60 protein-coding genes (2 of these 60 cut by a window edge) are annotated in these 55,196 nt (G+C 60.0%); 29 read left to right on the top strand and 31 right to left on the bottom strand.

The genetic code is table 11. The annotated features are described in order from the left end of the window. The 4 genes from ACR0AO_RS06805 to ACR0AO_RS06820 form a co-directional block, all read right to left on the bottom strand. On the bottom strand, positions 1-865 hold the 5' portion of the coding sequence (locus ACR0AO_RS06805) for a molybdopterin-binding protein (protein WP_480601520.1). 137 nt of this gene lie to the left of the window's left edge; 865 of the gene's 1,002 nt are visible here — the first part of the coding sequence; its start codon is at positions 863-865; the stop codon falls past the left edge of the window. After that, entirely contained in the window at positions 862-1,830 is a 969-nt protein-coding gene (locus ACR0AO_RS06810) for an XdhC family protein (protein ID WP_480601522.1), read from the bottom strand. Before ACR0AO_RS06810 ends, ACR0AO_RS06805 begins: the two co-directional genes overlap by 4 nt. Positions 1,831-1,970: 140 nt before the next feature. Beyond that, complete coding sequence (locus tag ACR0AO_RS06815) at positions 1,971-2,561, bottom strand: DUF6691 family protein (protein ID WP_480601523.1); 591 nt, start codon at positions 2,559-2,561, stop codon at positions 1,971-1,973. Between the two features lie 3 nt (positions 2,562-2,564). Next, on the bottom strand, positions 2,565-3,116 hold the full coding sequence (locus tag ACR0AO_RS06820) for a YeeE/YedE thiosulfate transporter family protein (RefSeq protein WP_480601526.1): 552 nt from the start codon (positions 3,114-3,116) through the stop codon (positions 2,565-2,567). A 228-nt stretch (positions 3,117-3,344) separates the two neighbouring features. On the opposite strand from ACR0AO_RS06820, the gene ACR0AO_RS06825 reads away from it, so the two are divergent. Further along, complete coding sequence (locus tag ACR0AO_RS06825; protein WP_480601529.1) at positions 3,345-3,836, top strand: hypothetical protein; 492 nt, start codon at positions 3,345-3,347, stop codon at positions 3,834-3,836. 183 nt (positions 3,837-4,019) lie between these two features. Here the strand turns inward: ACR0AO_RS06825 and ACR0AO_RS06830 are convergent, their stop codons facing one another. The 3 genes from ACR0AO_RS06830 to ACR0AO_RS06840 form a co-directional block, all read right to left on the bottom strand. Further along, positions 4,020-5,276, bottom strand: coding sequence for a vWA domain-containing protein (locus ACR0AO_RS06830; protein ID WP_480601531.1), 1,257 nt, complete (start codon positions 5,274-5,276; stop codon positions 4,020-4,022). Between the two features lie 55 nt (positions 5,277-5,331). Continuing rightward, on the bottom strand, positions 5,332-6,240 hold the full coding sequence (locus ACR0AO_RS06835; protein ID WP_480601534.1) for an AAA family ATPase: 909 nt from the start codon (positions 6,238-6,240) through the stop codon (positions 5,332-5,334). Between the two features lie 106 nt (positions 6,241-6,346). Further along, a complete protein-coding gene (locus ACR0AO_RS06840; RefSeq protein WP_480601536.1) occupies positions 6,347-6,784 on the bottom strand; it encodes an SRPBCC family protein in 438 nt (145 codons plus the stop codon). A 118-nt stretch (positions 6,785-6,902) separates the two neighbouring features. Here ACR0AO_RS06840 and pyrC point away from each other — a divergent pair, with 118 nt between their 5' ends. The 13 genes from pyrC (at position 6,903) to ACR0AO_RS06905 (ending at position 19,352) form a co-directional block, all read left to right on the top strand. After that, complete coding sequence (gene pyrC, locus ACR0AO_RS06845; RefSeq protein WP_480601539.1) at positions 6,903-7,940, top strand: dihydroorotase; 1,038 nt, start codon at positions 6,903-6,905, stop codon at positions 7,938-7,940. A 93-nt stretch (positions 7,941-8,033) separates the two neighbouring features. Beyond that, positions 8,034-8,711, top strand: coding sequence for an orotate phosphoribosyltransferase (locus tag ACR0AO_RS06850; protein WP_480601541.1), 678 nt, complete (start codon positions 8,034-8,036; stop codon positions 8,709-8,711). 200 nt (positions 8,712-8,911) lie between these two features. Next, a complete protein-coding gene (locus ACR0AO_RS06855) occupies positions 8,912-10,402 on the top strand; it encodes a replicative DNA helicase (protein ID WP_480601542.1) in 1,491 nt (496 codons plus the stop codon). Positions 10,403-10,577: 175 nt separating this feature from the next. Continuing rightward, entirely contained in the window at positions 10,578-11,516 is a 939-nt protein-coding gene (locus tag ACR0AO_RS06860; RefSeq protein ID WP_480601543.1) for an isopenicillin N synthase family dioxygenase, read from the top strand. A gap of 47 nt (positions 11,517-11,563) precedes the next feature. Beyond that, positions 11,564-12,598 (top strand): alanine racemase, encoded by a 1,035-nt coding sequence (gene alr, locus ACR0AO_RS06865; protein ID WP_480601545.1) that lies wholly within the window; start codon positions 11,564-11,566, stop codon positions 12,596-12,598. Next, complete coding sequence (locus ACR0AO_RS06870) at positions 12,595-13,377, top strand: MlaE family ABC transporter permease (protein ID WP_480601547.1); 783 nt, start codon at positions 12,595-12,597, stop codon at positions 13,375-13,377. The genes alr and ACR0AO_RS06870 overlap by 4 nt, the downstream gene beginning before the upstream one ends. Beyond that, positions 13,374-14,120: an ABC transporter ATP-binding protein gene (locus ACR0AO_RS06875; RefSeq protein WP_480601549.1), complete on the top strand. Its 747-nt coding sequence runs from the start codon at positions 13,374-13,376 to the stop codon at positions 14,118-14,120. Before ACR0AO_RS06870 ends, ACR0AO_RS06875 begins: the two co-directional genes overlap by 4 nt. A gap of 54 nt (positions 14,121-14,174) precedes the next feature. Continuing rightward, positions 14,175-14,606: a paraquat-inducible protein A gene (locus tag ACR0AO_RS06880; protein WP_480601551.1), complete on the top strand. Its 432-nt coding sequence runs from the start codon at positions 14,175-14,177 to the stop codon at positions 14,604-14,606. 50 nt (positions 14,607-14,656) lie between these two features. After that, positions 14,657-16,021, top strand: coding sequence for a DNA repair protein RadA (gene radA / locus ACR0AO_RS06885; RefSeq protein ID WP_480601553.1), 1,365 nt, complete (start codon positions 14,657-14,659; stop codon positions 16,019-16,021). A 36-nt stretch (positions 16,022-16,057) separates the two neighbouring features. Beyond that, positions 16,058-16,621, top strand: a complete 564-nt coding sequence (locus tag ACR0AO_RS06890) for a CvpA family protein (RefSeq protein WP_480601555.1) — start codon at positions 16,058-16,060, stop codon at positions 16,619-16,621. 168 nt (positions 16,622-16,789) lie between these two features. Beyond that, positions 16,790-18,253 (top strand): amidophosphoribosyltransferase, encoded by a 1,464-nt coding sequence (purF, locus tag ACR0AO_RS06895; protein WP_480601558.1) that lies wholly within the window; start codon positions 16,790-16,792, stop codon positions 18,251-18,253. A 49-nt stretch (positions 18,254-18,302) separates the two neighbouring features. Further along, positions 18,303-18,659: a pilus assembly protein PilP gene (locus ACR0AO_RS06900; protein ID WP_480601560.1), complete on the top strand. Its 357-nt coding sequence runs from the start codon at positions 18,303-18,305 to the stop codon at positions 18,657-18,659. A 42-nt stretch (positions 18,660-18,701) separates the two neighbouring features. Then, on the top strand, positions 18,702-19,352 hold the full coding sequence (locus tag ACR0AO_RS06905; protein ID WP_480601775.1) for an SDR family NAD(P)-dependent oxidoreductase: 651 nt from the start codon (positions 18,702-18,704) through the stop codon (positions 19,350-19,352). Positions 19,353-19,413: 61 nt separating this feature from the next. Here ACR0AO_RS06905 and ACR0AO_RS06910 read toward each other — a convergent pair whose 3' ends face one another. The 4 genes from ACR0AO_RS06910 to ACR0AO_RS06925 form a co-directional block, all read right to left on the bottom strand. Then, positions 19,414-20,256, bottom strand: a complete 843-nt coding sequence (locus ACR0AO_RS06910; RefSeq protein ID WP_480601562.1) for an ATP-binding protein — start codon at positions 20,254-20,256, stop codon at positions 19,414-19,416. Between the two features lie 117 nt (positions 20,257-20,373). Continuing rightward, positions 20,374-21,294 (bottom strand): twin-arginine translocase subunit TatC, encoded by a 921-nt coding sequence (gene tatC / locus ACR0AO_RS06915; protein ID WP_480601564.1) that lies wholly within the window; start codon positions 21,292-21,294, stop codon positions 20,374-20,376. Beyond that, a complete protein-coding gene (tatB, locus tag ACR0AO_RS06920) occupies positions 21,291-21,764 on the bottom strand; it encodes a Sec-independent protein translocase protein TatB (protein ID WP_480601566.1) in 474 nt (157 codons plus the stop codon). The genes tatC and tatB overlap by 4 nt, the downstream gene beginning before the upstream one ends. Before the next feature lie 6 nt (positions 21,765-21,770). Continuing rightward, positions 21,771-21,986, bottom strand: coding sequence for a twin-arginine translocase TatA/TatE family subunit (locus tag ACR0AO_RS06925; protein ID WP_480601568.1), 216 nt, complete (start codon positions 21,984-21,986; stop codon positions 21,771-21,773). A 223-nt stretch (positions 21,987-22,209) separates the two neighbouring features. On the opposite strand from ACR0AO_RS06925, the gene ACR0AO_RS06930 reads away from it, so the two are divergent. Further along, positions 22,210-22,515: a hypothetical protein gene (locus ACR0AO_RS06930; protein WP_480601570.1), complete on the top strand. Its 306-nt coding sequence runs from the start codon at positions 22,210-22,212 to the stop codon at positions 22,513-22,515. A gap of 33 nt (positions 22,516-22,548) precedes the next feature. Continuing rightward, entirely contained in the window at positions 22,549-23,214 is a 666-nt protein-coding gene (locus ACR0AO_RS06935; protein ID WP_480601572.1) for a helix-turn-helix transcriptional regulator, read from the top strand. A gap of 9 nt (positions 23,215-23,223) precedes the next feature. On the opposite strand, the gene ACR0AO_RS06940 is transcribed toward ACR0AO_RS06935, so the two are convergent. From ACR0AO_RS06940 to ACR0AO_RS06975, 8 genes are all read right to left on the bottom strand, one after another. Beyond that, positions 23,224-24,393 (bottom strand): peptidoglycan DD-metalloendopeptidase family protein, encoded by a 1,170-nt coding sequence (locus tag ACR0AO_RS06940; RefSeq protein WP_480601574.1) that lies wholly within the window; start codon positions 24,391-24,393, stop codon positions 23,224-23,226. Positions 24,394-24,456: 63 nt separating this feature from the next. Then, the gene (locus ACR0AO_RS06945) at positions 24,457-25,107 is read right to left on the bottom strand and encodes a protein-L-isoaspartate(D-aspartate) O-methyltransferase (RefSeq protein ID WP_480601576.1); all 651 of its coding nucleotides are present in this window, start codon (positions 25,105-25,107) and stop codon (positions 24,457-24,459) included. Beyond that, on the bottom strand, positions 25,104-25,886 hold the full coding sequence (gene surE, locus ACR0AO_RS06950) for a 5'/3'-nucleotidase SurE (protein WP_480601578.1): 783 nt from the start codon (positions 25,884-25,886) through the stop codon (positions 25,104-25,106). The genes ACR0AO_RS06945 and surE overlap by 4 nt, the downstream gene beginning before the upstream one ends. A 141-nt stretch (positions 25,887-26,027) precedes the next feature. Next, positions 26,028-27,113 carry an ABC transporter ATP-binding protein gene (locus ACR0AO_RS06955; RefSeq protein ID WP_480601581.1) on the bottom strand — a complete coding sequence of 362 codons (1,086 nt, stop codon included), beginning with the start codon at positions 27,111-27,113 and terminating at the stop codon, positions 26,028-26,030. An 80-nt stretch (positions 27,114-27,193) separates the two neighbouring features. Continuing rightward, complete coding sequence (locus tag ACR0AO_RS06960) at positions 27,194-28,240, bottom strand: methyltransferase domain-containing protein (RefSeq protein ID WP_480601583.1); 1,047 nt, start codon at positions 28,238-28,240, stop codon at positions 27,194-27,196. A 105-nt stretch (positions 28,241-28,345) separates the two neighbouring features. Further along, positions 28,346-29,458 (bottom strand): hypothetical protein, encoded by a 1,113-nt coding sequence (locus tag ACR0AO_RS06965; protein WP_480601586.1) that lies wholly within the window; start codon positions 29,456-29,458, stop codon positions 28,346-28,348. 2 nt (positions 29,459-29,460) lie between these two features. After that, positions 29,461-30,240, bottom strand: a complete 780-nt coding sequence (locus tag ACR0AO_RS06970) for an SDR family oxidoreductase (protein ID WP_480601589.1) — start codon at positions 30,238-30,240, stop codon at positions 29,461-29,463. 72 nt (positions 30,241-30,312) lie between these two features. Continuing rightward, positions 30,313-30,675, bottom strand: coding sequence for a SnoaL-like domain-containing protein (locus ACR0AO_RS06975; protein WP_480601591.1), 363 nt, complete (start codon positions 30,673-30,675; stop codon positions 30,313-30,315). A gap of 142 nt (positions 30,676-30,817) precedes the next feature. Here ACR0AO_RS06975 and ACR0AO_RS06980 point away from each other — a divergent pair, with 142 nt between their 5' ends. From ACR0AO_RS06980 to ACR0AO_RS06995, 4 genes are all read left to right on the top strand, one after another. Further along, on the top strand, positions 30,818-31,255 hold the full coding sequence (locus ACR0AO_RS06980; RefSeq protein ID WP_480601593.1) for a c-type cytochrome: 438 nt from the start codon (positions 30,818-30,820) through the stop codon (positions 31,253-31,255). Between the two features lie 72 nt (positions 31,256-31,327). Further along, positions 31,328-32,935 (top strand): peptide chain release factor 3, encoded by a 1,608-nt coding sequence (locus ACR0AO_RS06985; RefSeq protein WP_480601595.1) that lies wholly within the window; start codon positions 31,328-31,330, stop codon positions 32,933-32,935. Between the two features lie 61 nt (positions 32,936-32,996). Continuing rightward, positions 32,997-33,938 (top strand): glycosyltransferase family 2 protein, encoded by a 942-nt coding sequence (locus ACR0AO_RS06990; RefSeq protein ID WP_480601598.1) that lies wholly within the window; start codon positions 32,997-32,999, stop codon positions 33,936-33,938. A gap of 185 nt (positions 33,939-34,123) precedes the next feature. Then, positions 34,124-35,470 carry a DEAD/DEAH box helicase gene (locus tag ACR0AO_RS06995; protein ID WP_480601778.1) on the top strand — a complete coding sequence of 449 codons (1,347 nt, stop codon included), beginning with the start codon at positions 34,124-34,126 and terminating at the stop codon, positions 35,468-35,470. Between the two features lie 98 nt (positions 35,471-35,568). Here ACR0AO_RS06995 and ACR0AO_RS07000 read toward each other — a convergent pair whose 3' ends face one another. Genes ACR0AO_RS07000 through ACR0AO_RS07010 form a run of 3 tightly spaced genes read right to left on the bottom strand, consistent with a single transcriptional unit; the run spans position 35,569 to position 37,594 of the window. Next, positions 35,569-36,471 carry an EamA family transporter gene (locus ACR0AO_RS07000; RefSeq protein ID WP_480601601.1) on the bottom strand — a complete coding sequence of 301 codons (903 nt, stop codon included), beginning with the start codon at positions 36,469-36,471 and terminating at the stop codon, positions 35,569-35,571. Positions 36,472-36,492: 21 nt separating this feature from the next. Then, positions 36,493-37,398, bottom strand: coding sequence for a fatty acid desaturase (locus ACR0AO_RS07005; RefSeq protein ID WP_480601604.1), 906 nt, complete (start codon positions 37,396-37,398; stop codon positions 36,493-36,495). Then, a complete protein-coding gene (locus tag ACR0AO_RS07010) occupies positions 37,391-37,594 on the bottom strand; it encodes a DUF2061 domain-containing protein (protein ID WP_480601607.1) in 204 nt (67 codons plus the stop codon). Before ACR0AO_RS07010 ends, ACR0AO_RS07005 begins: the two co-directional genes overlap by 8 nt. A gap of 106 nt (positions 37,595-37,700) precedes the next feature. Here ACR0AO_RS07010 and ACR0AO_RS07015 point away from each other — a divergent pair, with 106 nt between their 5' ends. Both ACR0AO_RS07015 and ACR0AO_RS07020 read left to right on the top strand, forming a co-directional pair. Beyond that, positions 37,701-38,570, top strand: coding sequence for a helix-turn-helix domain-containing protein (locus tag ACR0AO_RS07015; protein WP_480601610.1), 870 nt, complete (start codon positions 37,701-37,703; stop codon positions 38,568-38,570). A 111-nt stretch (positions 38,571-38,681) separates the two neighbouring features. Beyond that, entirely contained in the window at positions 38,682-38,864 is a 183-nt protein-coding gene (locus ACR0AO_RS07020) for a hypothetical protein (RefSeq protein ID WP_480601612.1), read from the top strand. A gap of 58 nt (positions 38,865-38,922) precedes the next feature. Here the strand turns inward: ACR0AO_RS07020 and ACR0AO_RS07025 are convergent, their stop codons facing one another. The 3 genes from ACR0AO_RS07025 to bcoG all read right to left on the bottom strand — a co-directional run bounded on the left by ACR0AO_RS07025 (position 38,923) and on the right by bcoG (position 42,174). Then, positions 38,923-39,684, bottom strand: a complete 762-nt coding sequence (locus ACR0AO_RS07025; RefSeq protein ID WP_480601614.1) for an SDR family oxidoreductase — start codon at positions 39,682-39,684, stop codon at positions 38,923-38,925. Continuing rightward, positions 39,681-41,144, bottom strand: a complete 1,464-nt coding sequence (locus tag ACR0AO_RS07030) for a carnitine 3-dehydrogenase (protein WP_480601616.1) — start codon at positions 41,142-41,144, stop codon at positions 39,681-39,683. Before ACR0AO_RS07030 ends, ACR0AO_RS07025 begins: the two co-directional genes overlap by 4 nt. Before the next feature lie 112 nt (positions 41,145-41,256). Beyond that, the gene (gene bcoG / locus ACR0AO_RS07035) at positions 41,257-42,174 is read right to left on the bottom strand and encodes a 3-dehydrocarnitine:acetyl-CoA trimethylamine transferase BcoG (RefSeq protein ID WP_480601619.1); all 918 of its coding nucleotides are present in this window, start codon (positions 42,172-42,174) and stop codon (positions 41,257-41,259) included. Between the two features lie 133 nt (positions 42,175-42,307). Here bcoG and ACR0AO_RS07040 point away from each other — a divergent pair, with 133 nt between their 5' ends. Further along, positions 42,308-43,294 (top strand): GlxA family transcriptional regulator, encoded by a 987-nt coding sequence (locus ACR0AO_RS07040; RefSeq protein WP_480601622.1) that lies wholly within the window; start codon positions 42,308-42,310, stop codon positions 43,292-43,294. 76 nt (positions 43,295-43,370) lie between these two features. On the opposite strand, the gene ACR0AO_RS07045 is transcribed toward ACR0AO_RS07040, so the two are convergent. Then, on the bottom strand, positions 43,371-44,417 hold the full coding sequence (locus tag ACR0AO_RS07045; RefSeq protein WP_480601625.1) for an aldo/keto reductase: 1,047 nt from the start codon (positions 44,415-44,417) through the stop codon (positions 43,371-43,373). 115 nt (positions 44,418-44,532) lie between these two features. On the opposite strand from ACR0AO_RS07045, the gene ACR0AO_RS07050 reads away from it, so the two are divergent. Continuing rightward, complete coding sequence (locus ACR0AO_RS07050) at positions 44,533-44,931, top strand: rhodanese-like domain-containing protein (protein ID WP_480601628.1); 399 nt, start codon at positions 44,533-44,535, stop codon at positions 44,929-44,931. Between the two features lie 91 nt (positions 44,932-45,022). Here the strand turns inward: ACR0AO_RS07050 and ACR0AO_RS07055 are convergent, their stop codons facing one another. Further along, on the bottom strand, positions 45,023-45,793 hold the full coding sequence (locus ACR0AO_RS07055) for a DUF2182 domain-containing protein (RefSeq protein WP_480601630.1): 771 nt from the start codon (positions 45,791-45,793) through the stop codon (positions 45,023-45,025). Between the two features lie 31 nt (positions 45,794-45,824). Then, complete coding sequence (locus tag ACR0AO_RS07060) at positions 45,825-46,445, bottom strand: DUF1326 domain-containing protein (RefSeq protein ID WP_480601632.1); 621 nt, start codon at positions 46,443-46,445, stop codon at positions 45,825-45,827. Between the two features lie 216 nt (positions 46,446-46,661). On the opposite strand from ACR0AO_RS07060, the gene ACR0AO_RS07065 reads away from it, so the two are divergent. The 4 genes from ACR0AO_RS07065 (at position 46,662) to ACR0AO_RS07080 (ending at position 50,497) form a co-directional block, all read left to right on the top strand. After that, complete coding sequence (locus ACR0AO_RS07065; protein WP_480601634.1) at positions 46,662-47,282, top strand: ImuA family protein; 621 nt, start codon at positions 46,662-46,664, stop codon at positions 47,280-47,282. A 60-nt stretch (positions 47,283-47,342) separates the two neighbouring features. Then, the gene (locus tag ACR0AO_RS07070) at positions 47,343-48,557 is read left to right on the top strand and encodes an MFS transporter (RefSeq protein ID WP_480601636.1); all 1,215 of its coding nucleotides are present in this window, start codon (positions 47,343-47,345) and stop codon (positions 48,555-48,557) included. After that, on the top strand, positions 48,554-49,192 hold the full coding sequence (locus ACR0AO_RS07075; RefSeq protein ID WP_480601638.1) for a YceI family protein: 639 nt from the start codon (positions 48,554-48,556) through the stop codon (positions 49,190-49,192). The genes ACR0AO_RS07070 and ACR0AO_RS07075 overlap by 4 nt, the downstream gene beginning before the upstream one ends. 81 nt (positions 49,193-49,273) lie before the next feature. Continuing rightward, positions 49,274-50,497, top strand: a complete 1,224-nt coding sequence (locus tag ACR0AO_RS07080; protein ID WP_480601640.1) for an MFS transporter — start codon at positions 49,274-49,276, stop codon at positions 50,495-50,497. Between the two features lie 60 nt (positions 50,498-50,557). Here ACR0AO_RS07080 and ACR0AO_RS07085 read toward each other — a convergent pair whose 3' ends face one another. From ACR0AO_RS07085 to ACR0AO_RS07095, 3 genes are all read right to left on the bottom strand, one after another. Further along, positions 50,558-52,234: a flotillin family protein gene (locus ACR0AO_RS07085; protein ID WP_480601642.1), complete on the bottom strand. Its 1,677-nt coding sequence runs from the start codon at positions 52,232-52,234 to the stop codon at positions 50,558-50,560. Between the two features lie 33 nt (positions 52,235-52,267). Next, positions 52,268-53,023, bottom strand: a complete 756-nt coding sequence (locus tag ACR0AO_RS07090; RefSeq protein WP_480601645.1) for an OB-fold-containig protein — start codon at positions 53,021-53,023, stop codon at positions 52,268-52,270. A gap of 187 nt (positions 53,024-53,210) precedes the next feature. Continuing rightward, the gene (locus ACR0AO_RS07095) at positions 53,211-54,044 is read right to left on the bottom strand and encodes a hypothetical protein (protein ID WP_480601647.1); all 834 of its coding nucleotides are present in this window, start codon (positions 54,042-54,044) and stop codon (positions 53,211-53,213) included. 317 nt (positions 54,045-54,361) lie between these two features. Between ACR0AO_RS07095 and metG the strand changes: the two genes are divergently transcribed. Next, positions 54,362-55,196, top strand: the 5' end (the start) of a protein-coding gene (gene metG, locus ACR0AO_RS07100; protein ID WP_480601649.1) for a methionine--tRNA ligase. The gene runs 884 nt beyond the window's last position; 835 of the gene's 1,719 nt are visible here — the first part of the coding sequence; the start codon lies at positions 54,362-54,364; its stop codon lies off the right edge, out of view.

A 55,196-nucleotide genomic window follows, 5' to 3' on the forward strand; every position in this document is an offset into this window, starting at 1 on the left:
TGAGGGCCGGCGAGCGCGCGCAGCCCGGAAGGCCGATGACCGGGCGCTCTCCGAGCCGCCCCAGAAAAAGCAGGTTTCCCGGATCGACCGGCATCCCGAACCGGTCGACATGTCCGCCAGCGGCCCGCACCGCGTTCGGTGCAACGTCACTGGGGTCGGAAGTCGCCGAGCCCGTCAGGATCAGCGCGACCTCACCACGCAGTGCCGCAAGCGCCTCGGCCAATTCTTGCGTATCATGTGGCACCGTACGGATTTCCTCCAGCCTCATGCCCAATGCTTCGACCCGCCCGCGAATAGAAGCTATGCCCTTGTCATTCGAAGGGCCGCCCGGAATATCCGTAACCACCAATCCGGCAGAGGCGTGGACAGGCCGGACCAACCGGATCGCGCTCTGCGCCAGTGCGGCCGCGCGTTCGACATCCACGCGCGGCACGGCATAGGAGATGACCTTGATCGTCGCCACCATACCGCCCTCATCCATCTGCTGGTATTGCGGCACCGTGGCGACTGTGATCATCGGGTGCACCTGATTGAAGCGCTCGATGGCGGCGACATCCAATACGACGACACCAGGTCCTTCGGCCAGGATGTTGACCCGGCCCGTGAACGGTTCGGTCAAACGCACGCTCGCTTGTTCCGGATCAGGTGCGAGTGCCCGTGCCAGCACCTGTGCGGCCTCGTTTTCGTGACAATCGCCCGGCTCCATCCGGGCCACGATGACTTCAGGGATACCTGCCCCGGACAAGACCGCCAGATGGCCCGAGTCCAGAACAATGCCCTTTCGCAGCTTGCGCTCGCCGGCCTTGACGGAATGCGCCAGGATCGCGCCCTGAGCTTCGGCAACGGGAACGGAGCCGAATTTCACGCCTGTCCCCGCAAGACGGCGGTCATTTCTGCCAGGATCGACACCGCGATTTCCGCGGGGCCTGCCGCGCCGATATCAAGACCGATAGGGCCATGAATGCGGGCGATTTCCGCGTCGTTGAAACCGGCAGCCTTCATCCGTTCCACCCGTTTGCCATGTGTGCGGTTCGAACCGAGGGCACCGATATAGAACACACCCGCCCGCAGGGCCGCTTGCAACGCGGGGTCGTCCAGCTTGGGATCATGTGTGAGCAGCACCAACGCCGTGCGCGCATCCAGTCCAAGCCTGGCCACCGCCTCGTCCGGCCAGTCGGTCAGAATCTTCTCACCGGGAAAGCGTTTATCCGATGCAAACGCCTCGCGCGGGTCGATGATCACCGGGTCATAGCCTGCAATCCGCGCCATCGGCACCAGGGCCTGCGCGATGTGGACCGCCCCTACGACGATCAGCCGCAAGGGCGGGTTGTGAACGGCGACAAAGGTTTGACCGTCTTCCTCGAACCCGGAGCGATCCATGCGCATGCGCCCGGAATGGCCTGCCCGCTTCAATGCCCGGTGGCCGGTGGCCAGATTGACCTCGTAGGCCAGTGGCTGACGCTTGGCGCGGGCAGCAACCAGTTCCGACAGCATCGCCTCGGGCAAAACGGAACCGACAGGTTCTACCAGCACTCGGATGGTACCGCCGCAGGCCAGCCCCACGGCAAAGGCGTCCTCATCGCTGACGCCAAATTCCAGAAGACGGGCTTCGCCTTCGTCAATGGCCTCCAACGCTTCGACGATTACCGCACCTTCGACGCAACCGCCCGAAACAGACCCTTCGATACGGCCGTCGCCTCCGATGGCCAACTGCGCCCCCACCCTGCGTGGCGCGCTACCCCACGTCTCGACCACCGTCGCCAGCGCCGCGCCTTTTTCCTTTTGATGCCAGCGAAGGGCGGTTTCGGGACTGTTGTCGAATCTGTCCATCTGTTCCTCCCAGGATCCTTGCGTCCAACATAGGGGGGTTTCAGATAATGAAAAGCGGCCCGGCGGGAACACGGAACGCCGGGCCGCAACACACGTGGCGGGAATGATAGCGCGAGTCGCCACGCGGTTTTCGTGACCGCCTATTCGGCAGGTTGCGTTTCAGCCGGGTGCCCCATCAACTTTTCTGGCAAAGCGAAGGCCACAAGGATGAAGACAAGGCCCAGCACAATGCCCAGAATGTCGCCCGGCAGGCCGGTCAGCCCGTCGAATTTCGATCCGGGGACGGTTCCCAGTGTAACCTTGCCACCAGCGACGCCATCCAAAAGACCCGAAGCCTTCCAGGCCGGATAGGTCACCATATATGCAGCAGCCCCCATCAGCCCGCCCGCGACGAAGAACAGAGCATCCTTGCGCCCCGAAGCAGCGGCGACGACGCCGGTGCCGGGGCAATAGCCGGAAAATGCCCAGCCCGCACCCAGCAGCAACCCACCGAGGAACACGCCGGCATACGCCGTTTTGACCGACATATGCCCCACATCGACCAGACCCAGCATCTGACCGCCGAACATCAGCACCGAACCGACGCCAATGGCCAGCAGGATCGCCTTGGCCAGATTGAGGTTGGTCAGATTCAGCATCGAATTGATATAAGAGGGGTTCGTGGCCCCGATCCGATCAAGCACCGCGCCAAAGGCGGCGCCGATCAGCAACGCGAGAAGGATAGAAGTCATGGATCAGGCCTCCTTTCTGAACATGATAATCGAGACCGGGATGGCGGCAGCGAATGCTCCCGCGGCAAATATGTAGCCGCTGAGCGCAGTCTGCATCATGCCCGACATCATGTGCCCCGATGTGCAACCGCCCGCGAGCCGTGCCCCATAAAGCACGACGAATCCGCCCAGAAACGCAGCGGCATAACGTCTGGCCTGGCTGTCTCCGAAATTGGCGCGCCAGAGGGCCGGCATGACGCGTTCAGCACGGCTGAGACCGCCGCGCGCCAGAACCGACAAAAATCCGCCAACCATCATGGCGATCACGAAGATGAAGGAATAGTTAAACGGGTTGGCGATTGATTTGGCGTATTTCCCATCAGATTTCGCCAGATAGGCATTGGTCGAAGTGTACCCTGTGTCTGTTTGCGTGACGAGTTCGGGATTGGCGATGTCGGCCACGATCCCATCGAGGATCACGAATTGTGTCGAGACACCGATGGGCTTGACCAGCAGGACAGCGGCAAAAAAGACCAGCCCCAGCAACAGCCCCCCGAGTTTCCAGTTCAAAGGCATGGCGTTTCCTTTCGAATTTCACATTCCTTTATCAGAATATAATTCATATTCCAAGATTTGCATGACATAGATCAAATATGGTCGCCAAACTGCGTGGTGATTGCCGTTTGACAAAAACCGAACTAGCGTGGGCGTCATTGTCACCGCAGCGCGCTTGGAGTGGTGTGAATTTCGTCCGCCGATGTCCGGGCGCTGAAAAAATCCGGAGGAAGTGCATTGAGTTTACGCATGAAAATTTCTGTTGCGGTTCTGGCCGCGCTGGTGTCCACAAGTGCCTTGGCGGAGACGTTTGAACGGTACGGCGAAGTTGAAGGGTGGAAAGTATTCATCGACAACGAAAAGAAATCCTGCCTGATCGAAGCCGTCGACGGTGCCGAGAATGTGGTTCAGATGGGCCTGACCGATGATCGCAGCGTGGCTTATGTCGGTGTGTTCACCAAAGCAAAAACCAATATCAAGAGAGGCGAGAAAGAAGGCGTCGCCATTCTCTTGGGCGACAATCTTTATGTCGGAGAAGCCACCGGCATGCGTGGAAACATCACCAAAGGTTATTCCGGCGGCTACGTCCTGACCGATGATCCCGGCTTTGTCGATGCGGTGGCCAAGGAAAAGGTGATGGCGGTATTTCCCGAAAAGGAATACGGCTTTACGGTCGATCTGACCGGCACATACAAGGCCATCGAAATGGCACGTGAATGCACCGCAAAACAACTGCAATGACATGCGAACACCTTGGGCGCGCCGAAACTGATCTGAAGTAAAGGGACGTTGGCCCTTGATGGCCTTGGTATTTTGGGGACCGGAAAGAAGCAGAACCGTGCAGATGCGTCTTTCCGGTCGCAAATGCCCCAAGGGGGACCCTCCATCGGGCAATTCGGTCAATGCCCCTATGAACAAAATGCGTCACGCTTGCAGCGAGTTCATCAAGCGCGCCTTCTCTCCCACATCGTCCGGCGCAGAGATCAGGGTAGCCAGATCTTCCAGCGACGCAACGGAGTGCGCGGTCCGAAAACTGTCCACATGCGGCAACATGGCAGCAACACCGCGCGCCTTGGGAGCGAACCCGTCCCAGCGCAGCAAAGGGTTCAACCAGATCAGGCGGCGAGAGGACAGGTGAAGGCGCTCCATCTCGTGGGCCAGGCGGTCGGGCTCTCCGCGCTCAAGCCCGTCGGTAATCAACAGAACGACCGCCCCCTGCCCCATGACCCGGCGCGACCAGTCGCGGTTGAAGGCGTGCAGGCAATCTCCGATCCTTGTCCCGCCTTCCCAATCCTGCGCTTCGGCGCCGGCAGCCGACAGCGCCGCGTCCACGTCGCGCTGGTGCAGATGGCGGGTGATATTGGTCAGCCGGGTTCCAAAGGTGAAAGCGTGAACCCGCGACCATCCGGCCCCTTTGTTGTTCGAGACCGCATGCAGGAAATGCAAGATCATGCGGCTGTACTGGCTCATCGACCCGGAAATATCGCAGAGCGCGACAAGGCCGGGCCAGCGTGGACGCGGCTTGAGGCGGGCAATGTGGCGCAATTCTCCGCCCTGGCGCATTGCGGCGCGCAAGGTGCGGGCGCGGTCTATGCGATGCCCCAGATGGCTGGCCAGCCCCCTTCGCGACAGGATGGGTTGGACTGGCAGCGACAGGCGGGCCAGCATACGCTTGGCTTGAGCGATTTCCTCGGTGCTCATCTGTTCGAAATCAAGAGTGCGGAGGCGTTCTTCGCCAGACGCGGTGCGCGACGCGTCGATTTCGAGCTCGGCCGCGTCCTCCTCCTGCCCGGGTTCGGGCGGATCGCGTTGCACGCCATCCAGTAAAGCTTCGGCGGCGCGTTTCTCACCCGCTTCCGCTTCACGTTCCTCCTGCACGCCGCGCAGAGCAGGCAGCATCATCGCCATCATATGTTCCAGATAGCGCGGGTCGCGCCAGTATAGCCGGAAAACCTGCGCAAACACTGTCCGGTGTTCGGGGCGGCTCACGAAACAGGCGTGCAGGGTCCAATAGAAATCCTCCCTTTTCGAGAAACCCGCAGTTTCGACAGCACGGATGGCATCGACTATCCGCCCCGGACCGATGGGCAGACCCGCCTTGCGAAGTGCGCGGGCGAAATGAGTGATGTTCTGCGCCAGTTTCGGATCGGAAGGGATATCCAGAGGAAGGTGTTCAGCCATCAGCGTTCCGGACTCCTTTGCCTTTTGTGCAGGATATGTCCGGTCCGAACAGGCATTAGGCAGGTTCAAGCGAGGCCTTGGCCTGATCGAGAATCCGTTTGGCCTCGGACCCCTGCAATTTCTGGATGTCGTCCTGATATTTCAGAATCGCGCCCACGGTATCGCCGATCACTTCGGGGCTTAAATCAAGCACGTCCAACGCCAAAAGGCACTTGGCCCAGTCGATGGTTTCCGCCACCCCCGGTTTCTTGAACAGATCCTCAGTGCGCAACTTCTGAACGAAGGCTACGATCTGGCGGCTAAGGTTCTCCGCCGCTTCCGGCGCGCGCGCATGCAGGATTTCGATCTCGCGTTCGAAATTCGGGTAGTCCACCCAGTGATAGAGGCAGCGGCGTTTCAACGCATCATGAACCTCTCTCGTGCGGTTCGAGGTCAGTATGACGATGGGCGGCTCGGGGGCCTTGACCGTGCCAAGCTCGGGGATCGTCACCTGAAAGTCGCTCAGCGCTTCGAGCAGGAAAGCCTCAAACGGCTCATCCGTACGATCAAGTTCGTCGATCAGAAGCACCGGCGCGCCGTTCTCGTCCGGACGCATGGCTTGCAACAGAGGCCTTTCAATCAGGAAATCATCCGAAAACAACTCGTCCTGCAAGACAGATCGGTCTGCGCCCCCGGACGCCTCGGCGGTTCGGATAGAGACCATCTGAGCGGGAAAGTTCCATTCATAAACCGCCGTCGAAGCGTCCAGCCCCTCATAACATTGCAGGCGGATCAGGCGGCGGTTCAGCCCGGCTGCCAGCGCCTTGGCGATTTCAGTCTTGCCGACACCGGCCTCGCCCTCAAGAAACAACGGCCGATCCAGCTTGAGCGCCAGAAAAACGACGGTGGCCAGCGACCGCCCGCAGACATAGCCCTGTGCGGCCAGCATGCTTTGCACGGCGTCGATTGATTGCGGCAGGTTCATGCAGTCTCCCTTTATTGCGCCCAAGAGGTCACGATAATTCGGGCACGTCAAGTTAGGTGTTCGCCAGGATATAGGCCGATTTTGTCAGCCGGACACCGAACCGCACTCACTTCGAGTTTCTCAGAAGTTTCATACGGATGTGATGCCGCCATTGATGAGTCAACCGCAACCAGAGCGCCACGAAGGGCGCGGCCCATCCGGTTTCTACTTCGATGACGTCCACCAGCTCCGAGCCTTGGTCACAGGGGTGCACTTCGAGCCGGTGTACGAGATGTGCGCCCAACCCGGTCTCGTCCGAGGTCATCTGATGCCTGGAATCGGTGCATTTGGTAACGACCATCTTGTAGGGGAGCGCGGGCAGAAGGCCGAACAGCGACAGGTCGACATCGATCACCTGGCCCTCGCGCACCTGTCCGGACGGAAGGTGATCGAACCGCATCCAGGGCCTGGTTACCGCTTCGAGCGTATCAAGGTCGGTGACCAGTTCGAACAGCCGATCCGGGTCGGTCGGATAGACATGCCTGAATGTCAGCGTCGTTTTCATGATGACTCCTGATATGGGCAGACTGCATGGCAGATGGCGGCCTGAGAAGCGCGCAAATTGCCTCGCCCCCCGCTGGTGGGGCTTTCCCGACCGACAAGCCTGTGCTAGCGGGTGCGCCATGACCCAAAGCCTCACGATCCGCCGCCCCGATGACTGGCATCTGCATCTGCGCGATGGCGCCATGCTGCAGGCCGTCCTGCCCGAAACCGCCCGCCATTTCGCCCGGGCGATCATCATGCCGAATCTGGTACCGCCGGTCGTGACTGGCGATCAGGCCGCCGCCTATCGCGACCGCATTCTGGCGGCCTTGCCCGATGGTATGCGCTTTGAGCCGCTGATGACGCTCTATCTGACTGAAGACACCGATCCCGAGGATGTGGCCTCCGCCCATGCCAGTGGGCTGATCAAGGCGGTCAAGCTCTACCCCGCCGGGGCCACCACGAATTCCGCCTCGGGCGTGCGGAATTTCGACAAGGTGCGCGGAGTGCTGGAGAAGATGGCCGAGATCGGCCTGACGCTTTGCGTCCACGGGGAAGTTACCGATGCCGAAGTCGATATTTTCGATCGCGAAGCCGTGTTCATCGATCAGGTGCTGGATCCGATCCGCAAGGCCACTCCGGACCTGCGTGTGGTGATGGAACACATCACGACCGCTCATGCCGAAAAATATGTCAGCGGCGGGGGCGACAATCTGGCGGCGACTATCACGGTGCAGCACCTGATGCTGGATCGCAACGACATGCTCGTTGGGGGGATACGTCCGCACTACTATTGCCTTCCAATTCTAAAACGCCGCGAACACCGCGAAGCCCTGGTGCGTGCTGCGACTTCGGGCGATCAGAGGTTCTTTCTTGGCACCGACAGTGCGCCGCACGCGACGCATACCAAGGAAAACGCCTGCGGCTGCGCGGGATGTTTCACTGCCCCGGTTGCGCTGTCATGTCTGGCGGAAGTATTCGAGAATGCCGGGAAACTTCACCTGATGGAGGCATTTGTTTCGGAGAACGGCGCGCGCTTTTATGGCATGCCGTTGAACGACGGAACCGTGACACTTTCCAGGGGCGCCCCCGTTACCTATCCGGAAAAAATCGACTCGGGCGCCGGACCGGTGACCGTGTTCGACCCCGGCCTCCCGCTGCATTGGCACGTAGACTGAACGCCGCTCTTCCGCCCGTGCGGGCGCAATCACCGCGAAGAATGACCGCCAGGGCCTGATGAGCGGCCTCCGAACGACAAAGGACATGAAGAAATGATCCCAAGCTCCTATCCCGACGCCTCGGAAATCGCCCGCCTGACCGCGCGGATGCTTTTGGAGATCAAGGCAGTACATTTTAACGCGCGCGAACCGTTCACGTTGGCCAGCGGATTGCCTAGCCCAACCTATATCGACTGCCGCAAGCTGATCTCATACCCGCGCATCCGCTCGACCCTGATGGATTTCCTGACGGTTACCGTAATGCGCAACGCGGGATTCGAGGCGTTCGACAATATCGCCGGCGGCGAGACGGCAGGCATCCCCTTTGCCGCCTTTGTGGCCGAGCGCATGGCGCTGCCGATGACCTATGTGCGCAAGAAACCCAAGGGTTACGGCCGCAATGCCCGTATTGAAGGCGCGATGAGCGAAGGTGAACGCGTACTGCTGGTCGAGGATCTGACCACCGACGGCGGCTCGAAACTCAGCTTTGTCGATGCGATCCGTGACACCGGCGCAACCTGTGGGCATACCGCTGTCATTTTCTACTATGGGATTTTCCCCGAGACAGAAAAAACACTGGGCGACCACGGGGTTCAGCTGCACCATCTGTGCACATGGTGGGACGTGCTGGCCGAGGCCAGGGCCCAAGCCGCGTTCGATCAGGAAACCCTGAGCGGGGTCGAAGCGTTTCTGAACGACCCGCGCGGCTGGCAGGAAGCGCACAAAAGCTGACCCGGCGAATGCCCGAAAAAGAATAAAAGCGTCCAATCTCTGGAATGGGCGCTTTTTCTATATGTTGACGCAGCGCCCTCGGGTCCGTCAATATGAAGGGGTAAGGAGATATGCACAGGCTATCCCCAGAAAACATACAATTTGCGTCGACTCGGGGCCCTCGGCTATGACCTCGGACCCAGAGGACAATGAGAGCAGCAATGAACGAGATCAGCAGCATCGAGCAGGCGGCGGCACGGATTCAGAATGCAGAAACCATGCCGCATTCGATCGAGGCCGAGCAGCAATTGCTGGGCGCGATCCTAACCAATAACGATCTTTACGACCGTGTCGCCTCTGTCATCGGGGCCGAGCATTTCTTTGATCCGGTGCATGCCCGAATTTATGAAGTGGCGGCTGCGCGCATCGCCAAGAATGCGCTGGCCTCACCTGTGACGCTGAAATCCTTCATGGCCGAGGATGAGGGATTGAAGGAATTGGGTGGGCCGGCCTATCTGGTCAAGCTGGCCGGCGCTTCGATCAGCGCCTTTGCGGTGCGTGACTATGCCCAGATGATCTATGACCTCGCCATCCGGCGCGAACTGATCCGGCTGGGGCGCGATATCTCGGACAAGGCCGCTCGCGTGGACGTTTCGAGTGAGCCGAAAGAACAGATCGTCGAGGCCGAACAACAGCTTTACCAGCTTTCCGAGCAGGGCCAGACCGAACAGGGTTTCCAATCCTTCCTCAAGGCGGTCACAGAAGCCGTCAACGTCACCAACGAAGCGTACCAGCGCGGTGGCGGCATGGCCGGGATTTCCACCGGTCTGGCCGATCTGGACAAGCAACTGGGGGGCTTGCACCCGTCCGACCTGATCATTCTGGCCGGTCGCCCCTCGATGGGGAAAACATCACTGGCGACCAACGTGGCGTTCAACGTGGCCAAAGCCTACAAGCGCGGGCAAAAGTCGGATGGAAGCGAAGGCGCCATAGACGGCGGCGTTGTCGGGTTTTTCTCATTGGAAATGAGCGCCGAACAGCTGGCGGGCCGGGTTCTGGCCGAGGCGTCCGAAATCTCCAGCCACAAAATCCGTCAGGGCGACATGACCGAGGCCGAATTCCGCCGCTTCGTGGACGCCGCCAAGGAACTTGAAGCCTGCCCACTGTTCATCGACGACACTCCGGCCCTGCCGATCTCGCAACTTGCGGCGCGCGCGCGGCGCTTGAAGCGGACGCACGGGCTGGATCTGCTGGTGATCGATTACCTGCAGCTTTGCCGCGGTATGTCCGACAATCGCGTCAACGAGATCGCGGAAATATCGATGGGTATGAAGGCCATCGCCAAGGAACTCAATATCCCCGTGATAGCCCTGTCCCAGCTCAGTCGTCAGGTCGAAAACCGGGACGACAAGCGCCCGCAACTGTCCGACCTGCGGGAATCGGGCTCGATCGAGCAGGATGCCGACGTGGTGATGTTCGTGTTTCGCGAGGAATACTACAAAGAACGCGAAAAACCCGGCGATCACGAGTTGGAGAAGATGGAAGAATGGAAGCAGGCCATGGAACGTCTGCACGGCAAAGCCGAGGTCATCGTCGGCAAGCAACGCCATGGCCCCATCGGCACGGTCGAGCTTTCATTCGAGGCGCAGTTCACCCGCTTCGGAAATCTGGTCAAACCCTGGCAGCAGGGCGGGCAGATCGAAGGGTACTGAACGCTTGACCTGTCCGGCTCGATATGTACGGATCGGGGCCATGCGTGTATCTCTCACACCTCTGCCCCGGCGCATGATCCTTGCGCGCCATTTCGGCCACCGCCGTAAACGCTTTGCCGGATAGACCGGGGGCGCATCCGCCCCTGTTTCCATCCCCATTCAAAGCGAGAACATCATGACAGAATTTACCGAAATCCCCGTCATACGGCTTGGCGACCGCCGTGACTCGGACATAGCCGCCGATTTCCGTGCCGCCTATGGCATCACCGGCTTTGGCTATATTGAAGATCATGGAGTCGATCCGGCGCTGATTGATTCGGTTTTTGAGGCCTCGCGCCGATTTCACGCGCTGCCGATCGAAGAAAAAATGACCATTGCGGTCGACCGCAGCCACCGCGGCTATATCCCGATCAACTCGTCAACGGATGTCAATTCGACACTTGCGGACGTGACCAAACCCAATCAATCCGCCAGCTTCATGATGATGCGGGAAGACAGCCGTGCCAATCCCGACGTGTATCTGTCTGGTCCGAACCGTTGGCCGGTTCTGCCCGGGTTTCGGGAAACCCTGGAGGATTATGCCAGCGCCATGACCGGCCTTGGGCTTAGGCTTCTGAAGATTGCGCTGCAAGCCGCTGATATAAAAGACGTTTCCATTGTTGATGCATTTTCGTCACCTACCATCTGGCTGCGCCTGTTGTACTATCCGCCGCAACCCGACGCCAGCCCGAACGATCTTTACGGCTCGGCCCCCCATACCGATTTCGGATGCCTGACCTTGCTGGCGCAGGATCACGTGGGCGGTCTACAGGTCAAGACACCTGCGGGAAGCTGGGTTGACGTACCTACACGGCCGGGCGCCTTTGTGGTCAATGTGGGCGACATGTTGCACCGGATGAGTAACGGACGCCTATTGTCGACACCGCATCGGGTGATCAACCGCTCAGGTCGAGAGCGCTATAGTTGCCCGTTCTTTTTTGACCCGCATGTGAACACCGTCATCGAACCCTTGCCGGGAACCGGCCCGGCCCGTTTCGAGCCGCTGCTTTTCGCGGATTTTCTGCGTGGCGAGCTGGAAGCGGCCTATGACGCTCATAAACCTGTGCAAGGTTAGGCCTTTTCCCCCTTGACCTGCGGGCCCCGGGTGTCATGAACGGGCTCATGAGTACTGCACGTCTGACCATCGATCTCAGCGCGCTCGCCGACAATTGGCGGGCGCTTGACGCAAGAAACACCGTCGAAACGGCAGCGGTGGTCAAGGCGGGTGCCTATGGATTGGGCGTCCGGCGCGTTGCGCCCACGCTTGCCAAGGCCGGTGCCCGCAAGTTCTTTGTCGCCGTGGCCGGCGAGGGTGTGGCCGTGCGCGAGGCGCTCGGCCCCGGACCGCTGATCGCCGTGTTTTCAGGACATATGCTGGGTGATACCGACGTTCTGCGCGATCACGATCTGCTGCCTATGCTGAACTCGGTCGAGCAGTACCGGCGCCACATGGAGGCGCTGCAGGATCATCCGTTCGGAATTCAGTTGGACAGCGGCATGAACCGGTTGGGCCTGGAACCCGCCGATTGGGCAGTGTTGCGGCAAACGGCGCTTGCCAAGAATCCCGTTTTGATCATGTCTCACCTGGCATGCGCGGATGAACCAGATCACTGGATGAATCGACAGCAGCTTCGTGTTTTCAAAGAGATGACGAATGATGTTAAAGTACCACGATCATTGGCGGCCACCGGTGGTCTGCTGCTGGGCCCCGAATTCCACTTTGACTTTTGCCGCCCCGGTGTCGGCCTTTACGGCGGCCAGCCGTTCGCCGATGCCAAACCGGTCGTGACAGTCGATCTTCCCGTCGTTCAGGTTCGCGATGTTCAGCCCGGAGAGACCGTCGGCTATTCCAACACCTGGACCGCCACCCGCCCGTCGCGGATCGCAACCGTCGCCGCCGGCTATGCCGACGGGTTGCATCGGGCCACGGGCGGAGGGATCAAGGCCTATGCCGGTGGCGCGCCCTGCCCGGTGGTGGGGCGCATATCGATGGATCTGATTACCGTTGACGTCACGGATGCGGATCATGTTCCCGAAACGCTGCAGATTCTGAATGCGCAACAGACCGTGGATGATCTGGCCGAAATCGCCGGAACTATCGGGTACGAGATTCTTACTTCGCTTGGCGCGCGATACGCACGGAAATACGTGGAATGAAACCTCTCGCTCTTCTGGCCGGTCTGGGCCGAACGGTTTTGACTGTCCTTGCTGCGTTCGGGCGGGTCGGCCTGTTCGCGCTCGACGCGATATCGCACATTTTCCGCCCCCCCTATTATCCGCGCGAATTCGGCGTGGCGCTGCTGCATATCGGCTGGCTGTCGCTGCCGGTCGTTGGCCTGACCGCAATTTTCACCGGCGGCGCTCTGGCATTGCAGATTTATGCTGGCGGAGCGCGGTTCAACGCCGAGGCCGTGGTGCCCCAGATCGTCGCAATCGGTATGGTGCGCGAACTGGGGCCGGTTCTGGTCGGGCTGATGATAGCTGCGCGCGTGACCTCGTCCATCGCCGCCGAGATCGCCACAATGAAGGTGACCGAGCAAATCGACGCCCTGGTCACCCTGTCGACGCATCCGATGAAATACCTCACCGCCCCGCGCGTTCTGGCGGCGCTGATCACCGTGCCGGTTCTGGTTGGTGTCGGTGACATCATCGGCATTGCCGGAGGTTATGTGGTGGCGACGCAGAACCTTGGCTTCAATGCAGCTGCCTATTTGCAGAACACCGTGGATTTTCTTGAAACCCGCGACATCGTCTCATCGCTGGTCAAAGGCGCGGCATTCGGAGTGATCGCGGCGCTGATGGGGTGTTACTATGGCATGAACTCGGGCCGTGGCGCGCAGGGTGTGGGCCGCGCCACCAAAGGTTCGGTCGAGGCCGCCGCCGTGCTGATACTCGCCGCCAACTTCGTTCTGACAGGGGTGTTTTTCTCGCTATGATCCGGATGGAGAACGTACATAAGGCCTTTGACGACAACCGGGTTCTGCAGGGGCTGAATCTTGAGATCCCCAAGGGCACCTCGATGGTGATCATCGGCGGGTCGGGCACGGGGAAATCCGTGGCTTTGAAATGCGTCCTCGGCCTGATCACCCCGGACAGCGGCAGGATTTTCGTTGATGGCCGCGACGCGGCCGAAGGCGACCGGGACGCGTTTCTGGCCCGTTTCGGGATGCTGTTTCAGGGCGGCGCACTGTTCGATTCGCTGCCGGTCTGGCAGAACGTGGCCTTTCGCCTGCTGCGCGGGTCGCTGAAACGCCCCATCGAAGAGGCGCGCGAGATTGCCATCGAGAAACTGCGCCGGGTTGGCCTGCGCGCCAAGGTGGCCGATCTGTTCCCTTCGGAGCTGTCGGGCGGCATGCAGAAACGCGTCGGCCTCGCCCGCGCCATTGCGGCTGACCCTGAGATCATCTTTTTTGACGAGCCCACCACCGGCCTCGACCCGATCATGTCCGGCGTCATCAACGACCTGATCCGCGAGATCGTGGTCGAGATGGGGGCAACTGCGATGACCATCACCCACGACATGAGCTCGGTCCGCGCGATTGCCGACAACGTCGCGATGCTGCATGACGGGGTGATCCAGTGGACCGGACCGGTTGGGCAGATGGATGCCTCGGGCGATCCCTATCTGGAGCAGTTCATTACCGGCAGCGCCGAGGGGCCGATTGAGGCGGTGCGATGACCGCCAGGATAGCTCGCGAACTTTTCAGGCTTCGATTTCGGTTATCCTGAATTCATGATCCTGCGCCTTGCCACCCTGTCACTCCTGATACTTTACCCCATCGCGTGGTTTGCCCCGCTGATGCGCGCGGGGCTGCTGCCGATCTTCGGCCTCAGCGAAATCAGCGTAATCACCGGCCTGCAATCCTTGTGGAAATCCGACGTTTTCCTTGCGCTGATTGTCACCGTCTTCGCCCTCTTCGCCCCCTATCTGAAAACCATCGGCACCGCCCTGATCCAGTGGAACCTGCTGGACCCGCGCCTACAGCCCGCGCTCAACATTCTCGGCAAGCTGGCCATGGCCGATATCTTTCTGATCGCGCTCTATATCACGCTGGCCAAGGGCATTTCCTACGCCACCGTTGAGACCGCATGGGGGCTGTACCTGTTCACCGGCTGCATCCTTGCCTCCATCGCATTCGGATTTCTGACCGAACGCCAGCGATGAAGGCCTGCAAGGGCTTGAAGAGCCGCGCGTCCTCGGGCACCAAAGACGGCATGGCAAAGACAAGATCATTCACGTGTACCGCCTGCGGAGCGGCCCATTCGCGCTGGTCAGGTCGCTGCGACGCCTGCGGCGAATGGAACACCATCGCGCAAGAGGTGCCGCTATCCTCGGGACCCGCGTCGAAATCGTTGGGGGGAAAGCGCGGGCAAGCCATTGTGCTGAGCGATCTGGCAGCGGACGAAACCCCACCACCCCGCACCGTCTGCGGCGTGGGCGAATTGGACCGGGTGCTGGGCGGCGGCCTGGTCCCGGCCTCGGCCATCTTGGTTGGCGGCGATCCGGGCATCGGGAAATCCACCCTGCTGCTGCAGGCCGCCGCGCGATTTGCCCGGACCGGCCTGAAAACCATCTATGTCTCGGGCGAGGAAGCCAGCGCGCAAGTTCGGATGCGGGCGCGGCGTCTGGGTCTTGCCGAGGCACCGGTGAAACTGGCGGCAGAAACCAACCTGCGCGACATCCTGACCACGCTGGAGGCGGAAAAACCGGGCTTGGCCATCATCGATTCGATCCAGACAATGTGGGCGGACAATGTCGACAGCGCCCCCGGATCGGTCAGCCAGGTCCGCGCCGCAGCGCATGAACTGACCTCGTTTGCCAAGCGGCACGGTGTATCCATCATCATGGTTGGTCACGTCACCAAGGAGGGCCAGATCGCCGGCCCGCGTGTGGTCGAGCATATGGTCGATACTGTTCTCTATTTCGAAGGCGAACGCGGGCATCAGTTCCGCATCCTGCGGGCAGTCAAGAACCGCTTTGGCCCCGCCGACGAAATCGGCGTCTTTGAAATGACAGGCCGTGGTCTGGCCGAGGTTACAAATCCTTCCGCCTTGTTCCTGTCGGAACGCGGAACGCCCAGCCCCGGATCGGCGGTTTTTGCCGGAATCGAAGGCACCCGCCCCGTGCTGGTCGAACTGCAGGCGCTGGTGGCCCCTTCGCCCCATTCCCAGCCTCGCCGCACGGTGGTCGGCTGGGACAGCGGGCGGCTGGCAATGATCCTCGCGGTGCTCGAGGCCCGCTGCGGCATCCCGTTTGCAGGGCTTGACGTCTATCTCAACGTCGCTGGAGGGTTGAAGATTTCCGAACCGGCTGCCGATCTGGCAGTTGCCGCCGCCCTGCTGAGCGCGCGGGAGGACACGGCATTGCCTGCGGACACGGTCGTTTTTGGCGAAATATCCCTCTCAGGCGCGCTCAGACCGGCCTCTCAGACCGAAAACAGGTTGAAAGAAGCACAAAAACTTGGTTTCACGGCGGCAATTGCTCCGGCTGGTGGCAAAACGGCTACTGTGGCAGGACTGACACTCACCCGACCCTCTGATCTGGCGGGGTTTGTTGGCGAAACCTTCGGAGCAGGCTAGTATCGCGCGCGAGGCAGAAAAGAGCAGGCTAAGACCATGGAAGGTTTCACCATAATCGACGGGGTCGTAGCCCTGATCATCGTGCTGTCAGCGTTGCTGGCCTATTCCCGCGGTCTGGTGCGCGAAACGCTTGCCATCGCCGGCTGGGTCGCCGCCGCCGTCCTGGCGTTTATCTTTGCACCCAAGGCCATGCCTTTGATCAAGGAAGTGCCGGTGCTGGGCGAATTTCTGCGCGACAGCTGCGAATTGTCCGTAATCACCTCGTTCGCGGCGGTCTTTGCCGTGGCGTTGATCGTGGTCAGCGTCTTTACCCCGCTCTTTTCCTCGCTGGTTCAGCGCTCGGCTCTGGGCGGGCTGGATCAGGCGCTGGGATTTTTCTTTGGCGTGGCGCGCGGTATCCTTCTGGTGGCCATCGCGTTCTTTGTCTACGACACGGTGATGACCGGTCAGAACTTTACCATCGTTGACGAAAGCCGTTCGGCCGAGGTTTTTGCGCAGTTCAGCGCAAAGATCGAAGAGCAAAACCCCGAACAGGCGCTGGGATGGGTAACGCAGCAATATGAGGATCTGGTCGGGGCCTGCAGCAATCCGCAACAGTAAACAACGCGGCGTGACACAAAATGCTCGGGCGTCTGCGTATTTGGATCGTCTTTTTTCACCTGCGGCAATGCGCGGGTGTGATCCTTTGATGACACGGGACGTCTGAAGCATTATGTGAGGGCCAACTCGGAACAGGAATCGGAGCTGCCCGCCTTGCAAAGCCCGCAGATGCCCCCCGCCCACCCTTTCGACGACGACAAACTCCGCGAGGAATGCGGGATTTTCGGCGTCATCGGCGTTCAGGACGCCGCCAACTTTGTTGCTCTCGGATTGCACGCGCTGCAGCATCGCGGACAAGAGGCCGGCGGTATCGTTACCCACGATCCCGAACAGGGCTTCAACAATGCCCGCAGGTTCGGTTATGTCCGCGACAATTTCACCTCGGCAGACATCATGAAAACCTTGCCGGGACCGCTGGCCATCGGCCATGTGCGCTATTCGACAGCCGGTTCCAAAGGCCAGACCGCGATCCGGGACGTGCAGCCGTTTTTTGGCGAGTTTTCCATGGGCGGCGCGGCGATTGCGCATAACGGTAATATCACCAATGCGAACGCCCTCCGCCGCGAACTGATCGAACGCGGCTCGATCTTTCAGTCCTCGTCCGACAGTGAATGCATCATTCACCTGATGGCCCGTTCCCTTCAGCGCAACATCCCCGAACGGATGGAAGACGCACTGCGCCGGGTCGAAGGCGCGTTCTCGGTTGTGGCAATGACGCGAACCAAGCTGATCGGCGTGCGCGACCCGCTGGGCGTGCGCCCGCTGGTGCTGGGCAGGATCGGTGACGGTTGGTGCCTGTCGTCAGAGACGTGCGCGCTGGACATAATCGGGGCTGAATTCATCCGCGAGATCGAACCGGGAGAGATGGTGGTGATAACCGCCAAAAACGGTGTGCAAAGCCATTTCCCCTTCCGTCCACAGCCTTCAAAATTCTGCATCTTCGAACATGTCTATTTCTCGCGCCCTGATTCGATTCTGGGCGGGCGATCAGTTTATGAGACACGCGAGGCCATCGGGCGCGAACTGGCCAAGGAAAGCCCGGTCGAAGCCGATCTGGTCTGCCCGGTGCCCGACAGCGGCACGCCTGCGGCAATCGGGTTTTCTTTGGAATCGGGCATCCCATACGCGATGGGTATCATCCGCAATCAGTATATGGGGCGGACCTTCATCGAACCGACCGAGCAGATCCGCAACATGGGCGTGCGCCTAAAACTGAACGTCAATCGTGCCCTAATTCAGGGCAAGCGGGTGATTCTGGTGGACGACTCGGTCGTGCGTGGCACCACCAGCCGCAAGATCCAGGAAATGATCCTAGATGCGGGCGCCAAGGAAGTGCATTTCCGGATTGCCAGCCCGCCGACCGCCTGGCCCTGTTTTTACGGTGTGGACACGCCGCAACGCGAAAAGCTGCTGGCCGCGACCATGACCGAAGAGGAAATGACCAAGCATTTGGCGGTGGACAGCCTAAAATTCATTTCCCTGGACGGCCTTTACCGCGCAGTTGGCGAGACCGGCGGGCGCGACAAGGCGTGCCCGCAATATTGCGACGCCTGCTTCTCGGGCGAATACCCCGTAAGCCCCGCGGACATGATCGAACAAGGGTTCGAGATGCAGCAGCCCGCGGCAGAGTGAACGCTCATTGAACTGGTGATTGGGAAGGAGCGCTGGCGCTCCTTTCTTTTTGTGCGATCGCGGACAGCAAGATTTCGCTACCGCGCGCACCTCACCCTTTCGGCGACAGAGCAAAGCCGGTACCCAGCGCCGGTCACTCACTCACCGGACCGAATCCATGGCCAATACGAAAGTAGAGCGCACCGCCACTCAGAAAGGCGCGCTGACACGGAATTCCGTTTCCGTGCTGGGCATTTTTGGCGCCGCGCACGATTTGCGCGCCCTGGTGCGCCTGTCGAGCGGACGCACCAAGCAAGTCAAACCCGGCAGCCGGGTGGGCTCCGGCAAGGTTGTTGCAATCGACAATACCGGGCTGTTGCTGCGGCAAAGCGGCCAGACCGTGCGGATCGACATCCCCGGAAGCTAATCCTGTCTTGACGATGCGCGCATGTGGGTTCAAACCGCCCACATGACCGATCAGACAAAAACTGCCCTCGTTACCGGAGCCTCACGCGGCCTGGGTGCCGCATTGGCCGAAGCGCTTGCTGCGGAATATCACATCGTCGCCGTGGCCCGAACCACCGGCGCGCTGGAGGAACTGGATGACCGCATTCAGGCCAAGGGCGGTGCGGCAACGCTTGCGCCGATGGATATCGCCGACCCGAACGCGATGGCGACCCTGTGCCGGGGAATCTTTGACCGCTGGGGCAAGCTGGATCTTTGGCTGCATACCGCGATCCATGCCGCCCCGCTGACACCGGCTCCATTTGTCGATCCCAAGGACTGGACCAAATCCGTTTCGATCAACGCTACGGCGACCTCGGTTCTGATACCCTATGTTGCCCCCTTGCTGGGCGAGAAGGGACAGGCGGTATTTTTTGACGATCCGCACGCGGGTGAGAAGTTCTTTGGCAGCTATGGGGCGACCAAGGCCGCACAGATGGCGCTGGCGCGCAGCTGGGCCGCCGAAACCGCAAATATCGGCCCAAAGGTGAAGATTCTGGAACCTGCTCCGATGGCCACCGCGTTGCGGGCGCGGTTCTATCCCGGCGAGGATCGCTCGGTTCTGGCATCGCCTGCCGAAGAAGCGGCCCGGTTGCTGGCCCAACTCCCGGTCTGACCTGTTCCGGGCGCATCCGGCGGTCGAATTTTTGTCGAAATCCCCGTTGGGCTGCCCCCACTCACGCGATGTGAACGCCGTGCCGCCCCGCGAGATCGACAAAAAATTGCCAGGCGACGCGGCCCGAGCGCGCGCCGCGTGTGGCCTGCCACTCGATAGCCTCGGCGCGAAGCGTTTCTTCCTCGACACTGACATCATACGCACCGCAATAACGATCGATCATGGCGAGGTATTCGTCCTGGCTGCAGGGGTGAAAGCCCAGCCAAAGGCCGAAACGATCCGACAGCGACACCTTTTCCTCGACCGCCTCCGACGGATTGATGGCACTGGAGCGTTCGTTTTCGATCGTGTCGCGCGGCATCAGATGACGGCGGTTGGACGTGGCATAGAACACCACGTTCTCGGGGCGGCCTTCGATACCGCCATCAAGTACGGCCTTGAGTGATTTGTAGTGCTGGTCATCGTGGCTGAACGACAGGTCATCGCAGAACAGGATGAACCGATGCGGCGCGGCGCGCAAATGGTTCAGCAGACGGGCGACAGAACCCATGTCCTCGCGCTGCAGTTCCACCAGCTTCAGGTCCGGATGATCAACATGCAAGGTACCGTGCACCGCTTTGACCAGACTCGACTTGCCCATACCGCGCGCGCCCCACAAGAGTGCGTTGTTCGCCTTGAAGCCATTTGCAAAGCGGCGGGTATTGTCCAGCAACGTATCGCGCGAGCGGTTGATGCCGACCAGCAGATCGAGATCGACACGGTTGACCTGATGCACCGGTTCCAGCCGGTCGGGTTCGACATGCCAGACAAAGGCCGGGGCCGCGTTGAAATCCGGTGCGGCAAGCGGCGCCGGCGCCATACGCTCCAGGGCTTCGGCGATGCGGTTCAGGGCTTGGCTGTCCATTCGGTCCTCCGGTCTGATCGGAGGTTTCAAACCACGTTCCGGAACCTGCGACAAGCCGCTTGAACGAAAAAGGCGCGCGGGTTCCCCCGCGCGCCATCTCAGTCGAATGATTGAGGCTTACTTGCCGTCCTCTTCAAACTCGGCCATCAGGGGATCATCTTCGTCTTCGTCGTCATAGTAGCCGTCGGCGCGCAGCTGCTCCTCGCGCTTTTTCTCGACGCGGGCGACAAGGAAAATCGAAATCTCGTACAGGCCATAGACCACTGTGAACAGGATGATCTGAGTAATCACATCCGGGGGGGTGACCAGAGCCGCCAGGACCAAAATACCGATCATCGCGTATTTCCGGACAGCACCCAATCCTTCGGCGCTGACAAGACCCGCCTTGCCCATCAGCGTCAGCAACACAGGCAACTGAAAGCAAAGCCCGAAGGCAAGGATGAACTTCAGTGTGATATCAAGCGATTCATTGACCTTGCCAAAGAACGTGATTTTCACACCATCCGAAGTTTCGGGCACAACGGCGACTTCGGTGGGCACTTCTCCGGTCGCAGTGGACAGCAGATTGGCGAAGATCGAACTGACATCGGCAAAGCCGAGAAAGAACTGCATCGCCAGCGGGGTCACCACAAATTGGGCAAAGGCCGCGCCCAACAGGAACATGAAGGGGGATGCGATGAGAAACGGAAGGAATGCACCTTTTTCCGACCGGTAAAGCCCAGGCGCCACAAAGCGCCACATCTGATACGAGATCACAGGAAAGGCCAGGGCAAAGCCAAAGACCATGGAAATCCTGAACAGCGTGAACAGATATTCCTGAGGCGAGGTATACTGCAGTGTCGGCGACGGGTCGCCGAGTTCGCGCAAAGTCCCTTCAATCGGATGCAGCAGAAACTGCAGGATCGGCTCGGCCACCGCAAATGCGACGACGATGCCGACAATGAAGGCCAGAACTGAGCGGATCAGCCGCGTGCGCAGTTCGGTCAGATGCTCGATCAGCGGTGCGGACGTGTCGTCGATCTCGTCGGTTTTGCTCATGTCTTGTCAGTCTCAGTATTGAGCGCGGCCTCGGCTTCCTCGGCCTTGGCCAGTGCATCGGCGGCCTCGCGCGCCTTGCGGTCCGCTGCGGCGCGGGCGGTCGCGGCCTGTATCTTCTTGGCTTGCTCAGCACGCTCGGCCGCCAGCTTGCCGGTCTCGCTTTCTGCGTCGAACTTGGTCGGGTCAATGCCGGACGTGATATCCGACGCCATATCCTGTGCCGCTTTCTTGACCCCGTCCATCGCGGTGTTCATGGGGTTGGCCGCGGCCTTGATCCCTTTCGAGATCTCGCTGACGCCGGCCTCGTCCGCTGCATCGTTCATCGCACGGCTGAACTCGCGCGCCATGCCCCGGGCCTTGCCGACCCACTGCCCCACATTGCGGAACAGCACGGGTAGATCTTTCGGCCCCACCACGATCAGCGCCACGATGCCGATGACCAGAAGCTCGGTCCAGCCCAGATCAAACATGGCTGCTTACGCCTTGTCTTTGTCGGTCTCGGGAGTGACGTCCTTGGCGGCGGCGGCGGCGTCCTGTTCGATCTCTTCGGTGCCGTCCTTGACGCCCTTCTTGAAGGCTGTGATTCCTTTGCCCACTTCACCCATCAACGAACTGATTTTGCCACGGCCAAACAGCACCAGCACCACAACCGCGATCAGCAGAAGACCGGGAAGGCCAATATTGTTGAGCATAGTCTTTCTCCTCTTTCCCCGACGCGCAACGCACCGGATGTTCTGATTTCGTCTGGTGTTTTACGCCCGAGCCGCGCGGGCAGGAAGCACAGACCGCCCTGCCATCAGGTCTTTTGACAAAAATATCGGTGATTTCGCACTGGGCAAATCACTCCTGACAGGTTTATGTCAGTTGATAACTGATAGGTCCACCCAATCGACACCAAAGAAACAGGAGATTCCGATGAAACATGTCGCAGAAATCGTCACTTTTTCACTGGCCGAAGGGGTCAGCGCCGAAGCGTTCGTCAAACTCAGCCAAACCTCCGAAGCATTTGTCCGCTCCGTGGAAGGATTCAAACACCGTCAGCTCAGCCAGGGTGAGGACGGGCGCTGGACCGACTATGTAATCTGGCAGGATATGGAAACGGCCCGCAACGTGGCCAAGACGTTTCCCGAACAGGAATTCGTCCCTGCCCTGATGGCCGCCATTCGGCCTGACAGCGTTGAGATGCGGCATGAGGCAGTGCTTTGGAACATGAGCGCTTGACGACGCCAGGCGCCGCACGCCAAGGGTAGTTGCATGCGCCGTACCGATCGACTTTTCGATATCATCCAGATTCTGCGCGACGGAAAACTGCACCGCGCGCAGGACATCGCGGACCGGCTGGAAGTGTCGGTCCGTACCATCTATCGCGATATGGACACGCTGGCCGCGTCAGGCATTCCCGTCGAAGGAGAGCGCGGCGTCGGTTATATGGTGCGCGAACAGATCACCCTGCCGCCGCTCAACCTCACACCCGCCGAGCTGGAGGCGTTGAACCTTGGCATGGCGATCGTGGCCGAGGCCGCCGACGCCGACCTGAAAGCCGCGGCCGAGTCGCTGTCCGAAAAGATCGACGCCGTTCTACCCACTCAGACCATTGCTGAGGCGGACGCCTGGAAATTCGCGGTCTATCCTTTTGCCGACACCGCGCGGGGGTTTGCGCAGATGGCGCCGATCCGGGCCGCCATCAAGGCGCGGCAAAAGCTGCGCCTGTCCTACCGTCGCATCGACGGCACCCTGACCGACCGGGTGATCCGCCCCCTGCATATGGAGTATTGGGGCCGCGTCTGGACACTGACGGCCTGGTGCGAGTTGCGCCAGGCCTTCCGCGTCTTCCGCATCGATCTGATCGAGGCGGTCACCCCCTTGCCCGAACTGTTCCAGGACGAGCCCGGCAAACGACTGAGTGACTATCAGCCCTGAAAGCGCCAGCTACTGGAAGTAGGGATCGGGGTCGACCGAATCAAAGCCCTTGCGCACCTCGAAATGGACATAGGCATCGTCCCCCGCGCGAAGTGCCGCAATTTTCTGACCGCGCTTCACCCTGTCGCCCTTCTTGACGCTGATCCCTTCGACATTGGCATAGACGGTCAACAGATCGCCCTGATGCCTTATCACGATGATCGGAACCTGATCGGCGTCTGCGGTGATCGCGGCCACGGTGCCCGATTCGGCGGCGGTAACCGCTGTGCCGGGCGCGGCCGCAATGTCGATACCTTCGTTCTTGCCCTTCTTATAGGGGCGGATGATCTTACCGGTCACCGGCAAGGCCAGTGCCGAATTGCTGGCTGCACTCGGCGCCTGTGTCTGAACCACCGGTTCGGATGGCGTTTTGGGCGCGACAACTTCGTCCGGCAACGGTTGGGTCGCGCTGGGGGGTGTTGGTGTAGCCGAACCCTGGCCCGGCTGCGCCACGGCGGTTGCCGTGGTTTCCTCAGTCCGTTTCGGTGCAGATTGATCCTTGACCGGGATCAGCAGGTATTGCCCTTCACGCACCATGAAATCCGGGCCAAGCCCATTCCATTCCCCCAAAGCCTCGACCGGCACCTGATACAGCCGCGAGATTGTGTAGGCCGTCTCGCCGCGCTTGACCTTGTGGCGCACAGGTTCCGGCCCGGAGGCGATCGGAGCGGCGGGAACCGGATTGGCCGGAGCCAGCGTGGAAGTTTCGACCGTTTCGCTGCCCGGTGCCGCATCAATGGCGTTGCCGGCAATGGTTTCGATATCGACGCCGGTTCCCGGTGCGGCACCGACGGCACGCGGCAACACGATCACTTCGCCTTCTCGCAAAGCGTCGCCGGGCTGAAGCCCGTTGAAGCGGGCCAGTTCCGTCGCGGGCAGACCGACGCGCGCGGCGATGTCACCCACATTGTCGCCGCGTTGCGCCACGGCCACCTGATAGGTTGGATAAGTGATGACGCCGCGTGCGTCCGGCGCGGGCCGGTTGGCCGTACTTGCGGACTGGGCCGCAGGCGTGGTGCTGAAGCCACCAAGCTGGCCTCTCAGGTCATAATCCAGCGGCCCTTCGCATCCCGCAAGCACCGCCAGCGCCGCTACCGTCACCAAGCGGCGCCCCGAAATCAATCGAACTACTGAACTCATCTTGCCATCCTCAATGCCGTCCCCTGTTAGCCGGGGATTTGGCGTTCCGTATAAATTTCTTTGTTACGCCCCGTCCCTGCCCAGCCCTTCCAGCAGGGGCACGAAACGGACGGGCCGCAGCTCGTCATAGTCCAGGCCGGTCTCCGTTCGGGTAACCTTGAGCAGGGTCTGAACCGCATCCGACTGTCCCACCGGCACCACCATGATACCGCCGATCTTGAGCTGCGCCAAGAGCGGTCCGGGCGGGTCTTCCGCCGCTGCGGTTACGATGATGCGGTCGAAAGGCCCCTGCTCGGGCAGGCCAAAAGACCCATCCGACAAAATTGCGGTGATATTGGACAGGCGCAGATCACGAAACAATCTCTCCGCCTCAATCACAAGGCGCTTGTGCCGCTCTACGGTGTAGACGCGGCGCGCCAGCTTGGCAAGAATGGCCGCCTGATAGCCGGACCCGGTGCCGACTTCGAGAACCGTGTCGCGCGGTCGCACCTGCAGGGATTGCGTCATCAAGCCGACCACGGAAGGCTGGCTGATGGTCTGCCCGCACGTGATCGGCAGCGGCGTATCCTCGTAGGCGCGGTCAGAAAAAAGGCCTTTGACGAACAGACCGCGATCCACCGCCTCCATAGCGTTCAGGACTCGCGCATCCGTCACGCCCTTGGACCGCAACGCGAAAAGAAACTGCATCTTTGTTTCCGGATCGGGGCCGCTCATTCGATTGCCTTCAACGCCTCCAGCGCATCATACGCCGTCAGATCCGCCCGCATCGGCGTAATGGAAACATAGCCGTCCAGATTGACCGCCGCGTCAGTATCAGGTGTCGTGGGGTTATGCTGATACCCGCCCTTGATCCACAAAAACCGCCTGCCCGATGGGGAACTGTGGGGTTCGACGCTAAAATGGGTGCCTTTACGGAACCCCTGCTGCACCACGCGGTAACCCAGAACTTCAGCTGCGGGAACCGGGGGGAAATTCACGTTGAAGAACAATCGATAGTCCGATTGTTCTTCCGGCGAGACATCCAGAATTCGGCGAACGATATCGGCACCGAAACGTTCCGCCACCTCAAAGGTGTTTTCCAGCCCCAGGTTCCGGGGGCCGAAATACTGCGACAGCGCGATGGCGGGCAAGCCTTGAAGGGCAGCCTCCATTGCGCCCCCCAAGGTCCCTGAATACAAAACGTTTTCGGCCGAGTTGTTGCCTCTGTTCACACCCGAGAGGACCAGATCGGGCGGATTGTCCTTCATCACGTCATGCAGGCCCGCAAGAACACAGTCCGCCGGAGAACCCTCTGCCGCAAAACGGCGCTCGCCCATCTTGGCGATCATCATCGGGTGGGTGTAGCTGATGCAATGCCCAACGCCCGATTGCTCGAATGCCGGGGCCACGACCCACACCTCGCCTGACGGGCCTGCCAGATCCGCGGCAATCGCTTCGAGCACTTTCAGCCCCGGCGCGTTGATGCCGTCGTCATTTGTCAGAAGAATGCGCATTCCGCCATCTCATATCCGGTTTCGCCCTTGATAGACGCGGTGCATGGATGCGGCAAGCAATCGCAGGGCGCAATCTGCGGCATTCACGCACCACTCGAGCGGAAATTGAGGGGTTGATGCCGCAGTTTCAGGCAGTCGACCTCAGGCGGGGAAAACGAAACAGCGGTCGCGCCGGATCGTCAGCCACATCACGCGTCCGATCTGCGGAACAAACACGTTGGGCACGGTCGCCTTGAGGACCGTGCCGTCATAGTCCATCCGGAACTCGACAAGGCTTTCGTTGCCCAGAAACCGCGCGCGTTCCACTACGCCGCGCGCAGCCACCCCATCACTGGGGGTCGGGGCAGGCCCCCTGCCACCACGATCGAAATCGAGTTTGACGTGTTGCGGGCGAAACACGATCTCAACGTCGGTTCCGTCCGGAATACCGGGGGCAAGAAACTGACCAAAAGGTGTTTGCGCCAAAGCCCCATTAACTTGCGCCTTCAAAACATTGATATCGCTGAAAAAGGAAACCGCCGCCTTGTCGTGAGGACGGGTGTAGACGTTATAGGGCGCGCCCTGCTGCACGATCTTGCCGCCGCGCATCAATGCGATCTCGTCGGCCATGCGCATCGCCTCTTCGGGCTCGTGCGTGACCAGCAACACCGCCGCATCCTCATCCTTCAATATGGCAAGGGTCTCATCGCGAATGCCATCGCGCAACCGATTGTCCAGGCCCGAGAAGGGTTCGTCCATCAGCATGATCCGGGGCCTAGGCGCCAAAGCCCGCGCAAGTGCGACGCGCTGTTGCTCGCCCCCGGACAACTGGTGCGGAAAACCGTCGATGAACCGCAGCAGATCGACTTTCGCCAACAATTCCTCGACACGGGCGCGTTTTTTCTCTTTTGCCCCCTTCAAGCCAAAGGCCACGTTGTCGGCAACGCTCAGATGCGGGAACAACGCGAAATCCTGAAACATCAGACCGATCTCGCGCCGCTCGGGTGGCACCCGGAAGACAGTGTCGCAGATCAGCTTGCCATCGACGTAAATCTCGCCCGCATCCTGCATCTCGACGCCTGCGATCATGCGCAGCGTCGTCGACTTGCCGCAACCCGAAGGCCCCAAAAGACAGGTGACCTGCCCTGCATTGATACGCAGGGAAACATCATCCACCACCATGCGGCCACCGAAGGCGCGCCTGATGTTGCGGATTTCCAGACGTGGAGGAACTGCCTTGACCGTCACCGATGGACCCCGTTGCCTTTCCCGATCAATTCCATCGGGCTTGGGCGGGGATAACAACCCCGCCTCTCCGGCGCAAGGGATCAGCAGCACCCCGTCGAAGCCGGTTGCCCGCCGGTCACGAAGGGGCTTTCGCCACCGCAGCCCGCAAAAATGCCGTAATGGGTCGAGAAATCACCGATGAAGCTGAAATGTCGGGCAAAACGGGTGTCTTGCAACATCATCCACGTGTTGCCGCAGACCGGAAACACCTTGCCTGTTTCCATCAGATGGTGATCGTCCAGCACGAATTCATGCGGCGCGTTCGAGATCGTTCCCCTGTAGATGACGGCCTGACCGTAATCTTCACAGGCCGGCTCCAATTCCGGCAGTTTGAACAGGCGGTAGGTCGCGGAAATGAACTTGAGCGGATTAACCCGTGCTTCGAGCGCTGGATTTTCTATGGTCAGAGGACGGTGGGTGACGCGGCGCGGATCTCCAAAGCCGGCAGCCCGCGCCAATGACAAAAAATCGTTCCAATAGAGCGCACCCGACAGGCATTCTCCATATAGCACTTCATCCTGAGCCATCGCCTTGGGCACGCGGCGATCGGCGTAGATGTCCGAGAAATACATCTCCCCGCCATCCTTGAGCAGGCGGTGCGCCCCGCGCAGAACCGCCGCTTTGTCGGTCGCCAGATTGATCACGCAATTCGACACGATGATATCGAAAGACCCCGGTTCGAGGTCGAGTTCGTCAAGACGTTCAATATAGCCGTGATGAAATTCGACATTGCTGGTGGAAAAACCAAAGGCCCGGGCGTGATAATCCTGATGCGCCCGCGCGACGTCCAGTTGAGCGAGGGTCATATCAACGCCGACGACACGCCCCGATTCTCCGACCATAGCGGAAAGCGCATAGACATCCCGCCCGGCCCCGCATCCAAGATCGAGGATTCGCATGCCTTCGAGGTCCAGAGGGGTGATCAGACCGCATCCATAGTAGCGGGTCAGCACTTCGTCATGGATCTTTGACAGAATGGACCTGAGGTGCCCGGGCATCTCATCCGGCGTGCAGCAGGCATTGGTCTGAAGATCATCACTGCCTTTCAGTATGTCGCCGTAATAGTTCTGAACCGCCTCATGCTTCATCACCGTCTCCCATTGGTTGTTTCCGCGCTCAGCTAGTCCAGCGATCCGCCGGGTTCAATGCGCCCGGGGCCGCGTTGACGCAACCGTGAGGCCGGATTGCGTGTCCTATGCAAGGAGTTCGAACTCAAAACGCGAGCATATCCTGCCGTTGATCTGAACCTCCACCACATGCGGTCCGGGCACCAGTTCGAATGTCGTTGCGTTGCCCTTGAGCTTGTGTCGTTTCGTCAGCCGCAGTGGCTCTGTTCCGATTTCAGCCTGTTTCAACTTGTGAACCTTTGGCGAGCGCTTCCCGGAGGGTCTGAGGAAATGGATGATGTAGTCAACCAGCACCGGCTGGTTTTCGGGGCCTTCAATAAGCACCGTGAAATCGAAGCTGTTCCCGATTTTTGCCGAGGCGGGAGCCTCGATCAAGACGTCGAGCGGAACTTCGGGATCAAAGCCCAATTGTTTCATGGCACCGGGATGGCCGGCCTTGACCAAACCGCGCAGAGCATGTGCGGTCATCCAGCGCAGTTCTTCGGGCTGTTGCCGGCCCTCATCGCGCCATCTTTCCAACCGATCGATCACAAGATCCGGATCGGTGCGGGTGATGTCGTTGAGATGGTTGGCAACCGAACGAGTGACATAACGCGCGCGATCGCTGTGCAGCCGGTCTAGCAATGGCAGCGGGGCCTGCGGGTTCAATGCGATCCCCTCGCCCCAGGGCAGACGGGGCCGCGTGCCCTCGCTGACAAGGCGGCGCACGTGGTAGCTGGAGTGATCGCACCAGCCCGACATCTTTTCCAGAACCTGCTCCGGCCAGCGGTTGAGAAAAGGACGGATGGCCCATTCCATGGAAAACCTTTGGGTCACTTCCTCAAGCATGTCGAGCGCCTGTTCGGGTTGGTTCAGACCGATCGAAGCCACCCATTCCCCCAGTGGCGCAATAATGAAATCGCCAAAATCGTCATCCGCCCGTGCCGGATCGAGCGGCGGCGGCAATGCGCGCCGAATCACAGAGGACACCGCAGGCAAATCCCCCGGAACCGCTTGCTGCAAGCATTCCGCAATCCACTTCATGCGGTCTTTGAGTTCCAGATCGGGCAACCGTTCCATGACCTGCGCCTCGAACGTTTTGGCGTCAAATTCTGGCGTTGCTTCAGCAAAAAGACCCGCCAGATAGCGGGTCTTTTCGAGGTTGAACAACTGATCCTTGAGTGAATACCCCTGTGCCATCGTCACATCGTCAGGTTAGTAGCGCCGCCGTCCAGCAAAACACTCTGCCCCACAATGAACCCCGCATGTTGTGAGCACAAAAATGCACAGGCGGCGCCGAATTCGGCCCGTGTGCCATAACGGCGGGCGGGGATGGTCGCGGCGCGTTCTGCACGCGCCTCGTCGATGGAGATGCCTTTCTGACCGGCGACACCGCCGTCCAGAGAATCAGCCCTGTCCGTCGCGTGGATACCCGGCAACAGGTTGTTGATCGTAACCCCATGTGGCGCGACCTGCCGCGAGGTTCCCGCCACATAGCCGGTCAACCCGGTTCGCGCCGCGTTCGAAAGACCCAGTGCCGGAATCGGTGCGCGCACCGATTGCGAGGTGATGTTGACCACCCTGCCCCAGCTTTTCTCCATCATCCCCGGAAGCAATGCCTTCATGAAGGCGATCGGCGTCAGCATGTTGGCATCAAGCGCCTTGATGAAATCCTCGCGATCCCAGTCCGACCAGAGGCCGGGCGGCGGGCCACCTGCATTGTTGACCAGAATATCCACACCCTGCGCGGCTTCGATGACCAATGCCTGACCTTCGGAAGTGGTTACATCGCAAGCGACGGTCTGCACCTGAACACCATGTTCGGCACGGACCTGTGCGGCGGACGCCTCCAGCGCCTCAGCGCCGCGCGCATTCATCACCAGATCGACTCCCGCCGCCGCCAGCGCCTCGGCACAGCCAAGGCCCAATCCTTTGCTGCTGGCGCAGACCAGCGCCCGTTTTCCGCGAATTCCCAGATCCATTCTGTCTCTCCCTGTCTGCCGCTATGCACTTCTCTAGCATCGGCCCGCCAGGGAAAGCCAGATATGCGGCGATCAGTAAAAGAACTCTTCCCGAACGATTTTACCGTCAGCGACGTGATAGATCCCCACTTCGCGCATATCAAAGCTGTCACCGGTTTCCTTCACCTTGCCCTGCACTTCAAAGATCACGGCAAAGCGGTCATCACCATGCAGGAACGGATCGCTGACCGACGCGCCCGCCACTTCATGCGCGCCTTCCCACCATTCGTGCTTGCCGCGAATGCCTTCAACCCCGTGTGTCTCACGCCCCATGCCTTCCATTTCTTGGGCTTCGACCGAAACAGCGTCCGGCGCGTAAAGTTTGGTCAGGTTTTCCTTGGCCCGGTCTTCGCGACATCCCGCCACCAGTTCATCGGCAATCTCTTTCAATGTCATCGGTCACTCCCTTTGAAATGTTCACTTTATGTTCTATCACATTTCTGGTCGGTCGGAAAGAGTATCTAACGGACCAATTGCATTTTGTATCTGAAACACGCGACAACTAACCTGATAGGCACCCGACGAATGGGAGGGGAACGTGAACTGGAACGCTGTTGTCATAGTTGTGTATACCTTGCTTGCCACATCCGTTCTGGCGCATGAAGGGGTCAAAAACCCTGCAGTGATGGCCCGAATGATGGCCATGAGTGAAATCGGTGCCAACACGAAAATTCTGGGCGAAATGGCCAAGGGCCAGACAGAATTCGATGCCGAAAGCGCGCAAAAAGCGGCCGCTGCAATTTCGCAAGACGCGGCACATATCCAGATTTTGTTCGAAGCGCCCGAAACCGATCCCAAATCCGAAGCACTGCCTCGGATTTGGGACGAGTACGACAATTTCAGCCAACAAGCCGATGCGTTGCAGATTGAGGCCGAGAAGGCGGCACAATCCATTTCGGAACCTGCAGATCTTGTGGCGGCTGTGCGCGCGCTGGGCGAGACCTGCAAGTCATGCCACAGCGTTTATCGGAAATAGCACTTCCCTCACTTTGTGATCTGACGGCTGTTTTTCTTGCGCCTTCTTGCCCTCTGACCTATATGCGCGCACATGTTGGATACCGCCTCAAACCATCCCGTATTGCCGCCCGAGATTGCCCGGCGCAGAACATTCGCCATCATCTCGCACCCGGATGCAGGTAAGACGACGCTGACCGAAAAGTTCCTTCTGTATGGAGGCGCCATTCAAATGGCCGGTCAGGTGCGCGCAAAGGGCGAGGCTCGGCGCACACGGTCGGACTTCATGCAGATGGAGAAGGATCGCGGGATCTCGGTCTCCGCCTCCGCCATGTCGTTCGACTATGGGAACTTCCGGTTCAATCTGGTGGACACGCCCGGTCACTCGGACTTCTCCGAGGATACCTATCGCACGCTGACTGCCGTGGATGCCGCCGTGATGGTTATCGACGGTGCGAAAGGTGTGGAAAGCCAGACGCAGAAACTGTTCGAGGTCTGCCGTCTGCGCGATCTGCCGATCCTGACGTTCTGCAACAAGATGGACCGCGAAAGCCGCGATACGTTCGAGATCATCGACGAAATTCAGGAAATGCTGGCCATCGACGTGGCGCCCGCCGCATGGCCCATTGGCGTAGGTCGCGATTTCATCGGCTGCTATGACATGCTGCGCGACCGGCTTGAACTGATGGATCGCGCCGACCGTAACAAGGTGGCTGAGAGTATTCAGATCAACGGCTTGGACGATCCGAAACTGGCGGAACACGTGCCCGAGCATTTACTGGAGAAGCTTCTGGAAGAAGTCGAGATGGCGCGTGAACTGCTGCCCGCGTTGGACCCGCAAGCGGTGTTGGAAGGCCACATGACCCCGATCTGGTTCGGCTCGGCCATCAACTCGTTTGGGGTTAAGGAGCTGATGGAAGGCATTGGCTCCTATGGCCCGCAGCCGCAGGTACAATCGGCAGAACCGCGTCAGATTTCGCCCGACGAAAAGAAAGTCGCTGGCTTTGTGTTCAAGGTGCAGGCCAACATGGACCCCAAGCACCGCGACCGGGTGGCTTTTGTCCGCATGGCGAGCGGTCACTTCAAGCGCGGTATGAAGCTGACCCACGTGCGGTCGAAAAAGCCGATGGCGATTTCGAATCCGGTACTTTTCCTCGCCTCCGACCGCGAACTGGCCGAAGAGGCCTGGGCCGGTGACATCATCGGCATCCCCAACCACGGTCAGTTGCGCATCGGCGATACCCTGACCGAAGGTGAAGCGATCCGGGTCACCGGCATCCCCTCCTTCGCGCCAGAATTGCTGCAGGGCGTCCGTGCGGGTGATCCGATGAAGGCCAAGCATCTGGAAAAGGCGCTGATGCAATTTGCCGAGGAAGGCGCGGCCAAGGTGTTTAAACCGTCCATCGGCTCGGGCTTCATCGTAGGCGTCGTCGGCGCGCTGCAATTCGAAGTGCTGGCCAGCCGGATCGAAATGGAATACGGCCTTCCCGTTCGATTCGAAGCGTCGCAATTCACTTCGGCCCGCTGGGTTTCGGGTGAAAAGACCGAGGTCGACAAGCTGGTGGCGGCCAACAAACAGCATATTGCCCATGACCATGACGGCGACATCGTCTATCTTACCCGTTTGCAATGGGACATTGACCGGGTTGTTCGCGACTATCCGGCGGTGAACCTGACCGCGACGAAAGAGATGATGACCTGAGCGCACACCTGTTCTAACCTGCAATTATTGAACAAAAACCATGTGGGTTGCCGGAGATCGGATGCCTAAGGACAATACTACATGGGGTGTCGTCTCCACTGTCAGGGCCCCGGCAAGAGACATATTGCGTTTTGCGGCGTATCACCTGGACTTGGGTGCGCACCGGCTTTTTATCTATCTCGACGAAAAGAACCCGCAGGCTTACGCGCCGCTAAAGGCACATTCCAAGATAAGGGTCACAACATGTGACCGTGCAACGTGGAAACGGCGCAACGGATGGCGTCCCGTCAAACATCAGAGACGCCAGACAGTCAACGCGACCCACGCCTACAACCGTGCCGATGTGGACTGGCTGGCGCATATCGATGTCGATGAGTTCTTCTGGCCACATGAACCGATGGCCGATCTTCTGGAAGTGGTCCCTGCACCCATTCCCGCAGTGCGAATACGCCCAATGGAGGCGCTTTCCTGCGGAGAGGATCTATATAAGACGTTCATACCAGCAAGTTCCGAGCGGACCAGAACTGTTTGTGAACTTTATCCGCTGCATGGGGCTTTTGTCCGGGGCGGCTTCATGAGTCACGTCGCGGGAAAGCTATTCGTGCGCACAGGATTGCCGGATATCGAGTACAGAATTCACAACTATTTGCAGAATGGCCGCATGAAACCCTGCCACGAAGAACTGGAGCAGGTCGATCTGTGTCATCGGCATGGCCAGAACTGGCAGGATTGGCATGCACACTACCGTTACAGACTGGAAAAAGGGTCATACAGAGCAGAGTTAGCACCAAATGTGCCCCGCAATCGCGGTGGTCTAAGCATGCACGAATTGCTGAGCAACATTGAGGAGAACCAGGGCGAGGCCGGGCTTCGCGCTTTCTTTGACGAGTTGAGTGCGGCTGACGCGCGGGTCAGAGCACAGCTTGCATCCCGGGGAATGATTAAACACCGACCTCTGGATCTGGACGAAAAAGTTTCGAAACACTTCCCCGGAGCTGTCTGAATTGTTGCGTGGATTTGCCGACTGGCCGTGCTTGAACTCTGGTTAAGACGTCTTCATTTGACCCTGCCCAACGATTTTGTTATGTCCCCGCACAAGCCGAAACGCGCATGGGGCGCATGGCCATCCGGGCCCGGCACTTTATCAGACGCGCGGGCCAGGTCAGTGTCCGCATGAACCGGACATATATGACAAAATTCAACGAACTGAACCTGAACCCGAAGGTCCTCAAAGCTGTTGAGGAAGCCGGATACGAAACCCCTACCCCAATCCAGGAAGGTGCTATCCCGCCCGCGCTCGAAGGGCGCGACGTGTTGGGGATCGCCCAGACTGGCACCGGCAAAACCGCCAGCTTCACCCTGCCGATGATTACCCTGCTGGCCCGTGGTCGTGCACGCGCGCGTATGCCGCGTTCGCTGGTGCTGTGCCCGACGCGGGAGTTGGCCGCGCAGGTGGCCGAAAACTTCGACACCTATGCCAAGCATGTGAAGCTGACCAAGGCGCTGCTGATCGGCGGCGTCAGCTTCAAGGAACAGGACGCGCTGATCGACCGGGGCGTCGACGTGCTGATCGCCACGCCGGGGCGCCTGCTAGATCATTTCGAGCGCGGCAAGCTGTTGTTGACCGGCGTGCAGGTCATGGTGGTGGACGAAGCCGACCGGATGCTCGACATGGGTTTCATCCCGGATATCGAGCGCATCTTCTCGCTAACGCCGTTTACGCGGCAAACCCTGTTCTTCTCGGCCACTATGGCACCCGAGATCGAGCGGATCACCGACACGTTCCTGTCTGCCCCGGCCCGGGTCGAGGTGGCGCGACAGGCCACGGCATCTGAAACCATCGAACAGGGCGTGGTCATGTTCAAGGGTAGCCGTCGCGATCGCGAAGCCAGCGAAAAGCGCAAGGTGTTGCGCAAGCTGATCGATGCCGAAGGTGACAAATGCACCAACGCGATCATCTTCTGCAACCGCAAGACGGATGTCGACATCTGCGCAAAATCGCTCAAGAAACACGGCTATAACGCGGCGGCGATCCATGGCGATCTGGATCAGTCCCAGCGGACGAAAACGCTGGATGGATTCCGTGATGGTTCCTTGCGGCTGCTGGTCGCCTCGGACGTTGCGGCACGCGGTCTGGATATCCCCTCGGTCAGCCATGTGTTTAACTTTGACGTCCCTGGCCATGCCGAGGATTACGTGCACCGCATCGGCCGCACCGGCCGCGCCGGGCGCGAGGGCAAGGCTGTCACCATTTGCGGACCACGGGACACAAAGGCTCTGGATGCGGTCGAAAAGCTGATCCAGAAGGAAATTCCGCGCCTGGATAGCCCGATCAAGACGGAAACCAAGCCTGAGCCCGCAAAAACCGAACCGAAACGGTCGAAGAGCGAAAAAACCGCCGACGTCAGGAAAAGCAAAGAGCCCAGGGGGCGCAGTCGGGACCGTGGCGAAGGTGGCGATAAGGCCGTTGTGGGAATGGGCGATCACCTGCCCAGTTTCATCGCACTCAGCTTCGAGGAACGCCGCGCCGGATGATACCAGGTGGAACAAGGCATTTTCAAACGCCTTGAAGTGGTTTGAAACCGCTTAAGCCGCTTGCAAGCGGCTTTTTCACTCAACCCATCGATTGATGGCTAGATGACAAGCACGAGCATCAGGATCGAGAGGCCAAGCAAAACGATGCCCGCGATTTCTCGCCGTGCGATGGTTTCTCGAAAGAAAAAGGCTGAGGCCAGGAGGCTGAGAACAAGTTCCACCTGCCCCAGCGCCTTTACATAGGCCGCGTTCTGAAGCGTGAAGGCCAGAAACCAGCAGAACGATCCACCCAGGCTGGTCAGCCCTACGAAAACCGCGGTCCGGCGGGTCTGCCAGACGGCAAGCAGATCTTCTCTGTTGCGCCAGAACAGCCAGGCACCCATCGACACCATCTGAAACGACGTGACGGATGCCAGCGTCACCAGCGCCCGAAACCACGGATCGAGATCTCCCAGCTGCAGCGAGGCACCGCGATAGCTGACGGCAGAAAAGGCAAACAGGACACCTGAACCCAGCCCGAGCTGCGAAGGCCGATTGGTCAGATGCCGCCACCATGCCCCATCCCCGCCCGGTGTTTTGGACAGCAGGAAAACGGCCACCAGCCCCAGGGCAATTGCACCCAGCGCCCCGAACGAAACGCCTTCTCCCAAAATGATGAAGCCGACAATTGCTGTCTGGATCACCTCGGTCTTCTTGAAGGTGATCCCGACCGCGAAATTGCGCTGCTTGAACAAGGCCACCACACAGATTGTCGCCAGAATTTGCGCAGTTCCGCCGATGGCCACGAACATCCAAAAACGCGCCGTCAGCGGTGGCAATTCTGCCGGCGTATTGAACAGCACCAGTACAAGCGCCAGCACTGCCAACGGCGCGGAATAGGCGAAGCGGGCAAAGGTTGCCCCCGCCACTGACAGTTTGATTGTACTCAGCGACTTTTGCAGCATGAACCGCACTGTCTGGAACAGTGCGGCAGCAATGGTGACGGGGATCCACAAGCTCATGGAACCCCTTGTGAATAGAAATCAGTGTTTTGGCCAGAGGGGATGCGGCACCGGGTCTTTCGCATGCCAGAAATACCGCCGAAAGATTTCTGCATAGGACCGATAGACATAGTTGTCATTGCAAGCGAGGTATCGCTCTTTCCCCTCCCGGTACAGTGCGGGCAGCTGATACCAGGCGGCGTTCGGGTTCATGTGATGGACGACATGCAGGTTGTTGTTCAGGAACAGAAACGCCAGCGGACCGCGATCTTCGATGATAACTGTGCGGCCGCGAACGATTTCGTGGGCCCGATGTTCCAGGAATGTCCGGATCTTGAGCAATCCAAGCCCGATATATGCAGAAATCAGAAAGGCCCAGACCGGCATCGGTGACAGCGAAACGATCCACAGCACAACTCCCGCGCCCGGCAGGTGCAGCGCCCAGGCCAACCAGATCGTACGATCCCCCTGCATCGCGCCACGCCATTCATCGGCGAAGAACTTTACCTGTCCGATGGCCGGCCCCAGAACCATTCTGCCGAGAAGTGTGTTGTTTACCGAATAGAGGCCTCTCTTCCACACGGACAGATTATTCCAGACCTCAGGATCCAGAAAATTGGATTCAGGATCGTCATAAGGGTCAGTCAGGTTCGAATCGCGGTGGTGTGCCAGATGCAGATCGCGGAAACGGTTGTAGGGGATGCACAGGGTCAGCGGCAAAGCCATCAACGCCTCGTTCAGCCATTTGATACGGAACGGATGGCCGTGCAGCGCCTCATGAGTCAGCGAGGAATGCAGCGCCGCCACCAATCCCATGACCGGTATGGCAAGCCAAAGGCTTATTCCGGCCAGTATAAAAACAGTCGCCAGCCAGGCCGCATAGCAGGCGACGATCAATAAAAAAGTTCCCCATTCAGGCGTGCCACGACGGGTGCGGGAGTCAGACATTGCGCCCCCACCGAATATTTGCCCATACACGCTCGTAAAAGATGTACATGGTCAGGCCGATCGCGGTGTTCACCACCGCCAAGGTGCCGCCAATCGCAGCAGAGCCTGTGGCCAACAGCCCGACAAACGTCATGGTTGCCAGCCCCATAATGTTCCAGATCACGGCCTTTACGACCGATCTCTTTCGAGTTTCCATTCTGTACCCCATTTTTTGTATTCACAGAATTGTTACGCACAAGCCGGCGCGTTGAAAATTCGGAATATGATTAACAAAATTAATCGGACGTGATAATTATCATCATATGTATGAAAAAATGGACAAACGTGTACGCGCCGCGCAGTTTCGTCTGCGCCTTGCCCGTGCGATGGAAGAAACTCAGATCACGCAAAGCGGATTGGCCCGCCGGATCGGGGTGGACCGTTCCACGGTCTCTCAACTGTTGACGGATGATGGCGCGCGCCTTCCGAATGCGCATGTGATTGGCAGTTGCGCCGAGACCTTGGGGGTTTCTGCCGACTGGTTGCTCAGCCTGTCGGACAGGCCCGAAAGTGCCGCTGAGTTGCTTGCAAGCTCGCTTACGATGACCGAAGCGCCGCGCGCCCTGGTGGACGAACGGATTTTCGAATGGCACCAGCAGGCGGCGGGTTACAAGATTCGGTATGTTCCGGCCACGTTGCCGGATATGCTGAAAACCCGCGCTGTTTTGGAATGGGAATATGCCCCGCATCTCGGGCGGACGGCGGATCAGGCAATCGGGGCCTCTGCCGACCGGCTCAGCTGGATGCGCAGCGCGCAATCCGACTATGAGATTGCGATGCCGCTTTTTGAACTCGACAGTTTTGCCCGTGCGACCGGGTATTACAGCGGCTTACCTGCGGAGGTCAGGCTGGAACAGATCGATCATCTGCTGGAATTGTGCGAGCAGCTCTATCCACGCCTGCGCATCTATCTGTTTGACGCCAAACGTCTTTATTCAGCACCGGTTACGATATTTGGCCCGCTTCTGTGTGTCTTTTACGCGGGCAGTCATTATATGGCGTTTCGTGATCGTGACCGGATCGAGATTTTCACACGGCATTTCGATACTCTGGTGCGCGAGGCTGACCTGACGGCCCGAAACCTGCCGGGGCATTTGATGGAGTTGCGACAAGCGGTCCCGGCCTCGCAATAAGGTTCCTGATCTTCAGACTGGTGCAATATGCGCCGGTCTTGCCTATAATCGTCAGGCGCGAACCAGATGGAAATCCCAACCGGTTGAAGGAAACAGCGGAGGATTCGACGAATGGACGCAATACAGACCGCCGAATATGCCCGGGCGCTCTATTCGGTGCATGGCGACAAGGCCGAGGCCGAAGCAGCGCAAAAGATGCGCGCCTGCGAGGAAGCGGGAAAAACAGATGAAGCCAAAGATTGGGAGGCCGTGCGCCAGGCCATCCGGCAGATCCGGGGACCCAATCAGAGCTAAAACTTTGAAATCGTGAACAAGGACCGTCCCGCAATGCGGGCCGGTCGGTCGCATTGCTCTACAGCTTGGGATCGGGGTTAACGGTCTGACCATCGACCGCAATCACCTGCCCTGACACCAGTCGGGCCGCGTCCGAGGCCAAAAAGACGGCCATGTTGGCGATATCACGGCCTTCGACGAACCGCCCCATCGAAGTGCCCGAGGCATAACCTTGGTAAACCTGATCGCGGGTCATCCCTTTGGCCGCAGCCTCGCGCTCCAGAACGCCTTCCATCCGCGGTCCCTCGACGGCTCCTGGACAGATCACGTTACACCTGACACCATGCGGCCCAAGCTCCATTGCAAGGGTCATGCCCAACCCGACCATTCCCCATTTTGCCGCCGCATAGGGCGCACGGTTGGGATAGCCATATTGCCCGGCGGTGGAGGACGTGATCAGCACCGCGCCGTTGCCTTGCCTTTTCAATATCGGAGCTGCGAATTTCGCACAAAGAAACGCACCTTCCAAATTGACCGCCATACAAGCGCGCCAATCCTCCAGCCGCACGTCCTCGATCAACGCGGTCGGCCCGGCAACACCCGCATTGGCGCAGAGCACGTCCAGCCCGCCCCATTCGGCCTCGATGGTCGCGAACAGGGCGGCCACATCCACCTCGTCCGCGACATCCGCGCGCGTGCGCTGCCACCGCCCGGGGCAATCGGCCAGCGCCGCCTCATCCACGTCCGCCACCCAGACCTGCGCGCCGGATGCGTCAAACGCTTCGGCCATGGCACGTCCGACGCCCGAGGCGCCAGCGGTGATCAGAACTTTCTGCGTCACGCCGGTTTGCGGATCGCGTTGCCCGCCCCCTCAGGATATGGCAGACCGGCTTGCGCTTGCGTGATCCGCGCCAGGGCCGCCTCGATTTCAGCCGACGGCGCACATGGACGTCGGGTTTCGAGGCTAACATGCAGCAGGAAGCTTTCACCGGTGGCCAGTAGCGTGTCGCCCTCGTACATGCTGTGAAACAGGTGCAGCTTCTTGCCCTGCCCCAGCAGCAACTGCGTCCGCACCTCGATCTTCGCGCCCGCATGGGTTTCGTCGAGATGACGGATGTGGGTTTCGGCGGTGAAATAGCTTCCTCCGCTGGCGATGTAATCCGCGTCGCAGCCAATGATCTCCATGAACCGGTCGGTGGAGTTGGCAAAGGCGTCGAGATACCGCGACTCGGTCATGTGGCCGTTATAATCGGTCCAGTCCAGTGGCACCGCGCGGGACAGGGTCAGGATCGGCCGGCTTAGATCCGCCTGATCCAGCGTCGGCAGCGCACCAGGCTTCAACATCGCATCATGCTGGTTCAGCACGGCCCCGGCCCCGTAATTCTGCGCCTTGAGCGCGCGCATCATGCCGACAAGGTTGTTGTCGCGGATGCGCTCCAGTTCGCGGATCGAATGCATGCCCGACTGGGCGTCAGACTGATCGGCAATCAAATCCACCAGTTCGTCGGTGAACTCAGGCACATCCATCAATTTGGTCCAGGGCCATTTCAACGCCGGGCCGAACTGCGCCATGAAATGCCGCATCCCTGCCTCGCCGCCCGCTACGCGATAGGTCTCGAACAGGCCCATCTGCGCCCAGCGGATGCCGAACCCCATGCGGATCGCCTCGTCGATTTCCTCGGTGGTAGCGATGCCGTCCTTGACCAGCCAAAGCGCCTCGCGCCAGACGGCTTCGAGGAACCGGTCGGCGATATGAGCATCGATTTCCTTTTTGACGTGCAGCGGGAAAAAGCCAACTGAGGTCAAAAGTTCCTTGGCCCGCTCGACCGTTTCGGGTGCGTTCTTTTCGGTTGGCACCAATTCGATCAAAGGCAACAGATAGACCGGGTTGAACGGATGCGTCACCACGATCTGCTCAGGCCGAAATGCGCCCTCTTGCAACTCGGACGGCTTGAAGCCACTGGTCGAGGACCCGATGATCGCGGTTGGATCACACGCTTCCTGCAGACCCTTGTAGACCTTAAGTTTCAGGTCCAGCCGTTCCGGCACGCTTTCCTGAATCCATGTGGCCCCTTGCACCGCTTCGGCCAAGTCATCATGGAAGGTCAACGCACCTTCGGCGGGTAGCGGCACGTCGCTCAGCCCTGGCAGAGACCGCCGCGCGTTGTCCAGAACTTCACCAATCTTGCGTTCGGCCTCGGGGTCCGGGTCGAACACCCGCACGTCCCAGCCATTGAGCAGAAACCGCGCGGCCCAGCCGCCGCCGATCACACCGCCACCGATGATTGCTGCTGTTTTCATTGCACTTCCTCAACAAAATTGAGCCCGGTTCGCAAAGCGGACCAGGCCGTGCCCGAACCTCTTCCGGGGGGCTTCGCACCCACCCAGGGTCAGTCGCGGCCCTATGTTTCGCTTACTTCGCCACCGGTGTCCGCTTGGTCAACCCCAACTTCTCTCGCACCTCCTGCGGTCCGATCACTCGCGCACCCATGTTCTCGATGATCGAGCCTGCGCGTTCCACCAACTGCCAGTTTTCGGCCAGCACACCCTTGTCGAGCCACAGATTATCCTCGAGCCCGACACGCACATTGCCGCCTGCCAGTACCGCTGCCGCAGCAAAGGCCATCTGATTGCGCCCCAGCGAGAACGCGCTGAAGGTCCAGTCGTCCGGTACATTGTTCACCATCGCCATGAAGGTGTTCAGATCATCCGGCGCGCCCCACGGCACGCCCATGCAGAGCTGCACCAGAGCGTTGGGTTCCAGAATTCCCTCTTTCACCAACTGTTTCGCAAACCACAGATGGCCGGTGTCAAACGCCTCGATCTCGGGCTTCACCCCCAGATCGGTCATCATCTGCCCCATCGCCCGCAGTGCGCCTGGGGTGTTGGTCATGACATAATCGGCCTCGGCAAAGTTCATGGTGCCGCAATCCAGCGTGCAGATCTCGGGCAGGCATTCGGCCACATGCGCCACGCGTTCCGACGCTCCGATCAGGTCAGTGCCCGCCTCGTTCACTGGGAACGGGCTTTCAACACCGCCAAAGACGATGTCGCCACCCATGCCAGCCGTAAGGTTCAGAACCACATCCACCTCGGAGTCGCGAATGCGATCCGTCACTTCGCGATACAGGTCCAGCCGACGGCTGGGCGCGCCGGTTTCGGGGTCGCGCACATGGCAATGAACCACTGCCGCCCCTGCCTTGGCAGCGGCTATCGCGCTATCCGCAATCTGCTGCGGCGAGCGCGGCACATGAGGGCTGCGATCCTGGGTTCCGCCCGAGCCGGTAACGGCACAGGTGATGAAGACTTCGCGGTTCATTTCCAGAGGCATGGTGTTTTCCCCAAGTTATACCCGGTTTCGCCATGGGTTTTCCCGAGGCTTGTCCCCGGATTCCGATTTGCTTTCGGACGCGACTCTGGCGCAGCTTTGGGTAAACAACTTGCCAAGATGCGAATCGAACTTGATGAAATCCGCGAAAAACATCCTTCAACCCGAACATCGCGCCCTGAAAACGGCGGTACTGGTGCTCGATGAATGCAACACGCTCAGTTTTGCCGCCACGATCGATCCGATGCGCGCGGCCAACCGGCTGGCAGACCGGCCCGCATTCGACTGGGACTACGTCACCGCAACGACGGAACCGGCGGTGCTGACCAGCGCGCTGAACGTTCCGGGCATCCCATTGGCGCGGCTGCAATCCTGCGACCTGATGATCGTCGTAGCGGGGTTCCAACTTGCCCGCCACGCAACCCCCAGCCTGCTGGCCGGTCTGCGCCGCATTGCCTCGACGGGCGCCGCGATGGCAGGCATCGATGGCGGGCCTTGGCTTCTGGCCGAAGCCGGATTGCTGAACGGCCATGCCGCGACCACGCATTGGGAAGACCTGGACAATTTCGCCGGTCGTTTTCCCGAAGTCACCGTGCTGCGGGACCGGTTCACAGTGTCAGGAAACCGGCTGACTTCGGGCGGTGCCATTCCAGCGATCGAAATGATGCTGCATATCATTGCCGCGCGTCACGGCGCAGGCTTTGCCGCGCGTGTTTCCGGCCTGTTCCTCTATGATGGCGCGCCCGCGCCCAGCAAGCCGCAAAGCCGCACCGGAGCGCCGCACCGCCACAACGCCCTGACCGCCAAGGCAAATGCCCTGATGGAATCGTCGCTGGACGAACCTCTGCCGTTGTTCGAGATCGCCGACACGCTGGGCACCAGCCCGCGCACATTGCAACAGCAATTCCGCCTGCGTCTGAACACCACGCCGCAGGATCACTATCTGCAACTGCGCCTGGCGGAGGCCCGCCGTCTGGTCACCGATACTGATATGCCGCTGATGGATGTGGCACTGGCCACCGGCTTTACTTCACAATCCAGTTTCGCGCGCGCTTTCCGAACCGCGCATGGTTTGTCGGCGCGCGACCTCAGACAGGAAAACGCCCAGCCGACGCACCACTGACGGGCAGTTGCCTTGCCTTGTTAAAACTACTCCGGGGGAGTCACATTTGGAGTGACAGGGGCAGCGCCCCCTCCCCTCAATAGGGCATCGGGTACGCGTGGTGGGCCGCAGAGATTTCGGCCAGCACGTCATCTGACAGGCGCACGTCCATACCGCTCAGGATATGCTCCAACTGCGGCAGGGCCGTCGCTCCGAAAATTGCCGACATCATGAAGGGCCGCGTGCCACACCAGGCCAGCGCCATGTGAACCGGGTCCAGCCCATGCCGTTCCGCAATGTCCAGATAGGCCCCGACCGCTTCGAATGTTCGTGGCCCCTTGCGCCCGCCCATTTGGGGCACCAGCGACATGCGCGAGCCGGCGGGTACTGCGCCGCGCTGATATTTACCGGTCAGGAAACCGGCCCCGAGCGGTGAAAACGCCATCAGACCCACGTCTTCGTTCACGCTCAGTTCCGACATGTCCGTATCGTACAACCGGCAGAGCAGAGAGTATTCGTTTTGTACAGATGCCACGCGGGGCCATCCCCGTTCTTCGGCGGCCCTGAGCCATTGCGCGGTGCCCCAGGCGCTTTCGTTCGACAAGCCAAAGGCGCGGATGTTGCCCTTGTCCACCTGCCGCTGCAGCGCCTCCAGACATTCTTCGATATTCGCAACCGTCGAGGTGCGGTCCTGTTTCGAAGGGTCGTAGTGCCAGTTCTGCCGGAACATGTAGCTGCCCCGATTCGGCCAGTGAAACTGATAAAGATCGATATAGTCCGTCCTGAGCCGCCGCAGGGAACCCTCGACCGCCTCGGGAATGGTCTGGCCCGAAACGGGCGCCCCACCGCGAACATGCATGAAGCCTGCGCCCGAATGTTTGGTCGCCAGAACATAGTCGCCACGGCGGCCGGGATGGGCGGCGTTCCAGTTCCCGATGATGGCCTCGCTGCCGCCGACGGTCTCTTGGGTGACCGGATTGACCGGGTACATCTCGGCCGTATCGACAAAATTCACGCCAGCCGCCAATGCCATGTCGATCTGCGTATGCGCCTCGGCCTCGGAGGTCTGGGTTCCAAAGGTCATGGTGCCGAGGCACAATTCACTGACCAGTATCCCCGAGCGACCCAACGGGTTCATTTTCATCCGCACACCTTTCTGCCTGCATCGAGGCGAACCTAACCGGTCTGCCACAGGGGACAAGCCCCTTGAGGTCCGTCCGAAATTCCGCCAGCCTTCCGCCGGAGCGCAGGAGGATGTTATGGCGCAAAAAATCACCAAGGGAATCAAAACCCTGCTGGCCGAAGCCAATGCGGTCGTGGAAACGATGTCGGTAGCAGAGGCGAAGAATTTGCATGACGATCCCGCCTTTGTCTTTGTCGACTTGCGAGACATCCGCGAATTGCAGCGTCAGGGCCAGATCCCCGGCGCGTTTTCCTGTCCGCGCGGGATGCTGGAATTCTGGATCGACCCTGACAGCCCCTACCACAAGGACATCTTCAATCAGGACAAGACCTATGTCTTTTACTGTGCCAGCGCCTGGCGGTCGGCGCTGAGCGCCAAAGTGGCGCAGGAAATGGGTTTGAAACCCGTCAAGCATCTGGAAGGCGGTTTTACGGAATGGGTGAACCAAGGCGGACCGGTATTAAAAAAAGATTGAGGTGGTCCAGTGGTATTATCGGGGTCCAATGACCGCCATTCGCGGCAATCCCCGTGCGAGACGAACCTGCCGAGCGCCAGCACGCTGAACTTCAAATGCTGGTGGCGATGAGCCAGCAACCCCATGCGACAAGTGCCACCCCAAGAATTCGGCTCAGGTACCGCCCGTTCGGCAGCGTTTTCTCGGCCAGAACCGCAATTGTAAGGACGGCGACCCACGGCAGATTCATGACGCCCAAAACAAACAATAGCGCCATGAGCATCCAGCAGCATCCAAGACAGTAGAACCCGTGATGCACTCCCATCCGGGCAGCGCCCCATGTACCCCCTCTCCAGTAGGTCGTCAGAAACCCAAGCGGCGAGCGGCAATGATCGAGACACCTGTCCTTCAACCGGGTCCATTGAAAAGCTCCGGCCAAAACCAAAACAAATCCGCCAAACACCGGTTCGACTTTACCCATCATGGATGTCAGAGCACCGCCCGTGTGCAACCACCAGTTCAGAAGCGTGGCTGCGAGCGAAAAACCCAACCAAATCAACAGATAACCCGAAACAAAGGCAAAAGTTGGCGCAAAAGGCCGACCGGCTTTTTCGCGCCTGGCGCGTACCTTTTCAAAGATCAGAACAGTCGGAGTGACTGATGGCAGCATCATAGCGAACATCATCACCGCCCACATGATGAACATAAAAAGAAAATCGGCTGCCGACCATTTCATGGTCATTGGCATTGCCATGCTGCCTTCCGTTGTTCCGAATGACACGGCCAGACCAAGATAGATCGTGTAAATCCACGCCAACAGGGCAAGTATTACCAGCGCCCCGATTACAAGGGTGCGGTCACGCCGTGTTATCCCAACGCTCATCGAATACGATCTTTGCGATTCGGCCCGAGCATCAACCGGCCCAAGAGATTTGACCGGTGACGCCCGATCTGCCCTCCCAACTGGTCGGCATCTCGTCGTCGTTCCACACGGTGCCGTGGCTTGGCGCAAGATCACCTTCGTGATCATCATGGCCGAACGCGAGGCTGAACGCCGCATTCTTTAACTTCATCCTGTTGCCAAGATCGTTGACCAGCCGGCTTGATTTCAGCTCACCTATTCCGGCAAGAGAAACACTCAGCGTTCCATCCGCCTCAGATACGGTGATGGTAACGCGCTTGCTGGGCAGCCAGGATGACAGCAGGCTGGCCGGTACTTCCATGCCACCGCCCGATGCGCCCTGCAGGATTTTTTCAATCGCTGAGGCCTGTTCGCTGCTGGCGCTGTCGTCTATGTAAACACGCCCTGTACCATTGGCATCGAACAATGTCGGCCCCGGGAAATGCAGAGAGACAACCGCATTCTGCCCGGAAAGGTCAACGCCGTCGTATGTGCCTTCCCGAATTCGCAGAAGCAATGAAGTGGCACAATAACCCTGATCCATTAACATCAATTCGGCTTGTCCAAACCAGCAAGGACACAGCATGTTGCAACTGCAGGTTTCGACAAGTTCTCCGGATACATTCCAAACCATCGGATTCCCCCCAAACTTTGGCTTGTTCCATTCGAACATGCCAAAAATAGCACAAAATCACGCATTTTGTTAGGGGAACGGCTGCAAAGGCCATTTGATGCGCGTCGCCCTTGTGGAGTCTGGGCGGTCAATTTCCGACACGGATTTTTCTTGTCGGCCCACACCCGCTTCCTTGCCATGCTTGAGAACAAATGAGGAACATGATAGATGTCATCCATGTCACCTCATATTCTCAGCCGCAAGCCTGCGCGCGATATGCCCGAGCTTTGCCTGCATCCTCAGATCACCCTGCCGCTTGCCCGCGTGCACGAGGCCTGCGGCCCGGCGCGGCGCAGCTTTGCCCTGTGGCTGGCGGGGCGGATGCAGGGGCCGGTTCTGTGGATCTCGCCCGCGTGGGAGGCCGATCAGCTGAACCCGGACGGGATGATGCCGTTCGCCGATCCGGCGCGGTTCCTGTTCGTGCGGCCCGAACGCGCCGATGATATGCTGTGGTGCCTGGAAGAGGCGCTGCGCAGCGGGGCGGTGCCGCTGGTCGTGGGCGATCTGCCCGATGCGCCGGGGCTGACGCCGGTGCGACGGATGCATCTGGCCGCCGAACAGGGCGGCGCGATGGGACAGGCGCCGCTGGGGCTGCTGCTGACCCCCGGCGAAGGTGGCGCGCAGGGGATCGAGACGCGCTGGCACATGGCCCCCGCACATCAGGGCGAGACACGGCGCTGGACCCTGACCCGCCGCCGTGCCCGCGCCCTGCCCCCGGCGTCATGGCTGGCCATGCAGACCGCCCCGCGCGCGCCGTTGCAGCTGGAACGGACCGAAGCCGGGGACATGGCGGGCTGAGCGGTCTGCAAACCAACTTGTTACTGGCCAAACGATGCCGCCCCCCGTAGCGTTCCCCGCATGACCCACCCGATCCATGACAGCCGCTATTCGTGGCTCCGACTGCTGGTCACGCTTGCCATCGCGGCGGTGGCCAATGTCGGCATGTGGGCGGTTATCGTCGTCATGCCGGATATCGAAACGCAATTCGGCGCGGGGCGGGCCGAGGCCTCGCTGCCCTTCACGCTGACGATGATCGGCTTTGCCCTGGGTAATATGTGGCTGGGACAACTGGTCGACCGGCTGGGTGTCACCCGCGCCCTGATCGGCGCGGCCATTGTCAGCTCGGTCAGCTATGGTCTGGCGGTGCTGGCGCCCTCGATCACCATTCTGGCTATGGTGCACATCCTCGTGGGGTTGGGCGCAGCCATCGGTTTCGGGCCTCTCATCGCGGATATTTCGCACTGGTTCATACGGCGACGCGGCATCGCGGTGGCGCTGGTGGCGAGCGGCAACTACCTGTCGGGAGCAATCTGGCCGACCTTGCTGGCGGGCACTCTGGCCGAGAACGGCTGGCAGCAGGTTTATTTGAACCTGGCTATCATCACCCCGCTCGCCGTGATCCCGTTGTCTTTGCTGTTGCGACGGCAACTCCCACCTGACGCCCATGACACGGCGGCGACCGCGGCGCGGCTGAACGCCAGGAGCGCCGGGCTGTCGCCGCGTACGCTGCAATACGTTCTCGGCCTTGCCGGGATCGGATGCTGCGTCGCCATGTCGATGCCGCAGGTCCATATCGTTTCCTATTGCGTAGGGCTTGGGTACGGCCCGGCGGTCGGAGCGGAAATGCTGTCGCTGATGCTGCTTGGCGGTGTGGTCAGCCGCGTCGTTTCGGGCCTTGTGGCCGACCGGCTGGGCGGGGTGCGGACCGTGCTGATCGGATCGGTGCTGCAATGCACCGCGCTGTTTTTGTTCCTTCCGTTTGACGGAATGGTTTCGCTTTATCTCATCAGTGCGCTTTTCGGTCTGTCCCAGGGCGGGATCGTGCCCGGCTATGCGTTGATCGTGCGGGAATACATGCCGCCGCGCGAAGCGGGCGCACGGGTTGGGTTCGTGCTGATGCTTACGATCCTCGGCATGGCTTTGGGCGGCTGGATGTCCGGCTGGATCTATGACCTGAGCGGAAGTTACCGGCTCGCCTTTGTCAACGGCATCGCCTGGAATGGCATGAACATTGCGATCATCCTGATGCTGCTGATGCGCTCGCGCCCGAGGCGACAGGAAGCCTTGGCATGAAAAGGCGCCGGACAAGCCCGAGTGTCCCGGCGGTGAACGGATCGTTGCTGTTCCGACGCAGTTTGCTGTTGATGATTTCGTTCCTATTACTGGCCACCATCGCGCTTGCTGCACCAACCCGGTACGAGCTGGACGCCAGCCATTCGAATGTCGCCTTTCAGTTCAAACTTGCCGGGACCAATCAGTTCGGAACCATGCCGGTTCGCTCTGCCGACATTCTGATCGACCTGCGAAATCTGGCCCGCAGCCAGGTTGACGTGACCGTGGATGCAACTCGGGTCAGGACGAATTTCGGCTTTGCTCGCAATGCCATGCTGAGCGCGCAAGTGTTGGACGTGGCCAAATACCCAAGCATTCGCTTTGTCTCGACAAGAATCGAACTGGGCAAGGGCGGGCGGCTGTCGGACGGGGCGCGGGTCATCGGCAATCTGACTCTGCGCGGCGTTACCCGCCCGATCACGCTGCAGGCAAATCTCTATCGCAAGGCGGGAAGTTCGCCCGACGACCTGAACGATCTCAGCATTCAGTTGCGCGGACAACTCAGCCGCAGCGCGTTCGGGGCCACCGGGTTTCCAGATCTGGTGACAGATATGGTGGTTCTGGACATAAAAGCCGTCCTCAAGCGCATCAACTAGTCATCGCATCGCCCAAAACCGACGCCAAAAAGTCGAGAATCCACGTGCAATGCGGCGGCGGACAGTCATGTTAGGGAGGTTATGCGAACGATTATTTCCTTTGCCGCCCTCTTTTTGTCCGTCATTCTGCTGCAGCTTTCCACGGGCGGTGTCGGCCCGCTGGATGCGATTTCCGGGATGACGCTCGGATTTTCGACCGAACAGATCGGTCTTTTGGGGTCGGCTCATTTCCTTGGTTTTTTCATTGGTTGCTGGTGGGCACCGCGCCTGATGGGCAGCGTCGGACATTCCCGCGCCTTTGCCGCCTTTACCGCGATGGGGGCGATGGGGCTGATTGGGCATACATTGACGGAAAATCCGAACCATTGGGCAATGCTTCGAATTGCGTCAGGAATGTGTGTGGCAGGCAGTTATACGGTGATCGAGGCGTGGCTGAACGCCAAGGTCAACAACGAAACCCGCGGCCGCGCCACCGGCATTTACCGGATCGTCGACATGAGCGCCTCGCTGAGCGCGCAGCTGATCATCGCGATTTTGCCACCGGCCTCGTATGTGTCCTACAATCTGCTCGCGATCCTGTGCTGCATGGCGCTTCTGCCGCTGACGCTGACCAAGGCCAGCCAACCCGAGACACCGGACGCCCCGCGCCTGCGGCCCAAACTGGCCTGGCATTGTTCGCCGCTGGCCGTGGCCGGTGTGATCGTCGCGGCGCTGAGTTCGGCCTCGTTCCGTATGGTCGGTCCGGTTTACGGGCAAGGCGTTGGCCTGGGTGTTGACCAGATCGCCATTTTCCTCGCCTCATTCGTCCTTGGCGGAGCGCTGGCGCAATATCCGATGGGGTGGCTGGCGGACAAATATGACCGCCGTTGGGTTCTGATCTGGCTGTCGGTCGCCGCCGTGATGAGTTGCGGTGTGACCATGGCCGCCAGCGGCACCGGTACGGTTGGCGTCATGCTGGCGGCGAGCCTTTTCGGTTTCACCACCTTTCCGATCTTCTCGGTCTCGGCGGCGCATGCGAATGACTTTGCCACATCCGAACAGCGGGTCGAGTTGTCGGCGGCGCTAATGTTCTTTTACGCATTGGGAGCGATCGCGTCGCCCTATGTCTCGTCCTCACTGATCGAAGCCTATGGTCCTACCGCCCTGTTTGCGTATGTCGCGTTGGGGCATGTGTTCCTGATCATATTCGGCCTGACCCGGATGCGGGCGCGCCCGACCCCCGAGGACCGCACCCACTATGTCTATTCTCCGCGCACGTCGTTCACGATCGGGCGTCTGCTCAAAAGATCCCGCGAAGGGAAATAGTCAAAAAAATGGGGCCGGGAAATCCCGGCCCACTTCGTCACGTGACGCTGCCACCATGTCTCAATGCTGCAGTTTCTCTGTCTCTTCAGGTGTTTGTTCAGACTCGGGCTGGCTTTCCGCCGGGCGTTGCTCCAGCGCGCCGTTTACCAAGCCGCCAACGCCCTGCTCCATCGACAGGCCCAGTTCTTCGCCCAGCTTTTTCAGCGCGGGCATCTGAACCGCCATACCCATGATCGAATCCAGCGCCTGATTGACGACCGGCTTGTCGCCGCTTGCCGCAGCGCCACCGGACGTGGCGCCAATGCCGCCGACCTGATGAATTTTGATCGAGTCGATCTTTTCGGCCGGCTTCACCATTTCCGCGATGATCGAGGGCATGGTTTCGATCCGGGTCAGATCAACCTTCATGCGGATCTGCTCGGATGAAAGCGCATTGTCAGCTTCGACAATCGCGCGCTTGCCTTCGGCCTCGGCCAGCATGTCGTTCTTCTTGGCCTCTGCCCGGATGTTGAGCGCGTCGGCCTCGGCCTGAGCCTCCTCACGGCGCGCTTCGGCGCGGTCGGCAGCGGCCTCTTTCTCGGCCTGCGCGGCCAGTCGGATGGCGGTTGCCTGACGCTCTGCCTCGCGCGTGGCTTCGATCAGGGCGATCTGCTTCTGACGCTCGGCCTCGGCTACTTCGCGGGCTGTCACCACAGCTTCGGTCGCCTTGGTCGCTTCGGCGCGGGCCAGGTCAGCCGATGCACGCGCACGGCTTTCCTCTTCGGATTTCTGCGCAATGATGATCTGACGCTCCTGTTCCGCCACTTCCAGTTCACGTTCCTTGGCGATCTCGGCGTCGCGGATTTTGCGTTCGCGCTCGATTTCCGCGGCGCGGATCGCTTCCTCACGCGCGATACGGGCGCGTTCGGTTTCGCGGATGCTATCCTCGGTCCGGGCGGCGATCTCGGCTTCCTGCGCCACGCGCAGGGTTTCAACCTGTTGTGTCTGCTCAATGCGCGCCTGCTCTTCATCCTTTTCGATCAACAGCTTCTGACGCTGAGCTTCCATCGCGGCGCGGCGAACCTCGACCTCGGCCTCGGCATCAATCTGCGCGCGCTCTTTCTTTGAGGTCGCGATAACCTCGGCCAGCTTGCGCATACCAACCGCGTTAAAGGCGTTGTTTTCGTCCAGTGCCTCGAACGGCGTCTGGTCCAGCGCGGTCAGTGAGACCGATTCCAGCGACAAACCGTTTTTCAGCAGATCCTCGGAAACCGCATTCTGCACCTCTTGCACAAAATCGGCGCGGTTTTCATGCAGCTCGTCCATGGTCATCTGGGCCGCCACGGCGCGCAGGCCGTCGATCAGTTTGCCTTCGATCATTTCGCGCAGTTGCTCGACATCGAAGGTGCGGGAACCAAGGGTTTGCGCGGCCCGAGCGATGCCCTCTTCGGTGGCCATGACCGAGACGTAGAATTCGACGCCAACATCCACGCGCATGCGGTCCTTGGTGATCAGCGCGGCCTCACCGTTGCGCTGCACCTCAAGGCGCAGGGTTTTCATATTGACGGGGCTGACTTCGTGTAGCAGCGGCACGATGATGACGCCGCCATCCATGATAACCTTTTTGCCGCCGGCCCCGGTTTTCACCAGGCTGATCTCGCGGGTGGCGCGACGATAAAGGCGGCCAAGCACAAGGCCGATGAACAGCACGACGGCCAGAATAGTCGCAACTGCGGTGATCAGGAATGTAAGTTCCATGCAAATTCCTCCGTGATGGGGTTTGAAATTTCGCTAGTCTGACAAGCCGACCAGAACGAACCGGTCGCGCCGTCGGTCACGCAGCACAAGCACCTCGGTACCCTGTGCCAGCACGTCTTTGTCTTGCAGGGGTTCGGCCCTCAGGTAATGTGAATTGCCGAACCGGTCGGTCACGCGCACCTCGGCCGGGCGGCCCCGCGCTGCAGTCCCTTGCGTGACCACGCCACGGCGGCGTGCCAGCATCCGTTCCGAGGTCGCCTCGGTTTCGGTTTTCGGCAACAGGCGGGCAAAGACGCCGCCAAAGCCACGGGCGAACCACAGGCCAAAAGCACCGGCTGGGATCGCGGCCATCCACGACGGCAGGTCGAGCCCCAGCAGATCGCGCAGCGCCAGTTGCAGGCCCATGCCCGAAAGGCCAAAGCCCGCCAGCAGCACCGCAAGCCAGATCATGACGGGAACTTTCCCAAGCCCGAACCACGCCAGAGGACCCGCCGGAGCCGCGCCGGGGGCCTCGGCCTCGACCTCTGCCAGTTCAAAATCGCCCAGATCGATATCGGCATCGATATCCACCTCGAACTCACCGATATCCAGATCGGGGCCATCGGCCAGGTCGAGATCGACCTCGCCTTCACCCGCGATCAGGCTGCCACCCAGCAACAGCGCCACCACTTCCAGCGCCAGAAGGCCGAACAGAAGCGTAAGCGCAAAGGTAAAGGGCACAAATGCACCCTCAAGCAGGAAGTCGAACATCAGCAGGTTGCCCTCGTTATTGTATACCTTTGTATACATATTAGATGGGGAATCATTCGCAAGAATTCAAGTAGTTGCGATTCCATGTTTCAACCAGAGGTTATTGGCACCGGAAAACCGGGTGCAATCTGCAATCCAGGCGACGGTTCATTTTCTTCCCGCCCGTGCGAAAAGTGATGCCCGCGCGCGCCTGCTCGGGTGGTGGCGATATCTGCCATCTAAATCTTTAGTCGGCGGGCTTTGGCGGAGGGGCCGGGATCATCTCATCCAGGATCGCCCCGGCCTCGTAGCCCAACAGATCAACCCGCATCCGCTCGGGATCTCCGAACGCCCAGGCACCGACATGCCGCTGCATGCGCACGTAACCCGCGTAGCCCGCCAAGGCGTCGTTCCCATGCGCATTCTCGGCAAACAGCACCTGCCCTGCGGCGACCTTTTCCGGCATCACACGCTGCAGGTACAACAGAACCACGTTGACATCTTTGACGCTGGAACCCCCATGATGCACGACATACATCTTCGCCCATTCGTCATCACTCATGGCCGCGCGCGCGTCGGACACGGCGGAATGGAGCGCGTTTAATTCCGCTCGGGCCGATTTCTCCATATTCTCCGCCCAAACAGGCCGCATATCGTTGATCGCCTGCGAGACCGCTTCACGCGTGATCCGATCCTTGTCGAGCGCATCCTGAGCAAAGCTCCGGGCTGTTTCGAGCATTTTGCGTTGGCTCGCGACGTCGTTCCCGGCAATAGCCAGCCCATCTATTACAGCAAGAAAGGTGTCTATTTCTTTGACTATACTGGCAAACTCATCCTTCCAGCGTTCATTGTCGGCATCTCCTTCAGGCCACGGGGTCACTGCGCCGATAATGCCCAGCAAGACATGCGACGTGGATTTCAAATGCTGATAAGCCGGCGCATCCCTTGGATAGGTCGCCTCTGCGTCTTTGGTCATGACCGTGACATCCCGTGCGATGATCATTACGGGTCGGGTTTCCGCCGTCAGCGCGTCCTGACCACGATGAAAGATCGACAGCATCGCGTGATCGAAAGCGTGCACCGGATCATCCTCGGCTTTCTGATCGGCAAGGGCACTAACGGAAAGAAAGGCTGCTGTACTAAAAATGGCTGCGGTCGAAAAACTGCGCCCTATCCTTGAGATGTGCATATTGAAAATCCCCCTGAGCTAGGTTCGTCTGCCTACCATACACCGTAGGCCCGCTCCGGGCGAAATCGTTAAGTAAATGGTGCGCACGCATGGGTGTGACCTTTGTTGCTCTGTAATCTCCGTTAAATCTGCCCGGGGGTGAAAGCGGGCTTTTGCTGACCGTCCACATGAGGTAGACGGGCGCGCAGACAGACACGCGGATACGGAATATGGCTCGAATTCTCATCACCTCGGCGATCCCCTACATCAACGGGATCAAGCACCTCGGCAACCTGATCGGCTCGCAATTGCCTGCCGACCTGTACGCACGTTACCAGCGTGGCCGGGGAAATGAGGTCATGTTCCTGTGCGCCACCGATGAACACGGCACCCCGGCAGAACTGGCGGCGGCGAAGGCAGACAAGCCGGTGGCCGAATACTGCGCCGAGATGTACGGCGTTCAGGCCGACATCGCCAAACGCTTTGGCCTCAGCTTCGATCATTTCGGGCGCTCGTCCAGCGAACAGAACAAAAGGCTGACCCAACATTTCGCGGGGAAATTGGATGAGGCGGGCCTGATCCGCGAAGTCACCGAAAAGCAGGTATACTCGAACGCCGATAACCGCTTTCTGCCGGACCGTTACATCGAGGGCACGTGCCCCAATTGCGGCTATGACCGCGCACGCGGCGACCAGTGCGAGAACTGCACCAAGCAGCTGGACCCGACCGACCTGATCGAGCCGCGCTCGGCCATTTCCGGCTCGACCGATCTGGAAGTACGCGAAACCAAGCATCTGTATCTGCGCCAGTCGGCGATGAAGGATCAGCTGGATGCGTGGATCGACGGCAAGACCGACTGGCCCATCCTGACCACGTCGATTGCAAAAAAGTGGCTGCATGACGGCGACGGGTTGCAGGACCGCGGCATCACCCGGGATCTGGATTGGGGCGTGCCGGTAAAAAAAGGCGATCAGGACTGGCCGGGAATGGAAGGCAAGGTCTTTTACGTCTGGTTCGACGCCCCCATCGAATACATCGCCTGCGCCAGTGAATGGGCCGAGGCGA

It is taken from the genome of Ruegeria sp. AF8 (assembly GCF_056541825.1).

Excerpts from the sequence above, each read along its gene's own strand:
- ACR0AO_RS06810 (WP_480601522.1), bottom strand. The coding sequence starts at position 1,830 with ATGGACAGATTCGACAACAGTCCCGAAACCGCCCTTCGCTGGCATCAA.
- ACR0AO_RS06815 (WP_480601523.1), bottom strand. The coding sequence starts at position 2,561 with ATGACTTCTATCCTTCTCGCGTTGCTGATCGGCGCCGCCTTTGGCGCG.
- ACR0AO_RS06820 (WP_480601526.1), bottom strand. The coding sequence starts at position 3,116 with ATGCCTTTGAACTGGAAACTCGGGGGGCTGTTGCTGGGGCTGGTCTTT.
- ACR0AO_RS06825 (WP_480601529.1), top strand. The coding sequence starts at position 3,345 with ATGAAAATTTCTGTTGCGGTTCTGGCCGCGCTGGTGTCCACAAGTGCC.
- ACR0AO_RS06830 (WP_480601531.1), bottom strand. The coding sequence starts at position 5,276 with ATGGCTGAACACCTTCCTCTGGATATCCCTTCCGATCCGAAACTGGCG.
- ACR0AO_RS06835 (WP_480601534.1), bottom strand. The coding sequence starts at position 6,240 with ATGAACCTGCCGCAATCAATCGACGCCGTGCAAAGCATGCTGGCCGCA.
- ACR0AO_RS06840 (WP_480601536.1), bottom strand. The coding sequence starts at position 6,784 with ATGAAAACGACGCTGACATTCAGGCATGTCTATCCGACCGACCCGGAT.
- pyrC (WP_480601539.1), top strand. The coding sequence starts at position 6,903 with ATGACCCAAAGCCTCACGATCCGCCGCCCCGATGACTGGCATCTGCAT.
- ACR0AO_RS06850 (WP_480601541.1), top strand. The coding sequence starts at position 8,034 with ATGATCCCAAGCTCCTATCCCGACGCCTCGGAAATCGCCCGCCTGACC.
- ACR0AO_RS06855 (WP_480601542.1), top strand. The coding sequence starts at position 8,912 with ATGAACGAGATCAGCAGCATCGAGCAGGCGGCGGCACGGATTCAGAAT.
- ACR0AO_RS06860 (WP_480601543.1), top strand. The coding sequence starts at position 10,578 with ATGACAGAATTTACCGAAATCCCCGTCATACGGCTTGGCGACCGCCGT.
- alr (WP_480601545.1), top strand. The coding sequence starts at position 11,564 with ATGAGTACTGCACGTCTGACCATCGATCTCAGCGCGCTCGCCGACAAT.
- ACR0AO_RS06870 (WP_480601547.1), top strand. The coding sequence starts at position 12,595 with ATGAAACCTCTCGCTCTTCTGGCCGGTCTGGGCCGAACGGTTTTGACT.
- ACR0AO_RS06875 (WP_480601549.1), top strand. The coding sequence starts at position 13,374 with ATGATCCGGATGGAGAACGTACATAAGGCCTTTGACGACAACCGGGTT.
- ACR0AO_RS06880 (WP_480601551.1), top strand. The coding sequence starts at position 14,175 with ATGATCCTGCGCCTTGCCACCCTGTCACTCCTGATACTTTACCCCATC.
- radA (WP_480601553.1), top strand. The coding sequence starts at position 14,657 with ATGGCAAAGACAAGATCATTCACGTGTACCGCCTGCGGAGCGGCCCAT.
- ACR0AO_RS06890 (WP_480601555.1), top strand. The coding sequence starts at position 16,058 with ATGGAAGGTTTCACCATAATCGACGGGGTCGTAGCCCTGATCATCGTG.
- purF (WP_480601558.1), top strand. The coding sequence starts at position 16,790 with ATGCCCCCCGCCCACCCTTTCGACGACGACAAACTCCGCGAGGAATGC.
- ACR0AO_RS06905 (WP_480601775.1), top strand. The coding sequence starts at position 18,702 with ATGACCGATCAGACAAAAACTGCCCTCGTTACCGGAGCCTCACGCGGC.
- ACR0AO_RS06910 (WP_480601562.1), bottom strand. The coding sequence starts at position 20,256 with ATGGACAGCCAAGCCCTGAACCGCATCGCCGAAGCCCTGGAGCGTATG.
- tatC (WP_480601564.1), bottom strand. The coding sequence starts at position 21,294 with ATGAGCAAAACCGACGAGATCGACGACACGTCCGCACCGCTGATCGAG.
- tatB (WP_480601566.1), bottom strand. The coding sequence starts at position 21,764 with ATGTTTGATCTGGGCTGGACCGAGCTTCTGGTCATCGGCATCGTGGCG.
- ACR0AO_RS06925 (WP_480601568.1), bottom strand. The coding sequence starts at position 21,986 with ATGCTCAACAATATTGGCCTTCCCGGTCTTCTGCTGATCGCGGTTGTG.
- ACR0AO_RS06930 (WP_480601570.1), top strand. The coding sequence starts at position 22,210 with ATGAAACATGTCGCAGAAATCGTCACTTTTTCACTGGCCGAAGGGGTC.
- ACR0AO_RS06935 (WP_480601572.1), top strand. The coding sequence starts at position 22,549 with ATGCGCCGTACCGATCGACTTTTCGATATCATCCAGATTCTGCGCGAC.
- ACR0AO_RS06940 (WP_480601574.1), bottom strand. The coding sequence starts at position 24,393 with ATGAGTTCAGTAGTTCGATTGATTTCGGGGCGCCGCTTGGTGACGGTA.
- ACR0AO_RS06945 (WP_480601576.1), bottom strand. The coding sequence starts at position 25,107 with ATGAGCGGCCCCGATCCGGAAACAAAGATGCAGTTTCTTTTCGCGTTG.
- surE (WP_480601578.1), bottom strand. The coding sequence starts at position 25,886 with ATGCGCATTCTTCTGACAAATGACGACGGCATCAACGCGCCGGGGCTG.
- ACR0AO_RS06960 (WP_480601583.1), bottom strand. The coding sequence starts at position 28,240 with ATGAAGCATGAGGCGGTTCAGAACTATTACGGCGACATACTGAAAGGC.
- ACR0AO_RS06965 (WP_480601586.1), bottom strand. The coding sequence starts at position 29,458 with ATGGCACAGGGGTATTCACTCAAGGATCAGTTGTTCAACCTCGAAAAG.
- ACR0AO_RS06970 (WP_480601589.1), bottom strand. The coding sequence starts at position 30,240 with ATGGATCTGGGAATTCGCGGAAAACGGGCGCTGGTCTGCGCCAGCAGC.
- ACR0AO_RS06975 (WP_480601591.1), bottom strand. The coding sequence starts at position 30,675 with ATGACATTGAAAGAGATTGCCGATGAACTGGTGGCGGGATGTCGCGAA.
- ACR0AO_RS06985 (WP_480601595.1), top strand. The coding sequence starts at position 31,328 with ATGTTGGATACCGCCTCAAACCATCCCGTATTGCCGCCCGAGATTGCC.
- ACR0AO_RS06990 (WP_480601598.1), top strand. The coding sequence starts at position 32,997 with ATGCCTAAGGACAATACTACATGGGGTGTCGTCTCCACTGTCAGGGCC.
- ACR0AO_RS06995 (WP_480601778.1), top strand. The coding sequence starts at position 34,124 with ATGACAAAATTCAACGAACTGAACCTGAACCCGAAGGTCCTCAAAGCT.
- ACR0AO_RS07000 (WP_480601601.1), bottom strand. The coding sequence starts at position 36,471 with ATGAGCTTGTGGATCCCCGTCACCATTGCTGCCGCACTGTTCCAGACA.
- ACR0AO_RS07005 (WP_480601604.1), bottom strand. The coding sequence starts at position 37,398 with ATGTCTGACTCCCGCACCCGTCGTGGCACGCCTGAATGGGGAACTTTT.
- ACR0AO_RS07010 (WP_480601607.1), bottom strand. The coding sequence starts at position 37,594 with ATGGAAACTCGAAAGAGATCGGTCGTAAAGGCCGTGATCTGGAACATT.
- ACR0AO_RS07015 (WP_480601610.1), top strand. The coding sequence starts at position 37,701 with ATGTATGAAAAAATGGACAAACGTGTACGCGCCGCGCAGTTTCGTCTG.
- ACR0AO_RS07020 (WP_480601612.1), top strand. The coding sequence starts at position 38,682 with ATGGACGCAATACAGACCGCCGAATATGCCCGGGCGCTCTATTCGGTG.
- ACR0AO_RS07030 (WP_480601616.1), bottom strand. The coding sequence starts at position 41,144 with ATGAAAACAGCAGCAATCATCGGTGGCGGTGTGATCGGCGGCGGCTGG.
- bcoG (WP_480601619.1), bottom strand. The coding sequence starts at position 42,174 with ATGCCTCTGGAAATGAACCGCGAAGTCTTCATCACCTGTGCCGTTACC.
- ACR0AO_RS07040 (WP_480601622.1), top strand. The coding sequence starts at position 42,308 with ATGAAATCCGCGAAAAACATCCTTCAACCCGAACATCGCGCCCTGAAA.
- ACR0AO_RS07045 (WP_480601625.1), bottom strand. The coding sequence starts at position 44,417 with ATGAAAATGAACCCGTTGGGTCGCTCGGGGATACTGGTCAGTGAATTG.
- ACR0AO_RS07050 (WP_480601628.1), top strand. The coding sequence starts at position 44,533 with ATGGCGCAAAAAATCACCAAGGGAATCAAAACCCTGCTGGCCGAAGCC.
- ACR0AO_RS07055 (WP_480601630.1), bottom strand. The coding sequence starts at position 45,793 with ATGAGCGTTGGGATAACACGGCGTGACCGCACCCTTGTAATCGGGGCG.
- ACR0AO_RS07060 (WP_480601632.1), bottom strand. The coding sequence starts at position 46,445 with ATGGTTTGGAATGTATCCGGAGAACTTGTCGAAACCTGCAGTTGCAAC.
- ACR0AO_RS07065 (WP_480601634.1), top strand. The coding sequence starts at position 46,662 with ATGTCACCTCATATTCTCAGCCGCAAGCCTGCGCGCGATATGCCCGAG.
- ACR0AO_RS07070 (WP_480601636.1), top strand. The coding sequence starts at position 47,343 with ATGACCCACCCGATCCATGACAGCCGCTATTCGTGGCTCCGACTGCTG.
- ACR0AO_RS07075 (WP_480601638.1), top strand. The coding sequence starts at position 48,554 with ATGAAAAGGCGCCGGACAAGCCCGAGTGTCCCGGCGGTGAACGGATCG.
- ACR0AO_RS07080 (WP_480601640.1), top strand. The coding sequence starts at position 49,274 with ATGCGAACGATTATTTCCTTTGCCGCCCTCTTTTTGTCCGTCATTCTG.
- ACR0AO_RS07085 (WP_480601642.1), bottom strand. The coding sequence starts at position 52,234 with ATGGAACTTACATTCCTGATCACCGCAGTTGCGACTATTCTGGCCGTC.
- ACR0AO_RS07090 (WP_480601645.1), bottom strand. The coding sequence starts at position 53,023 with ATGTATACAAAGGTATACAATAACGAGGGCAACCTGCTGATGTTCGAC.